The organism is Calyptranema fuscum S582, from assembly GCF_055793305.1.
This window is the reverse complement of the sequence record NZ_JBSLYH010000042.1, coordinates 1-57671: the sequence shown is the minus strand read 5'-3', so window position 1 is coordinate 57671 and position 57671 is coordinate 1. Positions and strand designations below refer to the sequence as shown.

The 57671-nt window shown below is 48.2% G+C and carries 44 protein-coding genes and 1 tRNA gene (1 of these 45 running past the window's edge); 23 read left to right on the top strand and 22 right to left on the bottom strand.

What is annotated here, in order from left to right; genetic code table 11:
* The 5 genes from ACR6Z4_RS23895 to ACR6Z4_RS23875 form a co-directional block, all read right to left on the bottom strand.
* Positions 1 to 3056, bottom strand: the 5' portion of a protein-coding gene (locus ACR6Z4_RS23895; protein WP_479719842.1) for an nSTAND1 domain-containing NTPase. 1666 nt of this gene lie to the left of the window's left edge; 3056 of the gene's 4722 nt are visible here — the first part of the coding sequence; it begins with the start codon at positions 3054 to 3056; the stop codon falls past the left edge of the window.
* Between the two features lie 26 nt (positions 3057 to 3082).
* The gene (locus tag ACR6Z4_RS23890; protein WP_479719841.1) at positions 3083 to 4003 is read right to left on the bottom strand and encodes a DUF1822 family protein; all 921 of its coding nucleotides are present in this window, start codon (positions 4001 to 4003) and stop codon (positions 3083 to 3085) included.
* 82 nt (positions 4004 to 4085) lie between these two features.
* The gene (locus ACR6Z4_RS23885) at positions 4086 to 4862 is read right to left on the bottom strand and encodes a hypothetical protein (protein WP_479719840.1); all 777 of its coding nucleotides are present in this window, start codon (positions 4860 to 4862) and stop codon (positions 4086 to 4088) included.
* Between the two features lie 59 nt (positions 4863 to 4921).
* Positions 4922 to 5344 carry a type II toxin-antitoxin system VapC family toxin gene (locus ACR6Z4_RS23880; RefSeq protein ID WP_479719839.1) on the bottom strand — a complete coding sequence of 141 codons (423 nt, stop codon included), beginning with the start codon at positions 5342 to 5344 and terminating at the stop codon, positions 4922 to 4924.
* 1 nt (position 5345) lies between these two features.
* Positions 5346 to 5558 carry a hypothetical protein gene (locus tag ACR6Z4_RS23875; protein WP_479719838.1) on the bottom strand — a complete coding sequence of 71 codons (213 nt, stop codon included), beginning with the start codon at positions 5556 to 5558 and terminating at the stop codon, positions 5346 to 5348.
* 185 nt (positions 5559 to 5743) lie between these two features.
* On the opposite strand from ACR6Z4_RS23875, the gene ACR6Z4_RS23870 reads away from it, so the two are divergent.
* From ACR6Z4_RS23870 to ACR6Z4_RS23860, 3 genes are all read left to right on the top strand, one after another.
* Positions 5744 to 6733 (top strand): 2-hydroxyacid dehydrogenase, encoded by a 990-nt coding sequence (locus ACR6Z4_RS23870; RefSeq protein WP_479719837.1) that lies wholly within the window; start codon positions 5744 to 5746, stop codon positions 6731 to 6733.
* A gap of 190 nt (positions 6734 to 6923) precedes the next feature.
* Complete coding sequence (locus tag ACR6Z4_RS23865) at positions 6924 to 7973, top strand: ABC transporter substrate-binding protein (RefSeq protein WP_479719836.1); 1050 nt, start codon at positions 6924 to 6926, stop codon at positions 7971 to 7973.
* On the top strand, positions 7961 to 9706 hold the full coding sequence (locus tag ACR6Z4_RS23860; RefSeq protein ID WP_479719835.1) for an ATP-binding protein: 1746 nt from the start codon (positions 7961 to 7963) through the stop codon (positions 9704 to 9706). The genes ACR6Z4_RS23865 and ACR6Z4_RS23860 overlap by 13 nt, the downstream gene beginning before the upstream one ends.
* Positions 9707 to 9711: 5 nt before the next feature.
* Here ACR6Z4_RS23860 and purE read toward each other — a convergent pair whose 3' ends face one another.
* Complete coding sequence (purE, locus tag ACR6Z4_RS23855) at positions 9712 to 10257, bottom strand: 5-(carboxyamino)imidazole ribonucleotide mutase (protein ID WP_479719834.1); 546 nt, start codon at positions 10255 to 10257, stop codon at positions 9712 to 9714.
* Positions 10242 to 10493, bottom strand: a complete 252-nt coding sequence (locus tag ACR6Z4_RS23850) for a hypothetical protein (protein ID WP_479719833.1) — start codon at positions 10491 to 10493, stop codon at positions 10242 to 10244. The genes purE and ACR6Z4_RS23850 overlap by 16 nt, the downstream gene beginning before the upstream one ends.
* A 550-nt stretch (positions 10494 to 11043) precedes the next feature.
* Between ACR6Z4_RS23850 and ACR6Z4_RS23845 the strand changes: the two genes are divergently transcribed.
* The 4 genes from ACR6Z4_RS23845 (at position 11044) to ACR6Z4_RS23830 (ending at position 17609) form a co-directional block, all read left to right on the top strand.
* Positions 11044 to 11799, top strand: coding sequence for a peptidylprolyl isomerase (locus tag ACR6Z4_RS23845; RefSeq protein ID WP_479719832.1), 756 nt, complete (start codon positions 11044 to 11046; stop codon positions 11797 to 11799).
* Positions 11796 to 14813 (top strand): peptidase domain-containing ABC transporter, encoded by a 3018-nt coding sequence (locus tag ACR6Z4_RS23840; protein ID WP_479719831.1) that lies wholly within the window; start codon positions 11796 to 11798, stop codon positions 14811 to 14813. The genes ACR6Z4_RS23845 and ACR6Z4_RS23840 overlap by 4 nt, the downstream gene beginning before the upstream one ends.
* A gap of 127 nt (positions 14814 to 14940) precedes the next feature.
* On the top strand, positions 14941 to 16512 hold the full coding sequence (locus ACR6Z4_RS23835) for a beta-barrel domain-containing protein (protein WP_479719830.1): 1572 nt from the start codon (positions 14941 to 14943) through the stop codon (positions 16510 to 16512).
* A 341-nt stretch (positions 16513 to 16853) separates the two neighbouring features.
* Positions 16854 to 17609 carry a class II aldolase/adducin family protein gene (locus ACR6Z4_RS23830; protein WP_479719856.1) on the top strand — a complete coding sequence of 252 codons (756 nt, stop codon included), beginning with the start codon at positions 16854 to 16856 and terminating at the stop codon, positions 17607 to 17609.
* A 79-nt stretch (positions 17610 to 17688) separates the two neighbouring features.
* On the opposite strand, the gene ACR6Z4_RS23825 is transcribed toward ACR6Z4_RS23830, so the two are convergent.
* Entirely contained in the window at positions 17689 to 18321 is a 633-nt protein-coding gene (locus ACR6Z4_RS23825) for a hypothetical protein (protein ID WP_479719829.1), read from the bottom strand.
* A gap of 791 nt (positions 18322 to 19112) precedes the next feature.
* Here ACR6Z4_RS23825 and ACR6Z4_RS23820 point away from each other — a divergent pair.
* The 7 genes from ACR6Z4_RS23820 to ACR6Z4_RS23790 all read left to right on the top strand — a co-directional run bounded on the left by ACR6Z4_RS23820 (position 19113) and on the right by ACR6Z4_RS23790 (position 27545).
* Complete coding sequence (locus ACR6Z4_RS23820; RefSeq protein ID WP_479719828.1) at positions 19113 to 19715, top strand: sigma-70 family RNA polymerase sigma factor; 603 nt, start codon at positions 19113 to 19115, stop codon at positions 19713 to 19715.
* 6 nt (positions 19716 to 19721) lie between these two features.
* Positions 19722 to 20528, top strand: coding sequence for an anti-sigma factor (locus ACR6Z4_RS23815; RefSeq protein ID WP_479719827.1), 807 nt, complete (start codon positions 19722 to 19724; stop codon positions 20526 to 20528).
* 427 nt (positions 20529 to 20955) lie between these two features.
* Positions 20956 to 21633 (top strand): HEAT repeat domain-containing protein, encoded by a 678-nt coding sequence (locus tag ACR6Z4_RS23810; protein ID WP_479719826.1) that lies wholly within the window; start codon positions 20956 to 20958, stop codon positions 21631 to 21633.
* 160 nt (positions 21634 to 21793) lie between these two features.
* A complete protein-coding gene (locus ACR6Z4_RS23805; RefSeq protein WP_479719825.1) occupies positions 21794 to 21916 on the top strand; it encodes a hypothetical protein in 123 nt (40 codons plus the stop codon).
* A gap of 631 nt (positions 21917 to 22547) precedes the next feature.
* Positions 22548 to 24320 carry a hypothetical protein gene (locus ACR6Z4_RS23800; RefSeq protein ID WP_479719824.1) on the top strand — a complete coding sequence of 591 codons (1773 nt, stop codon included), beginning with the start codon at positions 22548 to 22550 and terminating at the stop codon, positions 24318 to 24320.
* A gap of 9 nt (positions 24321 to 24329) precedes the next feature.
* Positions 24330 to 25574 (top strand): leucine-rich repeat domain-containing protein, encoded by a 1245-nt coding sequence (locus tag ACR6Z4_RS23795; RefSeq protein ID WP_479719823.1) that lies wholly within the window; start codon positions 24330 to 24332, stop codon positions 25572 to 25574.
* A 780-nt stretch (positions 25575 to 26354) separates the two neighbouring features.
* A complete protein-coding gene (locus ACR6Z4_RS23790; RefSeq protein ID WP_479719822.1) occupies positions 26355 to 27545 on the top strand; it encodes a hypothetical protein in 1191 nt (396 codons plus the stop codon).
* Between the two features lie 130 nt (positions 27546 to 27675).
* On the opposite strand, the gene ACR6Z4_RS23785 is transcribed toward ACR6Z4_RS23790, so the two are convergent.
* A complete protein-coding gene (locus ACR6Z4_RS23785; RefSeq protein WP_479719821.1) occupies positions 27676 to 28173 on the bottom strand; it encodes an N-acetyltransferase family protein in 498 nt (165 codons plus the stop codon).
* A 312-nt stretch (positions 28174 to 28485) separates the two neighbouring features.
* Here ACR6Z4_RS23785 and ACR6Z4_RS23780 point away from each other — a divergent pair, with 312 nt between their 5' ends.
* Positions 28486 to 29394 (top strand): LysR family transcriptional regulator, encoded by a 909-nt coding sequence (locus tag ACR6Z4_RS23780; protein ID WP_479719820.1) that lies wholly within the window; start codon positions 28486 to 28488, stop codon positions 29392 to 29394.
* Here the strand turns inward: ACR6Z4_RS23780 and ACR6Z4_RS23775 are convergent.
* The 4 genes from ACR6Z4_RS23775 to ACR6Z4_RS23760 form a co-directional block, all read right to left on the bottom strand.
* Positions 29391 to 30425 (bottom strand): urease accessory protein UreD, encoded by a 1035-nt coding sequence (locus ACR6Z4_RS23775; RefSeq protein ID WP_479719819.1) that lies wholly within the window; start codon positions 30423 to 30425, stop codon positions 29391 to 29393. The genes ACR6Z4_RS23780 and ACR6Z4_RS23775 overlap by 4 nt on opposite strands.
* Before the next feature lie 169 nt (positions 30426 to 30594).
* Positions 30595 to 31044 (bottom strand): GNAT family N-acetyltransferase, encoded by a 450-nt coding sequence (locus ACR6Z4_RS23770; protein ID WP_479719818.1) that lies wholly within the window; start codon positions 31042 to 31044, stop codon positions 30595 to 30597.
* Complete coding sequence (locus ACR6Z4_RS23765) at positions 31019 to 31477, bottom strand: NADAR family protein (protein ID WP_479719817.1); 459 nt, start codon at positions 31475 to 31477, stop codon at positions 31019 to 31021. The genes ACR6Z4_RS23770 and ACR6Z4_RS23765 overlap by 26 nt, the downstream gene beginning before the upstream one ends.
* A gap of 97 nt (positions 31478 to 31574) precedes the next feature.
* Entirely contained in the window at positions 31575 to 32132 is a 558-nt protein-coding gene (locus ACR6Z4_RS23760) for an RNA 2'-phosphotransferase (protein WP_479719816.1), read from the bottom strand.
* 429 nt (positions 32133 to 32561) lie between these two features.
* Between ACR6Z4_RS23760 and ACR6Z4_RS23755 the strand changes: the two genes are divergently transcribed.
* The 3 genes from ACR6Z4_RS23755 (at position 32562) to ACR6Z4_RS23745 (ending at position 34978) form a co-directional block, all read left to right on the top strand.
* Positions 32562 to 32646: transfer RNA gene (locus tag ACR6Z4_RS23755), tRNA-Ser, on the top strand.
* A 260-nt stretch (positions 32647 to 32906) separates the two neighbouring features.
* The gene (locus ACR6Z4_RS23750) at positions 32907 to 34052 is read left to right on the top strand and encodes an ATP-grasp domain-containing protein (protein ID WP_479719815.1); all 1146 of its coding nucleotides are present in this window, start codon (positions 32907 to 32909) and stop codon (positions 34050 to 34052) included.
* A 17-nt stretch (positions 34053 to 34069) separates the two neighbouring features.
* A complete protein-coding gene (locus ACR6Z4_RS23745; protein ID WP_479719814.1) occupies positions 34070 to 34978 on the top strand; it encodes a succinate--CoA ligase subunit alpha in 909 nt (302 codons plus the stop codon).
* A 250-nt stretch (positions 34979 to 35228) separates the two neighbouring features.
* Here ACR6Z4_RS23745 and codB read toward each other — a convergent pair whose 3' ends face one another.
* From codB to ACR6Z4_RS23720, 5 genes are all read right to left on the bottom strand, one after another.
* Positions 35229 to 36530 (bottom strand): cytosine permease, encoded by a 1302-nt coding sequence (codB, locus tag ACR6Z4_RS23740; protein WP_479719813.1) that lies wholly within the window; start codon positions 36528 to 36530, stop codon positions 35229 to 35231.
* Positions 36531 to 36704: 174 nt separating this feature from the next.
* Positions 36705 to 39614 (bottom strand): TIGR02921 family PEP-CTERM protein, encoded by a 2910-nt coding sequence (locus tag ACR6Z4_RS23735; protein WP_479719812.1) that lies wholly within the window; start codon positions 39612 to 39614, stop codon positions 36705 to 36707.
* A 29-nt stretch (positions 39615 to 39643) separates the two neighbouring features.
* On the bottom strand, positions 39644 to 40354 hold the full coding sequence (locus ACR6Z4_RS23730; RefSeq protein WP_479719811.1) for a hypothetical protein: 711 nt from the start codon (positions 40352 to 40354) through the stop codon (positions 39644 to 39646).
* A 40-nt stretch (positions 40355 to 40394) separates the two neighbouring features.
* Positions 40395 to 41126, bottom strand: coding sequence for an actin-binding WH2 domain-containing protein (locus ACR6Z4_RS23725; RefSeq protein WP_479719810.1), 732 nt, complete (start codon positions 41124 to 41126; stop codon positions 40395 to 40397).
* Between the two features lie 415 nt (positions 41127 to 41541).
* Positions 41542 to 44211, bottom strand: a complete 2670-nt coding sequence (locus ACR6Z4_RS23720; protein ID WP_479719809.1) for a M1 family aminopeptidase — start codon at positions 44209 to 44211, stop codon at positions 41542 to 41544.
* Between the two features lie 271 nt (positions 44212 to 44482).
* On the opposite strand from ACR6Z4_RS23720, the gene ACR6Z4_RS23715 reads away from it, so the two are divergent.
* Positions 44483 to 44986, top strand: coding sequence for a pentapeptide repeat-containing protein (locus ACR6Z4_RS23715; RefSeq protein ID WP_479719808.1), 504 nt, complete (start codon positions 44483 to 44485; stop codon positions 44984 to 44986).
* 187 nt (positions 44987 to 45173) lie between these two features.
* Here ACR6Z4_RS23715 and ACR6Z4_RS23710 read toward each other — a convergent pair whose 3' ends face one another.
* Both ACR6Z4_RS23710 and ACR6Z4_RS23705 read right to left on the bottom strand, forming a co-directional pair.
* Entirely contained in the window at positions 45174 to 46466 is a 1293-nt protein-coding gene (locus ACR6Z4_RS23710; RefSeq protein ID WP_479719807.1) for a sensor histidine kinase, read from the bottom strand.
* A gap of 662 nt (positions 46467 to 47128) precedes the next feature.
* Positions 47129 to 47623, bottom strand: coding sequence for an SH3 domain-containing protein (locus ACR6Z4_RS23705; protein ID WP_479719806.1), 495 nt, complete (start codon positions 47621 to 47623; stop codon positions 47129 to 47131).
* Positions 47624 to 48475: 852 nt separating this feature from the next.
* Here ACR6Z4_RS23705 and ACR6Z4_RS23700 point away from each other — a divergent pair.
* From ACR6Z4_RS23700 to ACR6Z4_RS23685, 4 genes are all read left to right on the top strand, one after another.
* Complete coding sequence (locus ACR6Z4_RS23700) at positions 48476 to 49900, top strand: GAF domain-containing protein (RefSeq protein WP_479719805.1); 1425 nt, start codon at positions 48476 to 48478, stop codon at positions 49898 to 49900.
* Positions 49897 to 50340, top strand: a complete 444-nt coding sequence (locus tag ACR6Z4_RS23695) for a response regulator (protein ID WP_479719804.1) — start codon at positions 49897 to 49899, stop codon at positions 50338 to 50340. Before ACR6Z4_RS23700 ends, ACR6Z4_RS23695 begins: the two co-directional genes overlap by 4 nt.
* 26 nt (positions 50341 to 50366) lie before the next feature.
* On the top strand, positions 50367 to 53063 hold the full coding sequence (locus ACR6Z4_RS23690; RefSeq protein ID WP_479719803.1) for a PAS domain-containing hybrid sensor histidine kinase/response regulator: 2697 nt from the start codon (positions 50367 to 50369) through the stop codon (positions 53061 to 53063).
* A 291-nt stretch (positions 53064 to 53354) separates the two neighbouring features.
* A complete protein-coding gene (locus ACR6Z4_RS23685) occupies positions 53355 to 54332 on the top strand; it encodes a glycoside hydrolase family 19 protein (RefSeq protein ID WP_479719802.1) in 978 nt (325 codons plus the stop codon).
* A 109-nt stretch (positions 54333 to 54441) separates the two neighbouring features.
* Here ACR6Z4_RS23685 and ACR6Z4_RS23680 read toward each other — a convergent pair whose 3' ends face one another.
* Positions 54442 to 55944 (bottom strand): ATP-binding protein, encoded by a 1503-nt coding sequence (locus ACR6Z4_RS23680; RefSeq protein WP_479719801.1) that lies wholly within the window; start codon positions 55942 to 55944, stop codon positions 54442 to 54444.
* 377 nt (positions 55945 to 56321) lie between these two features.
* A partial coding sequence (locus ACR6Z4_RS23675; RefSeq protein ID WP_479719800.1) for an ABC transporter ATP-binding protein occupies positions 56322 to 57671 on the bottom strand: 1350 nt, incomplete at its 5' end.

Below are 57671 nucleotides of genomic sequence, written 5' to 3'. Positions count from 1 at the left end.
CCATCTCGTTGCCACAGCCGAATCGTGCCATCGTAACCCGCAGACACAAGCTGTTGACTATCGGGACTGAAGCTGACGCTACGAACGCGATCGCTATGCCCTTCTAAGGTCGCAATCAAACTCCCATCGGGTTGCCAAAGTTTGATCGTATTATCATCACTGGCAGACGCGAGCAGTTGACCGTCTGGACTAAAGCTGACACTAATAACGGTGCGCGTATGCCCGTCTAAGCGATTGTATTCTCGAATGCCGTAAATAATTTGATGCAGTGACACCATCAACTTCGTTTGTGTCTCTGAGTCCAGATCGCGAGAAGCCGACAGTTGTTGCCCGGCGCGCAAAATTTGCAACAGTGCTTCTAACTGTTTACCAGAGTTAAATAATTCAACCGACGACGTACTTAAGGATTCGGTTTGAGCGCTAGTTTGTACTGTTTCTGCGCGATACCATTGCAATAAGCCAAACGTCGTTAGACTCAAAGCAATGGCAATATTACTGGCAATGCTAATGATCTTAAATCGTCGTTGGCGATCGCGTTTTTTTTGTTCATGCGATCGCAACTGCAAACTCTGTTGAATAAACTGCTGTTCCGCCAAACTCAAGTCTTCTTGACGGGTAGCAAACCAGTGTTCGGCGTGCGATAGAGAAGCCCCTCGCAATAACCCATCATCGTCGTGTTGATGACTTTGCCATTGTCGTAACGTATTCCGCAGTTGCTCTTGCCAGGTGCGAAAGTTGCGATCGTCTTGAAGCCACTGCTGCAACCGTTGCCACTCTTGAATTAAAGCTTCATGGGCTAACTCAACTACTTCCTCTGCTGCCGCATCATCTCGATGGCTAACGACTAAACGAGCATTGACCAGCGCAGAGACTAAACACCAGGCGTGTTCTCCAATTTCCGAACGGGTTGCCAAGCGCCGCGTATCTGCCGTACCGGCACCCGGATGAACCAACTGGGTAAAAATCTGCTGGGCTTGTCGCTGGGCGGACACGTCTAAAGCCGCATAAAATTGCTCAGCATAGCTGGCCAGAACGTGTTCGACACCACCAATGGCATCATAGGCGGCGTGGGTCAGATAGCCCTGGTGTTGTTGCTCCCAGAGTAAGGTGAGGGCAAATTCTAGCAAGGGTAAATGTCCAGGAGATGCTTCGATGGCATCTAAAATTCGCTCTGTTAGCCCGTCTGCTAATTGGACGCCCCGCACATTTGCAGGTTTTTCGGTGGCTGCCCGCAATTCCTCTCGGGTCATCGGTCCCAATAATTCGGGTGGGTAGCGGCGCAAGGCTTCAGCCAGGGGACGGTACGCCAATGCATATTCGCAAAAGTCTGCTCGCAACGTTAATACGAGCGTCAACGGTGTCGGTGCCTGGATCGACGTAAGTAACGTATCTAAACACTCCTGGCGATCGCTTTCAGAACACAGCGAATAGAATTCTTCAAACTGATCGGCAACGAGTAAAAAGCGTTGGGTTTGCGTTTTTTGCAAGATCCGATCCACCACCTGGGTTAAGGGTAGCGATCGCGATTGCAGGGCGATCGCCAGCTTATTCACTTCGACCAATTGATCCGTTTCACTTCGATCAGGCTCTAATAACGGAATTAACGCTTCTGCCAGACGATAGAAGGGGCGATCGCCAGAGCGAAAATGAGCGATCGCCCACGTCCCAGTCTGCCGTAACCGGGGCACCAGACCTGCCAGGACGAGTGAGGATTTGCCACTGCCCGACGAACCGATGACAGCAACGAGGGGACGGGTTTGAACCGCAGTAACCAGATGATCGGCTAATGCTTCTCGTCCAAAAAATAAAGCAGCATCTGCTTCCTGGAAGGCGGAAAGTCCCTGATAGGGGCAAGCAGGGATGAAGCGGTGGGGGGATGAAGCGGTAGGGAGATGAAGCGGTAAAGAGATTCCCTGGGATGGCTCAGTTTGGGACTGTCCGGACGCGAGCAGGGTTTGCCAGGTGAGGGTAGGGGCAGTAGGATTTTGGCAAAGAATGGGTAGCCAGGTGGCGCAAGGGCTTTGGGCTTCGAGGGCTTGCAGTTGTTCGCGGGCTTCTCGGATCGCCAGGTGCAGGGGATATCCGTGGCAAAATCGAGTCAGGAAATGGTTGAGAAAAGTTTGCGCGATCGCATCAGGAACGGGTTCGCGCATCACAATCATGTGGGGAATATGGAGTTGCTCCAGTTGATGGGCTAAGCCCAGACCATCGCAGGAGTTAAAAATTGCCAGCTTTAGCCCTCGTCCAATCGCTTTTTTGAGCCCATAGGTCAGTTCATCTAAAGACAGGCGATCGCAATCACTCAGTTCAATCTGTCCCGCTTCGCCATTGCTAAAACTGGTGCTGTGTCCGGCAAAAAATAAAATATCCCAGCCCACTTCATCCCAGAGGTGCTGCTGTAACACATCGCGTTTGGGTTCGACTAAAAAGACGAGTTCTGTTTTTCCTAATAAGGTTTGTAATAAAGCCTGATCTGCGTCAATATCGATGCCGTCTCGGTTGCCTAAGATGGCTAAAATTCTCGGTTGCTGGCGCAACCCCATTGGGAATTGGATACGTTCATACGTTGGTGCACTTAACGACAGTTCTGCGGCAGGATAGCGCTGTAAGATATCCCACAAATGCCATGGGAGATGGCGTAAATCTGGGTCTTCGGTTTGTAAGATGAGCTGAATCGAATCTTGAGGAGAAAGTTTTTCTAAAAATTGTTCTCGGATGGTTCGAAACGAGGTTGCCGTTAGCCATTGATGCAGTTGTTCAACCAGACTTCGGGCAGCCTGTTGACAGTCGCTGATCATCGTCGCCCTCGATCCCCGAGTAATCGGATTGGGGCGATCGCCCAGGCGAAACACCAGGGTCAAATTACGATAGAGCGATCGCCAATGGTGATAACACGCTGCCAGGTCGGGCGCAGGTGGGAGTCTACCTTTAACTCGGGCGATCGTGTGCGGCACAGCCGGGTGCTGGGCAAAGTCCTGATCCTCTCGAATTTCCAGCACCACTGCACCGCCCAGATGCAGCGTACCGTCAATATCCAAGATGACTACTTTCCCCATTGATTCCCACCTGCGTTTAGCTTGCCTTAGACTCTAAACCCTTCTACAACACGAGTCTGCCCAAAATCCAACGCAATGCTAAATTGCTCGCCCGGTTGCCCGGTGAATTCGTATTGCAAAAAGTTATCTGCCTCGCCCGCAACCACTTCTCTAAACACGTCTCCCGTGTCCGTCAAAATTTGCAGTTGCAAATGCGGGGGTAAATGGGTGGCTTCGGCTACCGTACAAATCTGCACTTGAATATTGATGTGCTGCGGATCGTCTGGAATGAGGCTGACCATCATGCCCAAAGGGTCTTGCCAGGGGGATAGATGGATTAATTTGGCACGCCGCACCGTGGCTTTCCGAAATGCCAGAGCAAATTGCGGTTCGCCCAAAATTTCTTCTGCCACTACCCACCCTTTTTCGAAGGTGCGCTGCAACCATTGGCTGAGGTGGGTGAGCGGCATCGGTACGGGGGCTTGATGGGCCTGGGCTTCCACGTCACTCAGGTAGTCGAGCAGGGCATCTAGCGATTGCAGACGGGCGATCGCCAGCATTCCTTCCGTGTCTGGTAATTGTGCAGCCGTGGCAAACCCCAGAAGTTCAACCTGGTCAAGAGTTTCAGCAAACTGTACAGCTATGCAACCCAGGGCATCCGGGTGAATCGGCACGGGTAAGGCGATCGCATCCTCCTGGGGTAACAGCGGACGACACTCTAACCGTCCTAATCCCGGTAAAACCAGATCTGCTGCATCAAATAATGCTCTAGCCGCAGGATTCCAACTATCACTCTGGTGCAAATCACTATCAATCTGGAGCCAGCGCAAATATTGCTGTACCGCCCAGACTGCCAGCGTATTTAAGTAAACCTGTTTGCCCTTAGCCGCATCTATTTGCTCAATGGCAAATTGGTGTGCCCATTCATGGGCATCAGCGCTGATGGGGACGGTGAGAGACGAAGCCATAAAAGAGGTCATAAGCAAGGGTGAGGAGGGTGATCAGGGAGAGTCTGGTGCTGGACAATCTGCCCTAAACCAGGTGAATCAATTACTCTATTTCTCTATCAGGCTGATAGCCAAAATTTTGGGCGATCGCTCGCAACAGGGGAATACCTCTATTTTTCCAATGCCAGTTGAGAGTGTGATAGTTGATCGCGTATTCGCGAGCAAGACTGGCAAGGCGATCGGGCGGATGCTTGAGCAGCAACCGTAAACTCAGCATCTGACAATGACAATCGGGATAGGCTTGGGGATGGCACTGCCGTAATTTCTCATCGGGATCGGCTTCAATATACTGCTGCAACTGAAGCCCAATCCGACTGCGCTGGTGCTGCGCTTGTGCCTGCCGAATTTCGTCCTCCAGTTCCCATAACGTATAGGCTCCGGGTGTCGGCAACTGATCACCAAAGCGTGCCCCCGACTCCGTTCCCATGGGTGCATCCAATGATAGGGGCGGTTTTCGGGCTTGTGCCTTAAAATCTGCGATCGCACTGCGAGTTTTACTAGAACTGGAAGGGGTAGATGTTGGAGGGGCGTGCAATTCCCGCACTTTAAATTTCAGCCGAAGTTTCAGATTGATCCAGGCGGTCAAACTACTTTCCAACGACGCTTGCCGAGGTTCAAACTCTCGAATAGAGTCTCCTAACGCCATCCATGTATCATTTAACACAGCGGCATAGTCCGGATGGCTCGACTTCGCTAACCCTGGAAGATGTTGAATTTCGCGGAGTAATTGGTTCATGGCTTTGCGCCACTGCACGCTACCCGTGGGTTGCTGCTGAACTGTTTCAATTAAGCGACGCAGGTACGCATCCCGTTCATCCATACTGATTTCAAACACGTCCTCAATAGATAGAGCTGAACTGCGACAAGTGAATCTTTGGTTTAGATTGTCCAATCTTCTCCCCGTAAACCTGCAATCTGCTTAAAATCGGCGAGGTTTCTTGTCAGCAGCGTAGCATTGTTGAAAATAGCGATCGCAGCAATTTTCAAATCCATCGAACCCAAACGTGAATAGGTTTTGCGAAGGCTTTGAAAGATCTGTCCTGCTTCGTTATCAAAGCTAACGATAGGAATAGTACGGTAGTTAACAAGATGATTTTCTAGCTTGCTATAGGCTATAACCTGAGCTTCAATCGAATTTGTCTTGGCTATGTAACTGATCCAGCCACGCATTTGTTCTTCATATGTAATGATTGTTGTTGCAACTTCATTAGCTGGAACACTTGCAAGTTTGCTTAATAACAGTCGTGCAGACGTGCCTCCGCGTTCCAATACACTGAGGTGATCGGTGTCCAAGAGGTACATCTTAAGATTCAGATTCCACGTCAGATAACTGCTTTAAAGATTGTCGATATTGATGCCCGTGTTGCATCGCTTCTTCGTAGACGGGATCATCAGCAAACGTATTTGCGATTTTTGCCCACCAAGGCGTTTCAATTGCAGGCGGAAGGAAATGCTTAAGTTTTGCAACTTCAGCCTCCAAAACAGCTAGTCTAGTCTCCAAATCAGCAGGCGACATGCGGATTGCCTCTCCTGAACACTTATCGTAATTATAAGTACTGTCTGTTGACGCGTTGCTAATTTGGGTTACGAAATTTGGCGTGAGTGCTACGCAGAGCAAGGCATTCACAATAAATTAGCAAATCAAGCGAAAGCGATCTTTAATAGAGACACACCTCAACCGATGCTATTCGGGTTACTGTTATGGCTCGACCGCTGGTTTTTGTCACTCGTCGTCTACCGGGCGATCTGTCTCCGCTGCACCAGATTGCTGATGTTGAAGTTTGGGCAGAACGCTCTCCACCACCAGCTGAGCTGCTGCTAGACAAGGTCAAAACCCTGGATGGCTTGCTCTGTCTACTGACCGATCCGATTGATCACAGTTTGATCGAAGCGGGTGCGGCACTCAAGGTGATCAGCCAGATGGCAGTAGGGTACGACAACATTGATATAGCCGCAGCAACGGCACGACGCATCCCAGTCGGACATACACCCGGCGTATTGACCGATGCCACTGCCGACCTAACCTGGGCATTGATTATGGCAGCGGCGCGGCGTGTGGTAGAAGGCGATCGCCTGACCCGGTTAGGTCAGTGGAAAACCTGGGAACCAGACTGGTTGCTGGGACCAAATGTGACGGGGGCAACTTTGGGCATTGTCGGGTTCGGGCGCATTGGTCAAGCGGTTGCCCGACGGGCGCAAGGGTTTGAGATGCAGGTGTTGTATACCAGCCGACATCGCTGTGATGAAGCGTTAGAGCGATCGCTTAACATCACATTTGTGCCGTTTGCAGAGTTATTGCAGACATCCGATATTGTCACGATTCATACGCCTCTATCGGCAGACACCCATCATCTATTCGGCGATCGCCAATTTGCTCAAATGAAATCGTCTGCGATTTTGATCAATACAGCACGCGGGAGCATCGTTGATCCAGACGCTCTATACCGGGCACTGAGCCACCAGACCATCGCAGCCGCAGCCTTGGATGTGACAGAACCCGAGCCGATTGCGATGGAGAGTCCTCTCTTAACGCTGGATAACCTGATCATTACGCCCCATATCGGCAGTGCTAGTCAACAAACCCGCGCCAAGATGGCATCTATGGCGATCGCCAATTTAATAGCAGGTCTACAAGGCGATCGGTTACCCTTCTGTGTCAATCCAGAGGTTTACTCGTCATCCGAACCATAACTTGAAACCCAGCAACAGCAAGATTTTGTTGGGTTGTGCTGACGCTGACCTAACCGACGCCAGACTCTACACAAACTCTACGCCAGACTCATGGTTTCGGGAGTTGCACCAGTCCATCCGGTAGCCATATCGTTAGCCCCCCGTCTCATGTGGGCACATTAGCTGAATAAGCACCTTGAGGCTGTGACACATGGGTAGAAAAACTCAAATTCAATCCCCCCCCTGGCGTAAGGATTTTTTACCTCTTAACAGATGGCGATCGCTGAGTGTTTTCTTTGCCTTGACACTGGTCACCAGTCTCTTGATCCATGCTTGCAACCTGCTACCGCATCAACTGGAACCGTTGAAAGTGGGGATCAGCAGCTGGGCAGGCTTTGATGTTGTGCTTTATGCCCAAGAAGCAGGCTTATTTAAACAACGAGGATTGGACGTAGAACTGATCCGGTTTGAAAATCAGCAAGATTCCACGCGGGCAATGCTGCGCGGCACGTTAGATGCTAATTTTGCATCGCTGTGGGATGTGGTGCAATCGGCTTCGGGCAGCGATCAGCCTGAAGTGGTGCTGATCACAAATATTTCCCATGGTGCCGATGGCATTGTTGCACAGCCTGACATCAAATCTGTAGACGATCTCCGTGGCAAACGAGTTGGGGCTAAACTCGGCACCGTCAACCATTTAATTTTGCTAGAAGCCCTCAAGCTACATCAGGTCAAACCCGAAGAGGTCAAGGTTGAAGATATTTCTAATGAGGTTGCGGTTGAACTAATGGAAACGGGAGCGCTGGATGCTGCGGTCATTTGGCAACCTCTGCTCGGTGAAACGGCTGCCACAATTAAGGGAAATATCATTTTTACAACCCAAGAAATTGATAGCTTAGTCATTGATATGTTGGTTTCCCGCTCAACCATTACCCGCACCAAAAAAGCCGAACTGACTCAATTTATTGCCACCTGGTTCGACATTATGGATGCTGTGGAAACGAATCCCGATGAGGTGTTTCAACACGTTGCCCTAAAACTGGAGCAGACTCCAGAGGCATTTGCCAGTGACTATGCCGGTCTGAAAAAGGGTGACATTACCATGCAGCAGCAGATGTTTGAGTCGGGTCGTTTGCCTGAAGCGATCGCTCAACTGTCTGAACTATTGAAATCTGATCCGCGTGCCGGACGGTTGCCCCGTCAGGATGTAAAGATTAACAAAGAACTAGTGAAAGCAGCGATCGAGGTATGGCAATCATGACCCAATGGTTGCGTTCCCATAGTTTGTCGCGACGATTGTTAGTGAGCATTGGCTTGTCTATTACCACCATCGGTTTGGCAACCCTCGGCCTCAACTACCGACTGATGCAGACTGACTTAGAAACGCAAGTTTATAAACAAGCACAATCGATTACGCAATCGCTTGAGTTTTCTACGGAAGGATTACTGGAGTTAGAAAATAAGAGTATTCTGCGTCGGGTGGTGCAAAATTTTGCCACGATCCCCGGTGTAATTGAAATTGCCATTGTTGACCCCGATGGTATAGCGATCGCTCGCAGCCCGCAAGATGCCACCCGTCAGCCCTACAATTCTCTCTATCCGCAACTGAAAGAAGCGCTCGATCAAGCCGCTACCACAGGGGTTGAAGTTAGCCAGACCATGATGTTGGATAACAAACCTGTTGTGGTGCAGATTCTACCCTTTAGCAGCACATTATTTGGTGTATCCCAACGGCAGGGTGTGACCATCGCCTTGATTGATTTCAATCAAATGCAACAAGCTGCCAACAAAACATTTATCACCTCAACTCTGACCTTATTTGTTGGCATCGTCACCATTTTGTTGCTCATGGGTATATTGCTTCAGCACAATGTGCTAAGCCCCTTGCAAGCATTAAGTGAAGCCGTCATTCAAAGTAAAAAGACAGGCATCTTTCCGATGCCAAAAACCCTACCGACCAACGAGATTCAATTCTTAGCCAGTACATTTGATGGTGTCTTTCGGCAATTAGAAATCCACGAACAACTCAAAGCCGAAATTGCTCAACGGCAACAAATCGAAACCACCCTACGCGAAAGTGAGGCCCGAGAACGTAATAAATCTCATCAACTTGAGCAGACGATTGAAAATTTAAAACAGACACAAGCGCAATTAATTCAGACTGAAAAAATTTCGTCTTTAGGGCAATTAGTAGCAGGGGTCGCCCACGAAATCAATAATCCAGTTAACTTTATTCATGGCAACTTGCCGCATATCCAAAACTACGCTGACAGCCTTCTATATCTCATCCAACTCTACCAAAAGCACTATCCCGAGGCCATTGATGAAATCGTCGCAGAAGCCGAAGCGATCGATCTTGAGTTTTTACAGCGAGATTTACCCAAACTCCTCAATTCTATGAAAATAGGCACCGATCGCATTCGTCAGATTGTGCTATCGCTGCGTAACTTTTCACGCATGGATGAATCAGAGTTCAAAACAGTCAACATCCATGAAGGGCTGGACAGTACATTGCTAATTTTGCAGCATCGGCTGAAAGCAAGACCAGGATGTGCAGAAATAGAAGTGATCCGCGACTATGGCGATTTACCCCTGATTGAATGTTATCCCGGTCAACTCAATCAGGTGTTTATGAACATTCTGGTCAACGCCATTGATGCCCTGGATGAACTCAATAACCCGTCCGAGCATCCAGAAAATCAGAGCCACCCCGGTTGTATTACAGTGCGAACGACATCACTCAATGCAGACTGGGTTGAAATCACCATTTCAGATAACGGCATTGGTATGCCAGAAGGCGTCCACAAACGCATCTTTGACCCATTTTTCACCACAAAATCGGTGGGCAAAGGCACCGGGATGGGAATGCCAATTAGTTATCAAATTGTCTCTGAAAAACATGGAGGCAAGTTAGAGTGTTACTCCAAATTGGGCGAAGGCACGAAGTTTATGATTCGCATTCCTGTCCAACAACAAGCGCAGGATGCTGCCTGACACCGTTACATTTCTTGTAAGTACTGTTGATAGCCCAGCTCATTTAACTTAACTTGCTTTGACATCACCATATCTTTCAAACTTTGGCGATAGAGTTGCACTTTTTCTAGGAGGTCTGATTGCTGGCATGCCAAAATCTGAACAGCCATTAACCCAGCATTTTTAGAATTTCCGATCGCCACGGTTGCGACTGGAATTCCGGCAGGCATCTGGACAATGGAATACAGCGAATCGACCCCCTGCAAATGTCGGCTGGGCACCGGAACGCCAATAACGGGTAACGGGGTAAGAGATGCGACCATTCCGGGTAAGTGAGCCGCTCCACCAGCTCCGGCAATAATCACCTTTAAGCCACGGAGATGGGCTTGTTTTGCATATTCCACCATCCGTTCGGGAGTACGGTGGGCAGAAATGATGGCGACTTCGCACGGTACGCCAAATTCTTCGCAAGTGGCGATCGCCCCTTCCATGGTAGGTAGGTCAGAGTCGCTGCCCATAATGATGCCAATTTGAGCCATAAATAAAGGGTAAATCTCTAGTTTCGTTGCCATCTATCCATCGGCTGACTCAGTATATAGCGCTTCGCACTCAGTGATCGCAATTTTCGGCGCTGCTGATGTTGGGGATGAATTTGAATATCAACTTGCGTGAGTTTGAGCGAATCTGGGTAATGTCCGGGTTGGGCGATGTAACGATGCATTACTGAATCAGGCAAACTCCCGACAACCCCAAATTTTGCCGTTACCCTGATGACTAGCAATCCCACAGGTAATTTGCTTGTAGGCATCTGGTTCTGAGAGATAACGCAAAAACAGGGAATAATAACGTTCAGACTTAAAGAGTGAGGACTAATACCGTTTTTAGATGAGGCTGCGTCTGATTTACCCCCGACTGTCGCCGTCCCCCTTGGCAAAAGGGACTACCGGGGGTCATAGGTTTGGCGCATCTTTATAAAAATTGGTGTAAGGATCATGAACTGAAATACCTCCCAATCTTAGTTGAGAGAGCAACGGCTTCGCCGTTGCTCTCTCCAACACCTAAGCATTATAAAAACTGGCAGAGAAAAATCAACTATGGTTAATCCGGGAAAGAAGCTAAAAAAGCAAAGCTCTATTGATAAAAAATAGGTAAGCTTGTGAAGGCTTACATAGATTGAGGTGTGCATGAACACGTAAATGCATGTTCAGGCATAGATTCCAGTAGTGCAAACACTAAATTTGCAGCATGGGGGGTGGGGGCGCAGTCCCCATGCGGAGGGTCACTCCCTCCACCTCTTCTAAAACTTTTAATTTGGTGTACTAGATTAAGTTAGGAGACTCTACGAGAGAGCGGAACACATGGGCGCAATATTGCAAATTGGGAACCGTCAAATCGCCTCAGAGGAACTGATTTCGCTGCTGGCAGGTTACCAAATGTTGCCTCAGCTATATCGGGAAATTTTGATCGACCAGGCGATCGCTCACATCGAGTGTACGCCAGAAGATATTGAGGCTGCCCGATCAAGCTTTTTTGCTGAACACGATATTACGTCTGATGAAACGCGCCAAGCATGGTTGCAACAATATGGCATGACGCCAGAGCAGCTCGAAAATTTGGCAACGCGAGATCTAAAAATCGAAAAATTTAAGCAGGAAACCTGGGGCAATAAATTAGAATCCTATTTCCTTAGCCGCAAAACCTTACTCGATAAAGTCATTTATTCCCTGATCCGGGTCAAAGATTTAGGGCTGGCTCAAGAGATATATTTTCGAATTTTAGAAGGAGAACAACCATTTTCTGAGTTGGCTCGGATTTATTCTCAAGGACCAGAAGCCCAAACAGATGGGTTAATTGGGCCGGTAGAGCTGAGCGTGCCTCACCCAAACCTGGGAAAAATGCTATCGATCAGTCAGCCAGGGCAACTGTTGCCTCCGACTCGGATTGGTGAATGGATCGTTGTGGTTCGATTAGAACGCTTTGTTCCGGCACAAATGGATGACTCAATGCGCCGCCGCTTGCTGAATGAGTTTTTTAACACCTGGTTGCAAGAGCAACTCAGCCAGTTCAGTTCCATTGCCCCTAATGGTTCCCCTGCTACCCCCAATGCATCATGACCTACACTAAATCAACCATCCAAGAATTTCTTTCGACCCTGACTCCGTTTGACAAACTCTCATCCGGGGCATTGGCTAAGTTAGCAGAACGGTGTCAATTGCTGCGCTATCGCATGGGGCAAGCTCTGCTGGTGCGCGATAAGATGCCTGCCCAGATCAACGTAATTTATGAAGGGCGAGTACGGCTGTTGGGCTATGATCCCCGGACGCAACGCCCGGTCACGTTGAGGCTGTGTGAACCTGGAGATGTATTGGGGTGGGTGGGGTTAATTCGGGGTTTACCCTGTGAAACGGCGATCGCTTCTAGTGAAACCCTGTGCCTGGTGATTCCGGCGCTGGATTTCCTGACGCTGTTAGAAGCAGAATCGCAGCTCTCAGGCTATTACCGTAACCATTGCTCTTTAATCGAAGCCTTTGAGTTGTTGGGCGAAGAAATTCATCGTCGAGCCAATGGCGATGCTGATATCAAAGAACTGGCAATGGAGCTGCATACCAATGCCGTAGTCTGTAACTTGCCTCCCGGAACAACGCCCACAGCCCAATTAGAAAAAGATCGGCTGTGGTTGGTCAGCGGTGGCGGTGCGATCGCCAATCACCCTGTCCTGAGTCGGTTAAATTTCAATACCCTGGCAGAGTCTGAGTTGGAAGTAACCGGGACACTACCTGCCCGCGTGATCGGCTTTCCCGAAGCGATTGTGGCAGCCCCTCCTAAACTGGTGCAGGATGCTGTCATAACGAATGCCGCGATCGCCGGTGAGATGGGAGAAGCGGCGATCGCTTCGGAACCCATCGATATTCCCTACGCCCCCGATCGCCCGCAAGAACCTGATCCTGCATTGCTGCCTTATTTAGGCAAAGGGCAAAGCCAGAAATATCCCTTTGTTCGAGGAACTGGGGAACTTGGCTCGACCATGGCATGTTTCCAGATGCTCTGCCAGCATCTCAATATGCCTTTCCGCCGCGATGTGATCAAACGGGTGCTGACGAACCAGATGGATCGCATCGGCGGGCTAAGTTTAGAACTTTGCGGTGCGGTGGGTGAATTTGTTGGCTTAAACGCGCAACTTGTCCTGGTTCCGGCAACTGCTCTGGGTCGTTTAGAAGCTCCTGCCCTGATCAAATGGCAAGGCATGACTGTTTTGCTCTACGAAGTGAGCGAGCGAGACCTGACGATTGCCGTTCCCGATCGCGGCATCATTCATCGCAAACCCGCCGAGTTTGCCGAAACCTGGGGCGAACAAGGCGAAGTGTTATTACTCAAACCAACCAGCCAAACCCCCCGGCAAAACTTTAGCTTACGCTGGTTTTTACCTGCTATTCAAAAGCACCGCCGCGTCTTAATTGAGGTGTTCGTTGCCTCTTTCTTTGTGCAATTGTTTGCCCTGGCAAATCCGTTAATGATCCAGGTAATCATCGATAAGGTGATTGTGCAAAACAGCGTCGATACCCTGCAAATTTTAGGGTTTTTCTTGCTGGTACTGGCAGTGTTTGAGGCGATTCTCACCAGTCTGCGAACCTATTTATTTGTCGATACCACAAACCGCATTGACATGTCGCTGGGGTCAGAAATTATCGACCACCTCTTGCGATTGCCTTTGCGCTATTACGAAAAGCGCCCGGTGGGGGAACTGGCAACCCGAATTAATGAGCTGGAAAATATTCGTCAGTTTCTCACCGGCACTGCCCTCACCGTAGTGTTAGATGCCGTTTTTTCGGTCATCTACATCGTTGTTATGTTTATTTATAGTTGGTTGCTGACGCTGGTTTCGTTAGCAACGATTCCTGCCTTTGTGGCATTGGCATTTATTGCCTCACCGCTAATTCGCCACCAACTGCGGGTTAAGGCAGAACGAAATGCGGAAACCCAATCCTATTTAGTCGAGGTGGTTTCGGGCATTCAGACGGTGAAAGCACAAAATATGGAACTGCGATCGCGCTGGCAATGGCAAGAACGGTATGCCAAATATGTCAGTGCCGGTTTCAAAACAGTGCTGACCTCTACCACTGCCGGATCAACCAGTAATTTCCTCAACCAGTTGTCTGGACTGTTGGTATTGTGGGTCGGTGCCTACCTGGTGTTAAAAGGACAGTTAACCTTAGGACAGCTCATTGCCTTCCGGATTATTGCGGGCTATGTCACCAGTCCACTCTTGCGTCTAGCACAGCTGTGGCAAAACTTCCAGGAAGTGGGGCTGTCGATGGAACGGTTGAGCGATATTGTAGACGCTGCACCTGAAGCAGACGAAAACGATCGCCTCAATATTCCCATGCCTGCCGTTGAAGGAGCCGTGAAGTTTGAAGATGTCTCCTTCCGCTTTGGCACAACAGGTCCTCTGCAATTGAATAATGTCAACATCGAATTTCCACCTGGCGTATTTATTGGCATTGTTGGGCAGAGTGGTTCTGGCAAAAGTACATTAATGAAACTGTTGCCCCGGTTATATAATCTGGAATCAGGCCGGATTTTGATTGATGGCTATGATATTAGTAAGGTCGAGCTGTACTCTCTACGCCAGCAGATCGGTATTGTGCCCCAAGACACGTTGTTGTTTGACGGGAGTGTGCAAGAAAACATTGCCCTGAATGTGCCTGATGCTCCGGCAGAAGAAATTATTCGGGCAGCTCAAGCGGCGGCAGCGCACGACTTTATCATGCAATTGCCCAACGGCTATAACACCAGGGTTGGGGAACGAGGTTCAGCCCTCTCTGGTGGACAACGTCAACGGATTGCGATCGCCCGTACGGTGTTGCAAAATCCTCGCATGTTAATCATGGATGAAGCCACCAGTGCCCTCGACTACGACTCCGAACGACGGGTTTGCCTCAATCTGGCAGACGAATTTGCCGGACGCACCGTCTTCTTCATCACCCACCGCCTCAGCACCATTCGCAACGCCGATATGATCGTCATGATGGATAAAGGCTCTGTCGTCGAACAAGGCACCCACGACGAACTCATGGCACTCCGAGGACGCTACTACTGTCTCTATCAACAGCAAGAAGCCCAAATGTAGTCCATAGCTAATAGCTAACAGCTAACAGCTAACAGCTAACAGCCAACAGCTAATAGCCAAGAGCTAACAGCTAATAGCTAACAGCTAACAGCCCCCCTAACCCCCCAACCCCTAATCCCGGATCTCTATGAAAAGCTTCCTGGCACGAAACGGACAAAACGGTAAAGCAAAACCAGAGGAATCGTCAGATCTGGTTCCCGTCGGAGACGAGGGTCAAGAGCAAGATGCCCCTCAACCGATTAATAAATTGACCCGCACAGATGCATTTGACAAACCTGTAATTTTGCAGCAAAGTTCCTTTTGGTCGCGGGGCATTTTGTGGGGCATTATTGGCGTCACGTCGTTTACGATTATTTGGGCATCACTGGCTCATATTGACGAAGCCGTTCCGGCGACCGGAAAGTTAGAACCACAAGAACAGGTACAAGAAATCCAGGCTCCGGTGGGTGGGGTTGTCGAAGAAATCTTGGTGGAAGATGGGCAACGGGTCAACAGAGGAGATGTGTTGATTCGCTTTGACCCCAGAACTACCACCGCACAGTTGCAATCGCTCCGACAAATTCGGGATTCACTGGTGCAAGAAAATCAGTTTTATCGGGCTCAAATGCTGGGAGTCGCAGAACCAACTCCGGAAGAAGCGACGAAGCTCAATTTGCGTCCCGAAGTGTTGCAACTCACGATCAACCGCTCTGCCTTATTGCAAGAAAATCAACTTTATCAAGCCCAATTACGGGGTGGCTCTGCCGGTAACCTCAGCCCCGAACAGCAAACTCGTTTGCGAGTCGGGTTGATCGAGTCTAACTCTCGGGCAGCGGCTGCTCAGTTTGAAGTTGAACAACTGCAACAACAATACAATCAGGCACGCAGTCAGTTGCAAGCAGCACGACAAAGCTTGGACATCGACCAGGGGATTCTGGCGGATATTCGTCCATTGGCAGAGGAAGGTGGCATTGCGCGAATTCAATTGCGTCAACAAGAACAAAAGGTGCTAAATAGTAGTTCTGAAGTAGAACGGTTGCAACAAGAAGAACAACGGTTGCAATATGCGATCGCCCAGGCACAGCAACAGTTTCAAAATACCATTGCGGTCACAGGTAATGATTTACTCAACCGCATTGCAGACAATGAAAAGCGCCTGACAGAGATTGATAGCCAACTCAATAAAGCGATCGTCGAAAACCAAAAACGGATTTCTGAGATCGATGGACAGATAGAGCAAGCAACCGTAACGTTGCAATACCAAGAACTCCGCGCCCCGATTGATGGTGTTGTGTTTGACCTACAAGCCAAGGGAACAGGGTTTGTTGCCAACACGAGTGAACCCATTTTAAAGATTGTGCCGAACGAAGGGTTAACCGCACAAGTCTTCATCACCAATAAAGATATTGGATTTGTCAAAGAAGGGATGTCGGTTGATGTCCGCATCGACTCGTTCCCATTTAGTGAGTTTGGCGATGTCAAAGGCACGGTCGTACGGATTGGCTCGGATGCATTGCCTCCCAATGAAATCTACCAATTTTATCGCTTCCCAACGACCATTCAACTCGACTCTCAAGTGATTAATGTGCATGGGCGAGAAATTCCCCTGCAATCAGGTATGTCTGTGACTGCTAATATCATTACTCGCGATCGCACAGTAATGAGTATCTTCACTGATTTGTTTAGAGGAAAAGTCGATAGCTTACGTACGGTGCGATAGCCATCAAGGGTGGTGATCTCAATCTGTTGATATTTTTTGAAACGCTCACAGCGTGAGCGTTTCAAAAAATATCAACAGATTTAAAACCGGCAGAGTTGAAGTTGAAGCTATTCTGAAACACTGCAAAATTAAAAAACCTGTGCATTACGCCCACAAATCTGCTGGCGCAACGCAGAATATGGATAGGGCTGGCAAATTAAATAAAATCAAAAGTTTAGTTTGAACCGCGAGGGAATGTTTGCAGCTCAAGCTGAGCGTCTAGGTTTTGGTGAATTTGTCATCCTAACGGAGTGTCTAAGAGGAAGCTGCCTGTGCAATCTCCCGTTCAAGCTAAAGTTGATTTGTCGTTTCAGACCTATACGGCACAAGCTAAACCCGATCTGAGCGAAGCTGAACTTAGAATCCAACTTGCAGCTGCCTATCGGTTAGTCGATCGATATGGCATGTCTGACCTGATTTATACGCATATCTCAGTCCGCTTACCGGGAGATGATCCGGTTTTTCTGATCAATCCCTTTGGGCTGATGTTCAACGAGATTACTGCGTCTAGCCTGGTCAAAGTTGATATTAATGGCAATATTCTGCAAGATAATGGTTACCCCATTAATCCGGCTGGTTTTGTGATTCACAGCGCTGTTCATGCGGCTAGAGAAGATGTTGTGTGTGTCATGCATACACACAGTCGCTATGGCATGGCGGTTTCGACGCTGGAATGTGGGCTGTTACCCATTACCCAATTTTCGCTGCAATTTTATGATCAGGTTGCGTATCACGACTATGAAGGCTTGGCGTTGGAGTTAGCAGAACGGGAACGGCTGATTGCAGACCTGGGCGATCGCTCAGTGATGATATTGCGGAATCATGGCATCCTGACGGCTGGAAAGACGATTCCTGAAGCCTTTTATCTACTGTACTATCTCGAAAAAGCATGTGAAGTACAGATTTTGGCACAATCTACCGGAAGCCCGTTAGTCCATCCTTCTGAAGCAGTCTGCGATCGCACTGCCAAACAGTTTGGTTGGAATAACACAGGCGAATTGGAATGGATTGCGCTGACTCGAATGCTCGACCGAGACGATCCGTCTTATCGTGATTAAGTCGTGTTTCAAACTGGCTGTTAAATGTGTGGAAAGGCTCGCTTCGCGAGCCTTTCCACACATTTAACAACAGAACTACTTATTTTCGTTGCCACCAAACGTATCCGCCGATCGCAGCGATCGCCACCAATGCGATACCGCCGATCCAGGGAAGGGGCGATGGAGGCGACGGATCTGAAGGGGGGTCTGGTAGCGCCGTTGGTTCTGTTAGCGTAGGATTGGGCGTTGTCGGTTCACTAGCCGCCGGTGTGGGACTGGCAATGGGGGTGGCAGTACCCTCTGCTACCGTCACATCATAGGTCATCTCAAACGGGTGAAAGTCTTCTGCGGTCTTGGGTGTGCAACTTAAATCGAGTTGATACAGCCCCGTCTTGGGAAACACCAGATTTGCCCCCGGAATCCCCTGATGCTGTTCACTATCGATCGCCTGTAACGTCGGCTGTAAAATCGGCACGTCGCCCGGTTGCCGGGGTTGGCTATAAACTGCCAGTTGGCACTCTGCCTCTGCTAATGGCAACGTTGCACCCCCTTTACGGGTCAGCGCAATCCAGACTTCGGTAGGCTCTCCAGCCTTAGGCGTATGGTTAGGTTCCACATGCCAGGTGCCAGCAACATCTTCTGTTATTTCGACCGTATGGGCGATCGCAGGGCTGGTCGCAGATGCCAAGATCAGAACCCAAGCGAGGGTTTTACCTACGTTAGATCTGCCCATAAACATCTTGCTCCCCAATAGATCAGCGATTCCTGCTTGGTTTACCATCCGTGTTGCATTGCCCTGCCATCTAATCGGCAAAGCTCAACATCCGGCAGAATTCAGGAAACTACATCCTTAATTGTATTCGAGCAAGAGGAAATGGCTTTGTAGCCGTTCTCGATTCCGTGAAGTACAAGCGGTTGTGAGAGAGCTGCTCTCCGCACGGCTCTCTCACAACAGCCGTAGTCTATCCCGATGCATAGCGCTATACAGGTGACCTGTTCAGCGATTAGTAAAGAGATGGCGGAACCCACTCAAAAAAGTCGGGGTTAATCAAATTTATGAGTCAGAGTGATCCAATCGGTCGGCTCGTCCGTATCTAGAATATGGAGCCGATCGATCGTTGCGATCGCCCATCGCATCAGACTCCGGAAAGCAGGTTGTGATGCACTCCTATAGAGCCGTTGGCTACTCTCTCTTAAGCAACCCTTGCGTAAGCAACAACACGGCAGTGAGGTCTATTCCTTGAGCCGATTGGGTGAATCAGGGGTGCGGGGATAACTCACCCGCACCCCCATCTAGATGTTCGCTTTTTTGCACAAAGTGCATTATTCCTGTCATGATTCCGTATGATATAGCAGTCGCCAGTATGAGACAGGGCGGGATGCAAAGGTCAACCCTCGATGTAGAGGCGCAGCCTCTAACCCCCCTTTTAGCATAGGCTTAGAGCCTATCTCAAACGTAATCAGACGGGTTGATCGTACACACCCCTGCGGGCAAACGACATCAACCGTCTAGATCAGCTCTCAATGGCGATTGTCAGACGGATACATGGAATTGGGTTTATTTTTTCTGTGGCGATCATCACTTCTGATCTAGAACTGCTGCAATTGCTGAAAACTGGGCAAACAACTGCCCTAGAGCAACTTTATGATGGCTATGGAGATATCATGTACGCCTTAGCGTTTCGCATTCTGAAAAATCATCAAGAAGCTGAAGATGTGATTCAGGAAGTGTTTTATACCCTGTGGCGCAACTGTACATATAATCCTGAGCGAGGTTCCTTTAAAACTTTTTTGCTGATGATGGTGCGATCGCGGGCGATCGACCGAGTGCGATCGCACCAAACCACTCTCAACGTTCTAGAACGCTGGGGTAAAGGTGGATATGCAGAAAATTCAGAAACCATGCCCCTCGATCAAGCCGTCTCTGATGAAATTGCTAAGCGTGTTGCAGCTGCCCTGGCAGAACTTCCTGAAAAACAGCGTCATGCCTTAGAAATGGCATATTTTGGCGGACTGAGCCAAGCAGAGATTTCCCAATCTCTTAACGTGCCGCTGGGCACCGTAAAAAGTTGGTTTCGCCTGGGGTTTTCTAAACTCCGGCAATCGTTAACTGATCTGATGAGCTAGATAACTATGCCCGCATCCTCTTCCCCACACCCACTATCTGACCACCTGGAGGAGTTAATCACAGGCTATGTTCTCAATGCGCTCTCTCCAGAAGAAACCTTAGAATTTGAGCAATATCTGGCACAACACCCCAATCTCGTATCCGAGATAGACCGACTGCAAGAGGTGATGGGTCTGCTTGCCTATGCGTCGCCTGCGATCGCTGCCCCCAGCCATCTGCGTTCAAAAGTGTTGGCAATTCCCCAAACTCACCCCCCTTCAGCCACCACCGAGACCGCTACGCCACCCCAGCCCCAACCTGCCATCCCCATCCACAGCGCTGCCTCACGGCGTCAGACAGGTTTACAACAGGGTCGTCCTATCCGCCGTTGGCAATCGTTTGCCTCGCTTGCGGCAGCTGTGCTGGTGATTGCCCTGGGCGTCAATAACTACCAACTGCGGCATCAATTGGATGACCTCGAACACCATGTCCCGACCCCAGCCATGCCGTTTGCTCTAAGGGGCACCGATCCAACCGCCGCTGCCACAGGAAAAGTAGTACTCGATTTAGAAACCGGGCGAGCCTTAGTTGCACTGGAAAATCTGCCGCCTTTGCCTCCCGGTGAAACCTACCGAATGTGGGCATTCACAGAAGATAAGCGAATTCTCTGCGGCGAATTTAATACAGGTGCTTCCGGGCAAATTGTTGGCGTATTCGAAGTTCCAGTTGCAGAATACGACAAACCTGTGCAATACATGCGGGTATCACGAGAAGCGATCGCCGCCTCATCGGAACCGAGTCAAAAAGTTTTGGTTATGACCAGCGAATCTTAAGCTCACAGGTTCTATAGCGGTGTGCAACGTTAAGTACAGAAACGGTGTTGTGGGGCGCTCCGCGCCCCACAACACCGTGCTGAATCATTCAAACTGAGCCTTGGGGTTGAATGGCATGGTATTCTTGCGTCGTTCAAACCCAGTCTTTCAACCTGCAAAGCTTTTAAAATCAGAAAGAGCACCGACGACTGACCGTGTTTCGTCTCGGTGCTCTGACTGGTTCGCTCCTCACACTGCTATTACAATAGCAGACCCCAATCGGTTTGTCATCCCCTTAGCAAGATTATGTCAATCCTGTGACAATTGTGCCTCGCCAGCAGACGTTAGCGCCCCTTATACCCCCAGCATCTGCTGTCTAACCACAGAAACCAGGGGATTGCTATATAATTGTTATGGGATATGTAAACTTATGTGAACCATTTTTAATATGAGTCAATTTTCCTTAGAGCAGATTGCGAGTCAACTCGACAGCGAAAATTCCAAAGATCGGATGTTAGCCCTAGCTGCTCTCAGAGATGTTGAGCCGACTGACGCCGTTCCCTTGATTAAAAAAGTATTAGATGACGACAGCTTGCAAGTACGGTCGATGGCTATATTTGCATTGGGTTTAAAGCCAACCGAAGATTGCTATCCCATTCTAGTGAATCTGCTGGAAAGCGACCCCGACTATGGTATTCGCGCCGATGCCGCAGGCGCACTGGGGTATTTGGAAGACAACAGAGCGGTTGAACCCCTGATTCGCACGTTTTACGAAGACACCGACTGGTTAGTTCGGTTTAGCGCAGCCGTTTCCTTAGGAAATTTGAAAGATCCGCGCGCCCGTGATGCCTTAGTCAGTGCCCTTGATAGTGAAGAAGTTGTGTTACAACAAGGGGCGATCGGGGCGCTGGGTGAAATTGGAGCCGTTGATACGGTCGAGCTGCTACTTCGTTTTGCCCAGTCGTCTGATTGGTTAGTTCGCCAACGATTGGCAGAAGCGTTAGGCAACTTGCCTACCGAGAAAAGTATTCCTGCTCTCAAGTATCTGGAAAAAGATAACCATCCCCAGGTTTCTCAAGCAGCGGCGATCGCATTACAGAAGCTAGAGGGATTGACCGACCGTTAGCTTGACCATTCAAGTCGGGTCTACCATGCGGCTGATGATGCTTACCTGATGTATTTCGTTCGGCTGAAGCAATATGTTTCCCTGGATTGATGTAGCAACATCATCTGGCTGCCACAATCAGAGTAATTCATAGTTGCAGTGTAGAAAGGAGCTAAACCTTATGGCAAGTGCTGGTCAAAATCGGATCACCCCCAGTGCCGCTCATGTTGTGCCCGGCTTGATCATTTTCTTAACCATCAATTTCTTAGTGGCGGCGATGTATTTCAACATCATCAATCCGTAACTTAAAAAGCAATGCTTGATTGATTTTACTCAATTGCAATCACTCATAAACCTATAGCTTTGGCTTTGTGGTATGTCTTGCTCTGCATCACTCACCACGAAGCCAAAGTTTTTTTAGTTTGATATTCAAAGAATGGTTTGGGGAGGCACAGACGTTGTCCGCACCTCCCCAAACCGTTATTTTTTGGAGCAGTGCCCAAAAAACAAGTCATTCTGACGAAAGAGAGATAGGGCGATCGCTCACCCAAGTGACGGAGTCTGTATTCACCCAAGCGATCACCCAGGTGGTTGAGGATGCGATATCTTTTCTCACCCGATCGGTCATTTTTGCCCATTCTTCTCCAGATCTTCTCGATTTCTACCTAGTCTGGGTTGTAGGTAAAACCACTGCGATGTGTTGCAACGGTTTCAAATCCATCGCAGCTCTATCCTCAAGATCATGGATTTAATAAAATCCGATTCTTTTTGAGAGAGCGGCGGCGGAGCCGCCGCTCTCTCAAAAAGAATCACAGGTTAATTAATCTGTGATCCTTAGCAACGGAGCGATCGCTCTCACAAGATGAGTGGAGATGATTTGCCCGTTTAACGGTGATAGACCATCACATCTGCCAGAACTAGGATTTTGTATGACTATGTATTCAAACGCGCGTTTCTACCATCCGATTGCTGACTGGACTGGACGTTTGATTCTTCCTTTGCCTCAAGAGCGTCGTCCTGATGGGGGTGTTTATCTTCAGGTCGAAAATGCACCAGAGCCTTATTCTCATTTAGAAGGACAGCGGGTTTGGCTGTGTTGGCATCCGCAATCTATCCATCAATCCTGGGTGGCAAAAGCGACGATTGATATTCGGTTTGACGAAATGACTCGTAAAAGTCAGTCAAAAGGTTTGATTCATCCGACTCGCCTAGATGGATGGCAACGGGTCAGTCCGTTAGAATCATTGGCGGGAGCCAGAGCCGACGATGATGTTCAGGTAGAACTAGACGTTCTATCGATCCAGCAAAACGGTGAAGAATGGGTGATTCAAATTAATGATGAACCAATTCAAATTAGGGGTATCTTGCATGGACTGGTGCAGTTTATTGCACCTGTGGGTGAAAAAGGCTATCGTGTCAGACATTACAACCCTGAGAGTCAGCGGTTTGATGGGGCAGAAGAAGTAGTGAATCTGCCCGATGCAGGGTCGATTCATCCGCAATTTCAGATCGAACAAAGTTCTATCAAACATATTGAGCAATCACCGCTAAACGTATCGGGTTGGTATATTTATGGGCACTATTTGACAACGGCATCTGCCCGTCAAGTCGCAGTGAATTCTTTCCCTAATTTATTTGTAGTCCAGGCTTTAGAACCCGCAGAAGCGCAGCGCTTAACACCTTCTCAGATGGTGATGGGTCGGGCTGAAGCACAAGCTTACATCAATAGAGGTAAGTGGAAAGAGATGCCCCTGCATCGAGTTGAAACAACATTGGTAGATACCAATGGCAAACCCAATGACCCGGAAGAAAGAACCCTTGCTCAGCGTCAACAACGTGCTAAAGAACTGTGGATCCGGGAAGATGAAGCCCTTGTGATTCATACGTTTGGATGGCGTGGTGGAAAACGGGGCGATCGCCCACCTTTGGGTATTACACCAGGGCACTTTGCCTTTGGGTTTGCCAAATTGGTGCGCGATAAGTTTGTCGGCACGTTGCGGTTTAATCTGGTTTACCGTCAAGTCTACACCCACAACGGTTTGGGAACAATTGCAGGGGCACATCGCTGGCACTCTTATATGGGATGTTTGAAGCGGGGCTGGATGTATACCCTGCCCGTGTCAGATGTCATGATCCGGATGCCAGAATTAACCGTTCCTTACAACATCAACAAACAGATCTTCAATCCACTGGATTTGATCAAACAAGAATTGGCATTGATGACAGCCCGTTATCGCACAGGCGATGGTAATGGTGCAACCATCGTGACACCGGCAGCTTCTTGTGTGAAAGATTCCAATCAAGCGTTGTTTGGGGCAATCCAAAAATTTCGCGATCGGGTTCGACGCGATCCGACTGTTGCTACCTGGATTGAGCAAAACGTCAATGACTTTCATGCCAAACGCTTTTTGCGATTAGAAGCATTACTCAATCAAGTTAAGCAAGATGTCTTGATGCCGTTAGGGTATGTGCCGCCAAGCTGGCGTGGTGAAATTAGCGAAATTGCAGCTCAGAAGCGCGATCGCATGGGGTTAGACACGGTTATGGAAGGGTTGAAAGCCTGGAAAACGATGTTGCCCCGTCGTGCCGAGCGGGAATTGCTCAATGTTTTACGTAACTATGGTGGCACAATGGTGGACTATCAATCTGCCATGATTGGCGGTGAAGTACCCGGAATTGTCCCCTTAGCACCTACTGTGATTCTTTAAATCTGATTCATGGCTATGACCTCTGTTGACTCTACTCAACTCCGATTCGTGGGGTACTTGGCAGCGATCGCACTTTTGCTACCTATCTTCAACCCAGCTAGGGCGATCGCAGTAGAACCCCCAACTCCAACAACAACTCAATCTAGCTTCAATCGTCTTTCGTTTGCTCAATGGTGTACTCAAGCTGGCTTACCTGAAGCAACCCAACGGACTATCAATCTCTTGTTGCTCCGGGCAGGCACTACCGATTGCAACCAGGCAGAGATCTATTTGAATCGCCTGACGGAGTTAGATCTGTCGATGGTCGGTTCTGCCGAGGATCTATACCGTTATTCCAACTGGTTTGGTAGGGCGTATGAACCCATTTCTGACCTGCGTCCCTTGACCAGCCTGCCCAACTTGACCCGTCTCGAATTGATGAACAATCAAATTAGAGATATTTCTCCGCTAGCTTTTCTGCCCCAGCTAACTGAATTAAATCTCAGTTTCAATCCAATTGAGGATCTCAGCCCACTGGCAAATTTTCCAAAGCTGCACAATCTCAGCCTTGCCTGGACCGGAGAAGTCGATTGGTCGGGACAAATCCTCGATCTGACCCCTTTAAGTTACCAGACTGAATTGCGATCGCTTTCTCTCCAGGGCAACGTCTTTATGGATCTGCGTCCATTGTCTCAGCTGACGCAGCTGACTGAGTTAAATTTATCGGATGCCCAACTCACGTCTATTCGTCCGCTATCGCGTCTGAGACAGCTGACACGGTTACACCTTTCAAGAAATCAGATCCACGATCTACGTCCGCTAAGACGACTGACTCAGTTAACGCAGTTAGAGCTAGACGGCAATCAGATTGAGGATCTCAAACCTCTTTCCCGATTGACTAACCTGACCTTATTGAATGTTTTGGGCAATCACATTAGTGATGTCACGCCTCTGGAAAATCTCAGCCAACTGAATCAACTTAATCTGGCGAATAACCGCATCAGAACGGTAGATGATTTGGCAGTGCTGAATCGGCTAACAGCGATCGACCTGGGTAATAATCAAATCACTGATCCGAGTCCGCTAGCTCAATTAACCCAACTGACCCACCTTTCCCTCAGCTATAACAACCTCACCCGATTAAATGGGCTGTCTTCTCTATCAAATTTGGAGTCGTTAGAGGTGCTGGGTAATCCTAGTCTGATCCAGGTGTGCCCCGTCCAACCTGCCTCAATTTGTGCGTTTGAGCCACGCCCGGTACCGCCCCCTTCTTGATAACTGAAACCGCCGTTGCTGATTTGAGGGATGAATTTGAACGTGAACCCAAAGGGTTCACGTTCAAATTCATCCCACTCCTAAACAATGCCCTGAAACCCATACCCTGCCGATAAAAAATCCAAATGGCGCAGAAATTGTCTGAGAGCATTGCTTTGCAATGCTCTCAGACAATTTGTAGTTGCCTCTACTCAACTCCGATTCATAAGATACTTGGCAGCGATCGCCCTCTACTTCACCCAGTCAACCGAGGGATCTCTCTAAATTGAACTATTGATTTACATGTAGTCTACAAAGATGTAGTTAATCAGAAGGCTTACCTTTAAATATATGGAGTTTCTTCTCCCAATATTCATATTCTACGGGGTGTTACTGTTCTCGCTTGGTGCAGGTCTTCTAGCCTGCGTAGGGGCATTTATGAGTCGCCGACGCCATCGCTGGATTTGGGTTGCTGGCTTATCGTCTGTTTTGCTTGGAAGTTGGTTGAATTACCATTACAAGACCATGCTATTAGGAGCAGCACAAGATGCGCCTTGGTTCACGGCTGTGGGACTGTCACCGATAGCTTTGGGTGGAATAAGTTTGGTTCGTTGGTTTCTGCTAAAAGCATGAACTAGCTTAGTGAAACGGGTCTAACCAGTTAGAGATCAAAACCACCCAAAAAAAAGATAATACCTGCGAAAGAGAGATAGGGCGATCGCATCGAGACTAAACTAGAACTAATCTAAGGGGGACAGTCAGGATGCAGGATTTCTCTCATTCTTTCACCTGGTAGTTCTCATGCAGCCGTTGTTCAGGCAAATTCGGGTTGGGTTTCGACGCGTTCGCTGGGCGATCGCACTTTTTTGTGCTGTATTGGCGCTTGGCGTATCTCCGGGGATCGCTCAAGCAAATTCCGACTTTCCCTATGAGCATCAATGGTTTAGCGTTGCTCAAGCCTCGGCTCAGACGCCACTGGAAGGATTGCAACTGGTCTGGTGCAAAACAGCTGAGTGTCAACAACCTGTTCTCTTAGCAGAGTATGGACAATGTGATCAGGCAGGCTGCTTGAGTCAAGCTGCCGTTACGGGTGATTTAAGCTGTCTTAGCAAAACTATTTCATGGACTCGCGATACATGTTCGAGTCAGACATTTCTATTTGTCCGCCATACGTTGGCTACACCGGAGGCGCAACCAGATGATGATATCTCTTCATCTGACAAGGAGATCGCTTTAGGTAGCTATGGGGATCAGGATTGGTTTCAGATGATCGGGCAATTTTCTGACCGACTGCGAACTAGCAATGCTATGCAAATTAAGGTGGCTAGCGATCGCTCTGGTGCTGTTGAAGGATTTTGGTTGGTCACCGTTGAGGCGTCTACATTATCTCTTGCGCCCGATCGCCAGCGTTCAGCCCAACTGCCCTGTAAAACATATGATCCGATCCTGTGGCTCTGCCCCTCATTTTGGCTGGGGTTGATGCTAATGCTGTTGACTGAAGGACTGGTTGCGTTTGTCTATTTGTGGCGATCGCAGGTTCGTCGGCACGTTATTCATGAAACCCTTGCAGCCATTGGCTTAGCCAATGTATTAAGTGCTCCGTTTATCTGGGAATGGACTCTGTTTTCGTTGCAAACTACCTGGAATTTAGCCCTTGGTCTTATTTATCTGGGCATCGCGATGATTTATCCTTTGATGCTATCCCGCCATCGATCGCGCCCCAAAGGATGGCGCATAATGGGGTCTTCGTTGCTCCTACCCGGTTTATATATCCTGGGGTTATGTGGCTGGGTTGCGATCGTGATCTTCAATTATTATCACTGGGTTTCGAGTCCCCGGTTGATAGGATTAGGTGTTGTGCTGCTTTATGAAGCAGGTGTCATAACGCTGCTGAGTCGAAGAACAGTTTCATGGCGACGGGCAAGTATTCTCAGCCTGTTAACTAATGGTGCCAGCGTCGGTTTGGCATGGTGGCTCTTGCCACTTCTGTAAAGCATTGGCATCGGTAGCAATGCTCAATAGTGTGAAGTACAAGGTATTGTGTGAGAGACGCGCGGAGCGCGTCTCTCACACAATACCCGTCCTCTATGCAAGCACAAAGCCCTATAAAAACGGGTCAGTTTTAATCCTGATATAATGATTCAACCTTGGCGATCGCCACTTGATTCAATCGGCATAATCGTACGGATGGCAGCAGGGTTGCGCCCATTTTTTCATAGAACCGAATCCCTATCTCGTTGGCAATTGCGACCGTCCAATCCACTCTGCCGCAGCCCATCTCCTGGGCAATTTGACAAAGATGATGGATTAAAGCTGTACCAATACCTTGATGACGAAAGTCTGGTTTGAGATATAAATCATCTAACCAGAGTCCGGGTTTAGCCAGGAAGGTAGAATAAATTCGATGGTAGCTGGCAAACCCAATCGGATTGCCATCAACTTCCGCTAATACGATACAGGCTAAGGGATGCGTTCCAAATAAATCGGCTTTTAATTGGTCATGGGTGGCTTCTACAGAATCAGGACAGCCATCAAACTCTGCTTTCAAGTCAATTAATGTAAGAATTGTATTTATATCATTCACGGTTGCGGCTCGAATCGATACGGCGCTAGAGATCATGGGTTACTGGACTCCTGAAGCAGAATAAATCTGATTTTGACGGATCTTGTATTGGAGCCATCCAATCTTGTAAGACGTAGGATTTCGACAAGGATATTTGAAGTCAATCAAAGATTTTTTACTTAGGATCACAAATTCATTAAAACCCGGACGTTTATTTTTGGAAGCGCGGCTCCGCCGCGCTTCCAAAAATAAATCTTCGGTTTTATTAAATCTATGATCCTTAAGACTACGCTATTTCTCAGTTGGATTCAGCCATGCCAATCACTCTACTGTATGAATCGTTGGGTCGAAAATCAAAATATAATTTAGATGGCTTCCATCGATGTTATCGATAATAGTGCATTGAAAATCTCTCAAATCCAAGCATTTGTGGCGGTTGCCCACCAGGGTAATTTTAGTTCTGCGGCTTTAGAAATCGGCTTGTCGCAGTCGAGTGTCAGTCATGCGATCGCCAGTCTAGAAGAAGAGTTGGGCATCATGTTGTTTCTTCGGGGACGACATGGAGCGGTATTGACTCCAGAAGGGCAGCAACTCATTCAAGATGCAGAGCAAGTGTTGCAATTACTCGATGTCATGCAGCACAAAGCCCGTCTGGCACAGGGTTTAGAGAATGGGCAAGTACGGATCGCAACAGTCCGCAGCATTGCCAGCAACATCTTGCCGCCGGTAATCGAACAATTTCGGGCTAAGTTTCCAACCATTAGCATTGCCATTAGTGACTACGATCGCTATGCCGATGTTGAGCAAGCACTCCAGGATGGTCGTGCCGAGGTAGGGTTTACGATGCTACCTACGATAGGCGACTTTGAAACGTGGGAATTATTGCGTGATGAATTTGTTGCCCTCTTGCCACCCAACACATTGACCGATCAAGCCCCCCTGAGCTGGGAGACATTGACGTGTTTTCCTGCCATTTTGAATCAGCGCAGTGCCCTACACAACAAGTTAATTCAAGATCACATTACCCGGCAGGGCTACACGCTAAACGTAGGCTATGAAGTGCGAGAAGATTCTACAGTCATGGGAATGGTCAAGCAAGGTTTGGGGATGACAATCATGGCACGATTGGCAGCAGAACCCATTCTCGATGGCATTCAATTGCATAGCCTACCGATTCCCCTGGAACGAGTCATTGGGGTAGCCATTTTGCCAGAGACGATTTTGCCGCGATCGGTGTTTGCATTTCTGGATTTATTGAAAGAGGTTTGGCGACCCTAAAGCTGCCAGATCCGGGGTTTGCACACGGGACGATCTAACACGTCCATTCGCAACAGATCCCACATTGCCATAAATCCACGCCGCGCCTCGGCGGTTGAATCCCCCCGGTAACGGCAGAGCACACCCGTCATCAACCGCGTTACACCGAAACACGCAGACGATGAAGGATGCGGCAAAGGTCGTGGATTCTCGCCAGCTGGAATAAAGGATGAAGTAGGTTTGGCTGTGTGGGCGTTGATTCCTGCCTCATGATCCGAGGTTGGGGTGGATGGCGACGCTTGAATTCTCCAGACTTCATGGCGAATCCGTTCGACCAATGCTGCCGAAACCGATCGCCCAATCAACGCAAAACTGCCGACAACGGGATACCCTGCTAACCCGTGAGGACTATCGAGCATCTCGGATCCTCCTTGCAGATATTGAGGATCGACCCATATCAGGCGATCGCCCTGCCAAACTTCAGTCCGCGATCGCCAGGTGCCCGATGCAAAGCGTTCTTGGCGGGCACTGCGCCCAAATCGCACCAGATCCCACCCCAGCCAAACAGCATCAGTGCCTAGCTCAACCCGCAAATCTTGCTGATAGATGGCTCCATCAAACACAATGGTTTCCTGAGGCAACCATTCCAGACAGGCACCCGTGTCCAGGCGAATCTGTGTCTGTTGAGAGGCTTCGCATCCATTACTGCGATAGACTTTTGCCGCTGCCGCTGTGGTGATCAGGGCTTGGGATTGGGGATGCAGCTCAATGGTACTCGAAAGGCGATCGCCCCCAACAATTCCGCCAGCCGTATGCAACGTCACCACATGGCAAATGGCAGCACCTTCAGGATAAAACGGTCGTTGCACTTTTAGCGGAGCCTGCATAAAACTCCGTGCCAATTGAGTGCCGCTTTGAGTTTGGGTAAAGGCGAGTTCTAGTTTGCCTTGCCAGGCGGTTGGAGTAGATGGTTGATGGAAGAGGGGTTGATTCACAGGGAATTGATAAAAGCGATCGCAGACATTTTCTCTATCTCTGTAGAACCATATCATTCCTCAGATGCGCCTTAACATAATCCAGCTATGAAATTGGGTGGGAGTGCCGCGCTCCGCGCGGCACTCCCACCCAATTTCGGTTGTCCTAGAAATGTAATTTGTGGCGCGGGCGTTGCCCGCGCTACAAGAAATCATTACATGCATACCCCTATCCAAATTTCATAGCCTAAACCAGCCAGTGTGTCATCAAATAACGGTCTTGATCGATAAAGCCTAATTTGCGATAGACCGCCTGGGCATTGAGATTGCTGTGTTCTACTTCTAAATGCAGAGCATTCACCTCTAAAGATCGACACACATCTTCTAGAAATTGAAAGGTGGTGCGACCAATGCCCTGTCCGCGATCGCCCTCACGGATATACACCTCATCCACAAAGGCATCTCGTCCCCCATACTCCAGGCTATAGCCCAGCGTCAGAACGACATAGCCAATGATCTGTTGATCACGGCAAATAAACCATACACGTCCCCATTCTGGATGATCCACCAGTTTTGTCACAGCCGTACGCGCCCAATCCCCATCAAATGGATGGCGATCGTAGTCGTAATACTCTTGCATCAGCACCAGCAGATGTTCACTATCAGACAATTCAACGGGCTTGAAACAAATTGCCATCGCGTAACATGCCTCGTACTTCCATCAAAATCAGGCCTAATTTATTTTCACCACTGCCATCTTTGCCACATCCCCAGTAATAATCAATCGGGGAGTTTTCTACCAATACTTCATCCGCTGTTGCCAGCAAAATGTCTTGGATATCTGCATGAGTTTTAAACTTTTGCAGTACCGCACGGCGCATGACATCATCCTTCACCTGGTTCCAATCCGATCGTAAAGGCAAGGTGCGATCGCGACCTAAATTAGCCGCATCTTTCGGTGTTTTAGCCTGTTGCACTTGCTCCAGGTACGGTGTGCCGACAAACTTTTGGGCTTGAAAATAATGTTCGCTGGTTGCCCAATATAAGTCATCTAACATGAACCCATGCGCTGAAAAATTTGAAAAACAACCGTAAGGCTTTTCGCGTTCAACATAAAAGTAAATAGTCATACTTGCTCCTTTGCAATTCATAATGTACTTCTTTTTAAGAGAGCAACGGCTCTGCTATCACTCCTTTAAAAGAAGTAGTTTTTTCAACCCACGACTCTCAATCTTCAGCCTTCAGCACGGCTAAATACTCCGGTGGAACTTCATTCACTAACCAAACTCCGTTTTCTGAGCAATAGAAAATAAACCCGGCGTGTTGCATTGCTATTGTATCGATGGCAAAAATCACGGGGCGACCATGCCGCATGCCAACTTTGCGAGCAGTTTCGACATCTTTCGACAAATGCACATGATGCCGTGCCATTTTGACCAAACCAGATTGCTGAATTACGGAGACTGATTTTTCGCCCGTCCCGTGATACAGAACATCTGGAGGGGTTTGCGGTTCCAGCTGTAAATCAACATCAACACTATGCCCTTGATTAGCACGAATCCGTGTTTTTGTTGAATCAAATGAAAACCGTTGTTTGTCGTTAGCTGCTACCACGTCCTCTAATTCTGCGCGAGTAATAGGAAACCGCTGTGCTGCACACGCCGATAACAACTCATCCACCGTCACCCACCCTCCCGGAGCTAAGGTTAGACCCAGGCGATCGGGCGTATGTCGCAGATGCTTACTGAGATATTTGCTAATTTTGACCTGTCGAGTTTTTTCCATGCTCTCTGCTTATCTCCCCTACCAGTGATAACGTGCTATTGCTTACAGCGCTTTGCGCTTGGATATGTTTAGATTTTTTGTCGTGTGCCGCGCAGAGCGCGGCACACGACAAAAAATCTGTGGCTTAAGCAATTGAAAATTGCTGTAAGAGCGGGATTCAGCAATGCCCTTGGGGGAGTGAGCGATCGCCGTCATCCTAAATACAACCCATGCTACATTGTACTACAGGCAAAAATGGAAGATTTCGGGCGTTGCTAAATTGGGCTATGAAATTGGGTATGAGCGCCGCGCGGAGTGAAGTTATTTCTACAATCGGTATCATCCGTGCCATTGCAGCGGATAGTTTGCCTGAGTTTGGTGTAAAATGCCCTTACTTGCCTACAATTGGTTAAGGTTGGGTAAAGACGCAACCCGCCAATTTATATGCCTGGAGAGGTGGCAGAGTGGTCGAATGCGCTCGACTTGAAATCGAGTGTCCCGAAAGGGACCGTGGGTTCGAATCCCACCCTCTCCGTTGAATTGACCAGACGGTTCCCTGACTGACTCAGACCCTTATTTTTATCGTTGCCAAAAGGTACAGAAGTAACTTTGACAACGGAATTGATCGACTCATACACGGTTAGATGGTTGATTAAATCGAGTAGATTGTTCATAATGGGCATTCTTAAATTGATAGATTTAATCTCCAGCCTCGAATGGCGGAATCAGCTGCTCTGTTTAAGCTGGGTACAACTATTTCCCGTTGCAGGGGTGCTGCTCAATTTCTAAATTTCTATGAATCTCCTCGAATATCAAGCAAAAGAGCTATTTCAGCAGGTTGGCATTCCGATTTTGCCATCCCAGTGCATTGACCATCCGAGAGACTTAAAAGGCTTAAAAATCCCTTATCCGGTTGTGCTCAAGTCTCAGGTCTATAGTGGAGGCAGAGCAAAAGCCGGGGGCATCCGGTTTGTTGAAAATACGATCGATGCGGTTGCCGCTGCTCAGGCAATTTTCCATTTGCCCATCATGGAGCAATATCCACAGGTTGTATTAGCAGAAGCAAAATACGACCCCGATCAAGAACTCTACCTGGCAATTGTGATTGATCAGTCTTCGCGCCGTCCGGTGCTGTTAGGTTCCCGTCAGGGTGGCGTAGAAGTCGAATCGTTTGCTCAGCAGATGCAGCAGGTGATTGTCGATCAAGAATTTTCACCCTTCTATGCGCGTCGGTTAGCGATTTTGATGAATTTGCAGGGCGAGCTGATTACCTCGGTCAGTTCTATCCTGGAAAAAATGTATTGGCTATTTATTCACAAAGATTTAGACCTGATCGAAATCAACCCGTTAGCCGTTGACCCCATGGGAAAACTGATGGCTCTGGATGGCAAAGTGTCGGTGAATGATGGCGCATTGGGACGGCATCCTGACCTACTAGCACTGAAAGCCAAAATCCCGGTGAATGGGGCAGAGTTAAATTTAGGTCTAGATTTGGTGGAATTGGGTGGCAATATTGGCATTGTCTGTAATGGCGCAGGGCTGACGATGGCGACCCTCGATATGGTGTATAAAGCAGGTGGAAAACCCGCAAATTTTCTGAATTTGGGGGGTGAGTTTCGCCATGACATCCCCCCCGATACGTTGCAAGAACGGCTACGGCAAGGGTTAGAACTGGTGTCGCAAAATCGCAATGTTCGCGTCATTCTGGTTAATCTCTTTGGCAACGTTACCTCCTGCGAACAAATGGCAGAGACTCTGGTGACCTATCTGCAACGGCGATCGCGTCCGAATGTGACCTTGCCACCGTTGGTGATTCGCCTGGTTGGGCGTCAGTTAGAGCAAGCCAGGGATCTGCTGATGCAGCTAGAATTGCCATTAGTAGACAGCTTAGATGAGGCGATCGCTAAAGTCGTTGTGATTAGCCATGCCAAAACGGTTTAATGCTGAGGGGAAAGGACATGAACTTTACTGCAAATAGCAAAGTTTTGGTGCAGGGTATTACTGAACCACTCGGACGGGCATATGTCCCGTTGATGCTGACCTATGGCACCCCGGTTGTGGCAGGGGTGTGTCCAGGGAACGGCGGCACCGATTGGCAAGGGGTGCCTGTATTTGACATGGTAGAACAGGCGATCGCCACTGTGGGCATGGTCGATACCACCGTGATTTTTGTAGAACCGTATCTGGTTTTAGATGCCGCGTTAGAAGCGATCGCCGCTGGAATTCCGCAAATTATTTTAATTACAGAAGGGGTTCCGCCGCTGGATATGGTGCGCCTGATCCGCAAAGCCGAAGCCACTGATACATTAGTGGTCGGTCCCGATTCTCCCGGCATTATCGTACCCGGAAAAATTCTACTGGGTACCCATCCACCAGACGTTTATACACCCGGTCAAGTTGGCATTATCAGCCGCAGTGGCACATTAACCTATGAAATTGCCCATGAGCTAAACCAGGCAGGCTTTGGACAATCCATTGTAGTGGGCATTGGTGGCGATCGCATTGTCGGGTCGTCGTTCCAGCAATGGTTGCAAATTCTCGAAGAAGATGAGCATACAGACGTGATCGTGTTAGTCGGTGAAATTGGTGGCGATAGTGAAGAAGTTGCCGCTCAATACATTGCCGAAGCTATTGATAAACCCGTTATAGCTTACATCGCTGGGAGAACTGCGCCAAAAGGTCGGCTGATGGGACATGCCGGGGCGATCGTGGCAGCAAAAATATCCGATTCGGGGGTTGAAGTCGGTACACCGGAAAGTAAAGTTTCAGCTTTCAAACGGGCTAAAGTGCCTTTGGCAGAACGTCCCTCTCAAATCCCAGAATTAGTTAAGAAAGCTCTACACCCCACCCGCAAAAAAGTAGCCTGATTCAGGTCGGTATCCTCATAAACATAACGTGAATAATGTTTTGGGAGAGCAAGTTTTAATGGCGCGATGTCCACGATAGTGATATGTGGGAGCCGCGCAGAGCGCAGCTCCCACATATCACTCACAATCTACCCACATATAGCGTTGTGCAGGTTGATTCAGTACGGTGTTGTGGGGCGCTCCGCGCCCCACAACACCGTTTCTGTACTTAACGAACTTGCACACCGCTATACAACCCGCGATCGCTGGATCAGTCTTGAATGGGTTGAGGAATGACTTTGATCAAAATGGCATAAAAAATAGCAGCAGAAATAACGCCATTCAAAGGAGCGACACCGAAACTAAACTGGTTAGAGAAATGGGCGACTAAGGCGGCTGCAATGTAAGCAATGACCCCTGCCCAATTGAAGGCAGGCAAGCGGGTTTCTAACGAAGGAAACTGACCCCGATGACGCAGCCAAAAATCGACCATGACAATACCACCCACCGGAGGAATGACCGTGCCGAGTAAAATCAGCCAATTAATCATGCCCTCATAAATGCCGCTGAGCGCCAGACACAGGGCGAACGTAGCTCCACCCAAAACAAAGGCATGACGTTTGGTGGTACGGAAAAAGTTATTTCCAGCCACCGCAAAGGCATAGATGGTGTTGTCTTGCGTGGTCCACACATTGAGAATCAAAAGAATCACACCTGCCACCAAGATGCCCTGTTTTGCCATGGCTTGAATCAAATCTTCACTGCCATATACCAGGGTACAGAACGCACCTGTGAACACGAGTAAACCATTCGTAAAAAAGAAAGCCAGCAGGGTACTGCCGATGGCATTTTTGGCAGAGTCTGCAAAACGACTCCAGTTAGTGGCTTGAGTTCCACCTGAAATAAATGTACCAATGACGACGGCTAATGCTGCCCCAAATGGCATCGGTTCGGTGGGCTGAATCGCTTGAAGCGCCGCTAAACCTCCGGCATCTCTAAAGCCAATCAGCAAGCTAACTACTATTAGAATTAGCATGGCAGGTACGGCTAGACGGCTGAGCCAATCCATCGCGGTGTAGCCAATGTAAGCCGTGACACAAAAGGCGTAGGTAAAAAAGACAATTGCCAGCCACTTGAGCGAATCAGGGATGCCAACAATTTGAGCCAGGGCATCAACGACGAAGGCATTGGTGACGGCGTACCAACCCACCTGGGTAAACCCCAAGATAAAATCGACCCACCGCGAACCGACGTTACCGAAGCTAAACCGCGACATTAATACCGTCGTCAGACCACTTTTATAAGCAATGTAACTGAGTGCCGCACAATAGGCTCCCAGTACGAGATTGCCAATTAGAACAATCGCCAACATATCTGAAAAGCGAAAGGCGGGTCCAATCGTGCCACCGGCAAAGAGAGTTGTGGAAACTAAAGCAAAACCAATTAGCAGAGGAGCCAAAGACCAAATGGGTTTGCGTGCATCCATAGGCACGGCTGTCAGGGGATAGTCTTCTCCTGCCTGTGATTGGTCAATCGCCTCCGCTCCAGTCCGATCCGTCCGAACATCTACCATTCGTACATGCCCCTATTAAAAAGTCCTACATCTATTTTGATAGGGCACATTCTCGGATGGAATCAGGGAAGGAGTGGTATTTTAAGTCACATTAGAGCCTGTAGCAAGCCTCAATGGGGTGAAGTCCAGGATTATTGTAAGAGAGCCACGCGAAGCGTGGCTCTCTTACAAGATCTAATTCCTTATTGCACCGCTTTTGAGAGAGCTGCGGCGGCTCAGGGGAACTAGCGTTCCAGATCGAGAGCGGCGGCGAGTCAAGATTAGAGCGATCGCCACTACACCCATACCAATCACCGTTCCAGGCTCTGGCACAGAGGTGACATTAAGAGGATTGTTGGGTTGAGTTAATGTTTCCTGACCATCTTCTAGTTCACGATCGAAGCGATCGCTATTTGCTTCAGCTTGTTGGAGTAACTCTCGCTGGCGATCGTTCACTAAGACGAGCATAGATGAGTAGGGTGTCACGATTTCCGTTTGTTTGGCGATCGCATGAACAGCATCTAATGCAGCGATCTGAGTCATATCTTTTTCGCGGCTGAGTTTCAAGATCAGCTGACGAGCAGCTAATGGTGCAAACCCATTGTTTGCATGGTTTGGCAGTCCCACCATCCCTGAGGAGGGTAAGGGTTCAGCCGCTTGTGAATCTGTTGATTGTGAATCTGCTGCTTGTGAATCTGTCGATTGTGAATCTGTTGACGGAACATCCGTTAATGCCGCATCTGTTGATTCAGCAAACCAGGCATAGCCATCGATAACACTGACTACAGATTGCCCCAGCGCCGATTCTGTGGCTAATCGCTGTAACACCGCCGACACATCCGTCGATACACCCCCTTGAGTCCGTTGAATGGTTTGCAAAACATCATCGCTATAGGCAATGGGTAGCTTATCCCCCAGATGAACAACCCAGAGGGGACTGGCGATCGCAGATAGGTCTGTTTGATCCTGAGCCAGTTCATAACTGCCTTCATCGGTCACTAAAACAATAGCGTCATAGGGTGTGTCTCCCTGAAGTTGAACAAACTGCTGCAACATCTCAGAGATATCTAACGAGCCATAGAACGTTACGGTTTCTGGCTTAAATGACGTGAGATCATCAATCCGAGTTGGACTGCCCCCAGCTGATGCTGTTAGATAGACATCAGCGTCGTCGTCCATGCTGTTTTGTTGTAGCCAGCGAAACGTATCTGATAATGCTTGTGTATGGGTTTTCATACTCCGCGAACTATCCAACACTAACGCCATCTGTTTTGCGTGAGGTAGGTGATAGTCGGGTGCGGCTAACGCTTTCGCAAAGACACGATGTCCGTCTGGGAAGGTCGCTTCAAGCGTATCGGAGACGTGCGAATTTTGCACAGGCAAGTAGTCTTCTAACCAGGTATCGTCTGCAACGGTTACCGGGTTATTATTACGATGACGCGCCAGATCCTTAGTCCAGAATACATTACGCTTTTCAGCGAGATGAGGTAGCGCCCACCCCTGGGCTTGACGCATAACGTCATAGGTCATCCACAGGTGTAATTGTCCAGGCAGCGTCTCCGTTTCTTGAGCGGGAATGGGAAATACGCGTAAGCGATATTGCTGCGGTCCAACCTGTTCGAGCAAGGCTGGATCGTCTGCAATGGTAAAGTTGCTGCGTTCGACTTCGCCGTTGTAAACCTGTTGTGCGGCACCCCGTGGTGAAACGGTAAAGCGAAAGCGCTGATCGAGATTCGGATTATCACCCAGCCACACTCCCGTAATCACGGCACTTTCGGGCAAGGAAAAGGAATAGAAAATTTCTTGATCGAGAAATGTAGGATTTTGGTAGTGCTCATACAGTTCTACCTCTGCCCAGTCCCCATGCTCTTGGACATGGACCTGCTGTTGGACAAGTTGGACAACTTTTTGATCGATGTTGAGCAAACCCGCTTGGACTTCATCGCGGTTAATGGTTGATTCCAGCGCATGTTTGATGGCAGGTCGTTCTGCTCGTTGAATCGGGGCATCGAAAAATTCGGCATAGAGGTTCGCGGCTTTGTCAGCATCGGAGCGATCGCCCTGATACAAAAACGGGGATAGCCAATGATTGTGAAACTCTTGCCAGGACTGCGCTTGCGGCTCTGAAAGGTCGAACACATCCCGGTACATTTTTCCCAGTTGGTTGCTTTCTTTCCAGGGACTGAGGTAGCGGTAGGAAGAAAGATAGGCGTTCAGCAAGCCCTCGCGAATAGAACGAGATTGAGTGATTAACTCCTGGCGATCGCTATTAGTTACAGCAGGTTTGTCCAAGAGTTGAAATGCTTGCACTTGGGGTTGTTGTTGCAACAGAGCAAAGATAAGGAACCAGGCGATCGCAACGGAAAACGTAGCTAATTTTGCCTTAAGCGTGCCGTACTGCTTCTCAAATGCTGAGAAAATTCGCCACCAGGAACGTGTATACATATTCACCAGGGCGAAAGGCATGGCGAAAAATAGGGTGCAGCTCAAGCCAAATAAAAACATAAAGGTGATCGCCCACCAGATCCAATACAATGTCTCCAGGCTGAGCGCATCCCAAATGACCGTTAGCCAATGAAATTGGAAGAAAGCATAGACAAAAACGCAGAGCGCTGGCACCGTGTAAAATGCCAGCAACGTGCCGACATAAACACCCGTAATCAACAACAGCGTATGGCTCAACATCTGCAACCAGGCAAGCCCTTGTCGCTGTGCTGCATAGCCACACAGCAGTTCTACGGTAAATGTCAAAATACAAAAGGCAAGCGTTCCCAGAATCTGGCTACTGGCAGGAGTCAGATCCCGGATGATGAACAACCGCAGTAAGCAGAGAGCAACAATGGGTGCTTCAACCCCATAAAACAAGCGCATTAGCAAAACAGGATGTTTGCGTAAGCGCCACCAACCGACGAAGGTGCAAAGGGTGGGCACCCCAATCAGTCCGGCAATGCTCAAGAGAATCGTGGCAGGAATTTCTCCGGCTAGGGCATCTTGTAAGAGTTCTAACCCAAACGCTTGGACAAAGCCAACGTAAATGAACAGCAAAAAAATCAGATTCCAGATCCAAAAAATAGCACTGCATAGAACATGGACAAATGTTTTCATGGCGAGTGGGCGTAAGGTGGGTAATGGGGTTATAGCTTTTGTATTTCTCGATGCACACTCAGATTGATTTGCAAAGCCTGATTCAAAAGATTGCTATAGTCGTCTACCTGGCTATTCAAACTGAGAGCCATTAATGCAGTCAGGTTGGTTTCAAGATCTGCAACGAGGTCATAGCGGCGATTGATTAATCCTTGCTGACTACGCATCATTTTTTGTGCTTTTAAAGCGTTAACTAAGGTATCTTTTGTGATTTGCAACGCTCGTAAAACTTCATGACGATTTTGTAAGCGATCGCTGTGCATTTTAGAGGGTTCAATCGACTCTAACTGATCCAGAAACTGAATGACGTTTACAATTTCGTTAAACTTCTCAATTTCATAAATCAATTTAGCGATCGCCTGATTTTTTTGAGCCTGTTGCCAAAGATATACATTCCACAGCACCACAATCAGCACAGTCTCTAACAACAACCCCAGCAAGAGTTGTCTTATTTCGCTTTGGTCATGTGGAATTAACCCAGTATTCCGTAGGGCAATCAGGTTAATCGGCATGATAAAAATCAGACCGAGAATCAAGACAAACCCTTCCATAAATAGCAACGAAAACCATTGCTTGAAGTGTTTATACTGGATCACTCTATACATGGCGATCGCCATTCGATCAGCAATATCTAAGCCACCCAGTTCATCGACCTCTTCGGGCGCAATGTGCAATTGATTTAGATTTGGATCTACATCCACCGTTCATTTCTCCATGGGATGATTGATTGAAGCAACGCTACTAATGCCCGAACCCTAAGGCTCGTGTGATCGTGAAGAAGATGTGGGCATAGAAGTTACTTTCCAGGGGACGAAAGATTTCAAACTCTTGACCAGGCGCGCCGAAGAAGGGGCGTAATGTCCAGCCCAATTGACTGCCGACGAAACCGTAGAGAATCAACCAGGTTCTGACAATATTCAAGCGTTGAGGATTTGCTTTGATCGACGGTTCATCCCCCAATACTGGCTCGCGTGACGTACGGTCTCGGGCATCATACTCGGTGATATACACCATACCGCGATAGAAAAAATTCACCCCAATGAATCCAGTAAAGGCAAAGATAGCAACATTGAGAAATTTAAAGAATGCATAGTCATTTAAAGAAAGACGAAAAAATAGTGCAATTGGTGCAAAGGCAAACAGCATGATGCTAATGGCAGAGGTGGAAGCCAAAAGCAATGCCAGGTATTGGGCAAACGTGCGAGATGAGCCAGAAATTACTTCAAAAAAGTAGAGTGCAGGCAAACAAATAATCAGGGTGATGAGATATAAAGCAGGGAGTTTAATCGCAGACGCCAATACTTGCAGCCACCCACTGGAAAACCCAAGAATTGCACCATACAAGGCTAAAAAAGTAGAGCTACAAATCATCAACGAGACGATTTTACTTTCGATGCGCTTGCCTTTGCAGATGTCTTCGAGGAAAGCTTGGCGATCGCGCAGAAAACTCATCAAGAGGGAAAAGTGATTCATCAGTGGTGTCCTGAACGCTATGAGGGGACACTTTTCTCTCTTGGTTTAGACCTATTTTTTTGGGGACACAGACCTGAACTTTACAAAACTTTGTTATATAGCAACCGTCGAGACGGTTAAATCAGGAGGTTATGTGAGAACCCGCGCAGAGCGCGGGTTCTCACATAACCTTTGTCCTAATCAACCCCTCGACGGCTATAACCGTATGCACCTATACCGATTTAATGTGAAGCTGCGTTTTATTTAACCCCTGGCTGTCGCCGTCCCCCTTGCCAAGGGGGACTACAGGGGGTTCTAGTTTGGTACAACAAACCTCGGGCTTAAATTCAATTCTCAAGTGCGTCGATTATGTTTGTTGCGTGAAAGCCTCGCGGAGCGAGGCTTTCACGCAACAGGTGGATGTCTTCTCAAATTCCTACTTCACTTTTGCCTCCAGATTTTCTAGCCGACTCTTTAGATCCTGGTTGTCTTTCTTCAGCTGATCCAGTTCTTCTTGCAGCTTTTTCACAGCCTGGTCTTGTCCGGCAGCTTTTTGAACCCGTTGGACGGCTTCTTCGGCAATCCGGCGCACGCGACCATCTGGGGTACGTTCGGTCAGGGAGTGCAAAATGCCGATCGCTTTAGTCGTTTCCATTTGTCCCAGAGCAATCACAACGGCTACCTGAGTCAAAAAGAAAGCGTCATCGGCTAGCTCCGATAAGCGATTGAGGATGCGTTCTAAATTAGGTTTGCTCTGCCCCGTAGAGATAGTACCCAGTGCCCGGATTGCTGCCAGCCGCAGCGGTTGGGGAATGCCTGGGGTCGTATAGTCCAGAATCAGATCAAGGGCTGCTTCCGACGTTTTGAGTTGGCTGAGTCCGGCGATCGCCCCACTGCGTACCGTTTCATTCCAACCTGCCCGATGTTCCAGCACCTCTTTCAGCAATTTAAGAATTTTCTCTTCTTTCGATTTGCCGTTGAGTGGGCTGGCAGCAAAGCCACCCAAACTGCGTAATGCAGACGCTTCGACGTAGTAGCTGGGATCACCTTTTTCAGCGATCGCTTTCAATGCTTTGTAACTATCGGGTGCTTTAACGCTGGCGATCGCCTCGACCACTGCCCGACGCACTCTGGCTTCGTCGTCTTTGAGACCTTTTACCAATTCCTGCAATGCCTGGTCAAGTTTGATCGATGCCAGATGCTCAGCCACTTCTGCCCGCACACCCCAAAACCTATCGGTTTCGAGCGCTTCAGCCAGGGCTTTGACCGCTTCTAACCCTGCTTTCTTGGCTAACGCCTCAGCCGCCTGAATCCGGGCAACGGGGTCAGGCGCATACTTCAACTGGGCTTGCAGTTCTGCCACAGGATATTCGAGCGACACGGTTTTTAAGATCGCGTTGCCAGCATCAAAACAAATGAACTGGGGCTTGTTTTCCAGGGGAAAATAGAAACTTTGCTCTCGCTCATGCACCCGAACGGTAAAGGTTTGGAACGATGTAGCCGCAATGTCAGCGGGTGCGGATTTCTCGGCATGTTTGTCCTTGGACTTTTTGCCCTTATCCTTTTTCGCGTCTCCGTTGGTATCGTTGACAAAGCCAAACGCCAGGGGAATTTTCAGGTCAAACAACCCGCTACTCAACCCGGTTTCACCTTCCTTGGCTTGGGTTTGGGTGATGGTTAGTTTTGCCAGTTTGCTGTCGTTATCCCAGCTATAGGCAACTTTATAATCGGGATGGCCGCCGCGAAAAACGTATTGATCAAACAAAAACTGCAAGTTGCGTCCGGTAGCTTTTTCGATCGCCCTTAAGAGATCAATTGTTTCTACCGTGCGGTGGGCGTTGTCGTTGACGAACGTATGGATGGCGCTAAAAAACAACTCGTCACCCAGTTCTGCCCGAATCATGTGATAGACGCACGCCCCTTTTTCATACAAATGGCGATCGTACAGTTCGATCGCTTCTCGATAAATATGGGTGACAATGGGGCGACGGTAGCGGTTGCTGTCTTCCGAAATGTAGCTTCGTGCTTCGCCCAATAGATAGTAGGCAGCAGCATCTTTGCCGTATTCGTGATCTGTCCACAATACTTCTGAATAAGACGCCATGCCTTCTTTAATCCAGGCATGAGACCAGTGTTTAATCACCACCAGATCGCCAAACCATTGATGCGCCAGTTCGTGGGCAACCAGGGATTCCGTGCCTCGGTTATCCAGGGCTGCCCGTTCGTCTAACAAACAGCGATCGGTCAGAAGCGTGGTGGAGGTATTTTCCATGCCCCCAAAAATGAAATCGTCTACGCAAACTTGTGCGTATTTGGGATAGGGATAAGGATAGCCAAAGGTTTCGCTAAAAAACTCGATCATCTCAGGCGTTTTGCCCATACTGCGACGGGCATCGTCTTCGCGTCCCTTTTCGACATAATAGGTCACGGGTTTGCCTTGCCATTCGTCACGCAGTTCGGCAAAGTCTCCGACTGCCAGCGTCATCAGGTAAGTAGGGTGGACTTCTTTTTGTGACCAGTGGTAGATTTTGTCGGTTCCGTCTGCTTGAGTGTCGATCAGGTCTCCGTTAGAAATGGCAATTAGATGTTTGGGAACCCGTACACGAATTTCAGAGGTTGCCAGTTGTCCGGGATAGTCGAAACAAGGGAACCAAAAGCGGGAGTCTTCATCTTCGCCTTGTGTCCACACCTGAATCGGTTTGTGGGGATAGTGCTGATCGGGAGCAATAAAGTAAATGCCGCGTTGGGGATGGTCGTTGGCATAGGCGATCGCCAGTTCAATTACTTTCCCGGCTGTGCTGGGTTGTTTCAAATGAATCTGGAGTTGCTCGCCATCATAGTCAAATGTCTGGGCTGTTTTGCCAATTTTGACCGATTCAATCGTAAGGTTGACCGCATCTAAGATCAGCCGATCAATGCCACTGCGAACGGGATTGATCTGGATTTTACAAGTCCCCTGATAGCGTTGGTTAGGAATATCTAACGCTAAATCAAGCGCAATGTGTTGCACCTGACCGGGGCGATCGGGGTTGTAATGGGGGCGTGCGCCGGGAAGTTCAAAGGATTTGTAGCCGTTGTTGTCAGAATCAAAGAAATGCTGCGACATGGGGAGAGCCAACCTTACACAAAATCGAGGAGAAAAACGATGCAAACCGGATTTCCGGTGTTTTTTCTTTCCTCTTTAATAAGGAGTTCATTGTAGCAATCTCTGCTGTCTTCGCTGCGAATTCGCTGGGCGAGTTATTTAAGTAGCGGCACGATCAAGCCAGGTTCAGCGCCCGGATAAGCAACCTTTAGCATTTGTCTTTCGCGTAAAGGGGTAGGGATGAAATAATGAAACTGTAATGGAAACGAGCAATTGAGCGATTTTGGTAACTATGCGTGTATTTCAGTTTTTTCTTGGATTTTTCTTAAGCGTATCTATCGGATTAACAACGCTTCCACTACCTGCTCAAGCTGCCAGTTCCGCAGCAATTCGAGCCTATGACGATGTCGAAGCAACGACCCAAGACTATTCAGGTCAAAATTTGGTAGAAGCAGAATTTAATAATGCCAGACTGATTGCGGCTGACTTTAGCAATGCTGATCTACGAGGTGCTGTTTTTAATGGCTCTAACCTAACCCGCGCAAAGTTAAAAGGTGCCAATTTTAGCAACGGTATTGCTTATTTAAGTGACCTATCGGGTGCCGATCTGAGTGATGCAATTTTGACCTCTGCGATGCTGCTCAAATCTAGATTTCGGGATGCAATAGTAACGGGGGCTGACTTTAGTTTTGCACTCCTCGATCGCGATCAAATTGCTTTATTATGTCAATCTGCCAGTGGAACAAATCCTGTCACAGGGGTTAATACACGTGAATCGTTAGAATGCCCTAAGTAATGGTTAGTTTGATCGCGGTTTAATCAAGTTCATATTTTTCAGGGGCGCGGCTGAGCCGCGCCCCTGAAAAATATGAACCCTATACATAGCAATCCTGAATCAGTTGTGAAAGCGCCCGCCCGAAGGGCGGGCGCTTTCACAACTGATCAGATTCACAAATCAAATAGGATCGCTATATTGCTGAATCCTAATTTTTAAGGATCTGGGGAATGCTAATAATAAACTCTGTGCCTTCGCCTAACACAGATTCACAGGTCAAATTACCATTGTGTTTCTCAACAATAATTTGATAACTCGTAGCTAACCCCAGGCCCGATCCCTGTCCTACAGGTTTAGTCGTAAAAAAGGGATTAAACAAACGCGATCGCCCTTCGTCTGCAATACCTACCCCGTTGTCTTTGATCCGAATTGAAATAGTTGAAGAACTTGTGATTTCTGTACGAATCCAAATCGTTGGAATCTCATCAGCATGATTATTCTCATCAAATTTAAGCTCCAATGCATCGATCGCATTATTTAATAAATGCAAGAATACCTGGTTCATCTGGCTGGCATAACACGTGATTAACGGTAAATGATCGTAATTTTTTAAAATCCTAATTTCTGGAGACGAACTGGTTCGATTGAGGCGATGTTGCAAGAGAACTAATGTGCTGTCAATTCCTTCATGAATATCGATCGCTTTGATATCTGATTCACCCAGGCGAGAAAATATACGCAAAGCCAGAATAATTGAACGAATGCGATCGACTCCGGCTTGCATAGAGCCCATTAATTTCTTTAGATCTAAAATCGTAAAGTCTAAATCTATATCTGCGATCGCCTGTTTAATGGTATCCGTAGGTTCAGGATATTCTTGCTGATAAATTTTTAATAAATCAAGTAACTTTTGAATATATTGATGGGCAGGTTTTAGATTTCCCGATATAAAACTAATCGGATTATTAATTTCGTGTGCCACCCCAGCCACCAACTGCCCTAACCCAACCATTTTTTCTTTTTGGATTAAGTTAGCTTGTGTATTTTTTAATTCAGCTAATGCTTGTTTTAACTGTAAATTTTGAGTTTGAAGTTGAGTTTGCAAATCGCGAATAGTGAGTTGTGTCTCAATTCGAACTAAAACTTCTTCAAATTGAAATGGCTTAGTAATAAAGTCAATCCCTCCAGATTGAAACGCTTGCACTTTATCATTTAGATCGCTCAACGCGCTTAGAAAAATGATAGGAATAGAACGGGTTCTTTCATCGTCTTTTAGCTGCCTGCAAACGTCATAACCACTCATTCCCGGCATATTAATATCTAGTAATATCAAGTCAGGAGGCAGGGTTTGAGCCGCAACTAAAGCCATGTGTCCATTTAAAGCTTTGCGAACTTGATACCCTTGATCAAGGAGCATAATCGACAAAAACCTAATATTTTCTGGCGTATCATCTACCAGTAAAATATCAGCTCGATGTGTTTTTTGAGAATACCTATCCATAGCATTTTAAATATCGCCATTGAATTACTGGAGCGTCAATACTAAACTTTATGAATAAAGAGATTTAGGAATGGGAATTAAATAACATCGAGGATGTGTTGTACGGACAAACGGTCGTTTGCCCCTGCAAACACTTCAATAGTCGATCTGATTTAATCCACGAGATTTAAAAGCTGTACTCTCAACCAGACGGGTCAGCTCGTCAGCATTTTCAAAACTGCCCTAGATGGAGGACTGATTAAACTGAAGACTCTTCGTCAGCCACCAAGGTTGAAAATCAGGTATGCCAAAAAGAATGTCTGCTGAGGAACTGCACCCTCAGGCAAAGTATCCGGTTCGATCAGCAGCCCAGAGTCATCTGTCCAGTATGAATGTCACGTTGCGGATCACCCTACATATTTATTAATATAACAATCTTAATCTACAAGGTAGCAGTACGTTTGCTCATCTAAAGCATGATTGTCTGACACTTCACAATCTTGATTGAATGCTCCTAATTAAGGAACTGATTTCCGGTTTCTCGTCAATTTTGCTGTAATAACGCTGTGCGCTGAACTATAGCCTGATGCCATTAATAGATTGAAAAGCGGTGCCGCGTGCCGCTTTTCACACATCATCCGCCTGGTTTTATCTGCGTAGCCCTATAAGCCCTGAGTGCCAGATTAGTCAATTTGCGTTGTATTTCCGGCTTTTACCCACCCTTCAATCCCACTGTCTCCCAGCCGAACTCTCAACCACTCGCCATCAGAGCTGGTTTCTAAAACCGTTACCTCTTCGTTGTAATCAACTCCGCCCAGTTCATTAGAGTCGCGGCTAGGTTCCTGGCGCAAGATCAATCCAATGGGTTGGGTCACCCGTGCTCTATAGGTACCTGCGGCTAGAGAAGGAGAAGGGGACGGTTCAGCCGGTGTTGCTTCAGGGCTGGCTTCGTCGCTGGGAGATACGGTTTCGCTGGGTGAGACACTTGCTTGCGGTGACGCCGAAGATTGGGCTGCAACAGGAGTTGGAGAAGGAGAATCGTTGGGGAAAACAGGTCGAGGCGGCGGGGCTGCCAGACGCGTCATCAAATAACGGGCAACGCTGGCTCCCGCAAAAAATAAGATGGCGATCGCCAACACCACACCAATGAAAAACTTAGATAATCCAGACCAACTCATATCACTCCATCAATGTATATAGCAATTTGCAACCGCAAGAGTGCAAGCGATCGCGTTCTATTCTCACGGTTGCTGAATCCAGGGTATATTACGGTTTTATAGAACCACAATTGCCATGCGCTTGATCTCGATTTAAGCAGAACTGACGACAGATAAAGGGGATATCGCCTTACACCATCGAGTTGTGACAGGGACTAGGTCAAAATCTGCGCTCCGTGCAGCCACTCAATCCATCATCTTAGTGTTGCAAACACGAAATTTTGCAACATCGGGGTTTGGGGGCTGCGCCCCCAAGAGGGGGTTTTACCCCCTCCACCCCCTCTAAAACTTTTAAGTTGGTGTACTAGTGTTGCAAACACAAAATTTTGCAACATCGGGGTTTGGGGGCTGCGCCCTCAAGAGGGGGTTTTACCCCCTCCACCCCCTCTAAAACTTTTAAGTTGGTGTACTAGCGCTAAGCACAAAACGCAAGACGCAGGGTAAGTTCCCCATAATTTCATCTATCGTTTTTGCTTTTTGCATTGAGCTCATGGATTTAATTCAGATCAAACATTTATCTCTGCAAGCATGGCAACACCGTGCTTACCCAAACAAACGTCCGGGTTTTATTTAATTTGTGCTCTTTAGTTATGAGCATTAAGCATCAATCCAATTTCTAAAACAACCTATATTTACCACAATTTTTCATTGTCTCAGCCTCAATGATCTGCCGAGCCCCACTCTCCATTGATCTTAAATAGCATCCAGAATTGACTTCAGCCCAAAGCACTACCACTCAGCCCAAATCTTGAAGATAAAACTCCAAACCTTCTTTAACCTTTTATTTTTTAAGCCATTAGCTAACAGAAACGTATGACTCCAGAAACCCTGGCAAAATTACAACACTTTTGTCGAGACGAGGTAGCATTTGAGCAACTCCAGCAAACCCTGGCGGACGAACTACGCCCCTTAAAACAAGAAATTAATCAAGCCCATTTCCAGATCGAGCAACAAAAAACACTATTTCGTGTCATTACTCGTCTGCGAGAGCCAATCGATCTAGAAACCATTTTTCAGGCTACTGCCATCGAAATTCGCCAACTTTTATCCGCCGATCGGGTTGGCATGTTTCGGTTTTATCCCGACACAGGTTGGGACGATGGAGAATTTGTGTCGGAGGATGTCGATCCTGAATTTTCCTCTGCCATGGCACAAAAAATCCATGACCATTGCTTTGGCGAACAGTTTGCCATTCATTATCAACACGGGCGAGTTCAAGCGGTTTCAGATATATATAATGAAGGGCTGAGCGATTGCCATATTGCCGTTTTATCTCAGTTTCAGGTCAAGGCAAATCTGATTGTGCCTCTCCTCCAGGGTCAAAATCTTTGGGGATTGCTTTGTATCCATCAATGCCGCGCTCCTCGTCAGTGGCAGGCGATCGAGATTGAATTTGTCCGACAAATTGCCAACCATCTCGGTGTCGCCCTGCAACACGCCGAACTCCTGGCAAATCTGCGAGCAGAAATTATCGAACGCCAGCAAGCTGAACAACGAGCCCAGACCTTGAACCAGGGGTTGCGGCAAGCCATCTTAGAACTTAAGGCCGTCAACAAAGAGCTAGAAGCGTTTAGTTACTCCGTTTCCCATGATTTGCGTGCCCCTTTACGCAGTATCGACGGGTTCAGTCAGGCACTCTTAGAAGATTGCCTCGAACAGTTAGACGAAACCGGGCAGGGCTATTTACGACGGATTCGAGCTGCCTCCCAACGCATGGGAAACTTGATCGATGACCTGCTGACCTTATCCCGTGTCACTCGAAGTGACATCCATATTGTGTCCGTAGACTTAAGTCGCCTGGCTAGTCGCATTTGCCACGAGTTACAGCAAAGCCAACCCAATCGACAGGTAGAATTTTTGATTCAACCGGGATTAATCGCCCAGGGAGATACACATCTGCTACAGGTAGTATTAGAAAATCTCCTGAATAATGCCTGGAAATTTACGTCTAAATGTCCAGTTGCAACGATTGAATTTGGTGTGTTACCTCAGCAAGATGCTAACCCCGTTTACTTTGTGCGAGATGACGGTGTAGGGTTTGATATGGCTTATCGGGAAAAACTATTTAGTCCCTTCCAACGACTGCACGGAGTCCATGATTTTCCGGGCAATGGCATCGGGTTAGCAACGGTGCAACGGATTGTTCATCGATTTGGTGGGCGGGTGTGGGCAGAAGGGAGTATGAACCAAGGAGCAACATTTTACTTTACATTGCAAGAGGAGGAAAGTAAGGCATGAGGCTGGGTGACAAGACAATTCTTTTAGTAGAAGATAATCCAGATGATGAAGCCCTAGCTATTCGTGCTCTTAAGCGCCATCACGTTACCAATCAAATTGTTGTTGCCCGCGATGGGGTCGAAGCTCTCGATTATTTATTTGGCACAGGAATATACGAGGGGCGCGATCTGAGCTTTAAGCCAACCGTAATTTTACTGGATCTCAAGCTTCCTCGCGTCGATGGACTTGAGGTTTTGCGCCGTTTACGGGAAGATGAACTCACTAGATTATTACCCGTGGTCGTCTTGACGACGTCCAGCGAGGAGCAAGATATGCTCAATAGCTACAGTTTGGGTTGCAATAGTTATATTCGCAAACCCGTAGATTTTGTCCAGTTTTCCGAGGCAATTCGACAATTAGGAATGTACTGGCTGTTGATGAACGAACCCCCACCGTCGTAGGAAAGCAGATTCGGGAGATTGCAAACATGGACTCTCACCTGCGTGTTCTAATTGTTGAAGATTCGGAAGATGACATGCTCCTGACCTTACGGGAGTTGCGTCGGGGTGGCTACACGCTGGACTATGTCCAGGTAGATACGTCAACCGCTATGCAAGCGGCGCTTGACCAATCTCAATGGGATGTAGTCATTGCAGATTATACTCTCCCTGCCTTCAGTGCCCCCGAAGCGCTAAAACTATTGCAAAACTATAATCAAGATATTCCCTTTATCATTGTCTCTGGCACAATTGGCGAAGAGATTGCCGTTGCAGCAATGAAAGCGGGGGCACATGATTACTTAATTAAAGGCAATTTAGCTCGTTTAGTGCCTGCCGTCGAGCGGGAGTTGCGGGAAGCAGAAGAACGGCAAAAACGGCACAATGCCGAACAAGCTCTGCGGGAAAGTGAAGAGCGCTATCGTCTGCTATTTGAAAGTAACCCCAACCCGATGTGGGTCTTTGACCTGGAAACACTGGCTTTTTTGGCGGTGAATCAAGCGGCGATCGCCCACTATGGCTATAGCAAAGACGAATTTTTGAGCATGACGATTGCCGATATTCGTCCTGATAAAGATATCCCTGCCCTATACCAAGACCGAGACGCTTTAAAGCTCGGAGGCACCTATGTTGGGGTTTGGAAACACCGCAAAAAAAATGGCAGCTTGATTGACGTGGAGTTGAGAATTAACTCCTTTTCATTTGCAGATAAGCCCGCCAGTTTGGTTTTGATCAACGACATTACCGATCGCTTGCAAGCAGAAGATGAACTGCACATTTTAGGCAATGCCCTCGAAAGTGCCGTCGAAGGCATCTCACAAATCGACCCACAGGGGCGTTATATCTCAGTCAATGCGGCTTATGCGGCACTTGTGGGTTATCAGCCCGATGAAATGATTGGCATGACCTGGCAGCAAACGGTTCATCCCGATGATCAAGAGAAGATGGCGATCGCTTATCAACAAATGTTACGCAATGGCAAAGTAGAGGTAGAAGCTAGAGGCGTTCGCAAAGATGGTACTAGTTTCTACAAACAATTGGTCATGGTGACCACATACGACAAACAGCAGCAATGGATCGGGCACTACTGTTTTGCCAAAGATATTACAGAACGCAAACAGATCGAACAAATTATTCGAGAACAAGCGGCTTTGCTTGATGTGGCAACTGATGCCATTTGTGTCCGCGATCTCAATCATCACATTCTTTTTTGGAATAAAGGTGCAGAACGTCTGTATGGTTGGTCAACCACCGAAGCCATTGGCAAAAACGCGATTGATCTGCTGTATCAACCCGGTGCCACATCACCGAACATTAAGTCGATCGAGGCTACTCTGCTAAAAACGGGGCAATGGCAAGGAGAGCTTCAGAAAATTACCAAAAGCGGTAAGCCAATCGTCGTTGAAAGTCGATGCACCTTAGTTCGTGACGAAGCAGGATATCCCAAATCTATTCTGGTGGTCGGCACCGATATCACCGAGAAAAAACAACTAGAAGCCCAATTCTTACGGGTTCAACGCATGGAGAGTCTGGGCACTCTTGCCAGCGGCATTGCCCATGATTTTAATAACATTCTCACGCCCATCTTAGCGGTCACCCAATTGCTGCCCTTGAAGTTTCCTGACCTGGATGAGCGCAATCAACAAATGCTCAAAATGGTAGAAGACAGCGCCAGACGCGGAGCAGAGCTGGTCAAGCAGATTTTGGCTTTTGCACGAGGGGCAGAAGGAAAACGCGTATCGTTACAGATCAGACACTTGTTATCCGAAGTATTGCAAGTGGCTCGGGAAACGTTCCCCAAAACGATTGAAATTCATCGAAATATCCCCAGCATCGATCTGTGGACGGTTTCTGCCGATGCGACCCAATTGCATCAAGTATTGATGAATCTCTGTGTCAATGCTCGCGATGCCATGCCTGAGGGTGGCATTCTCAGCCTGTCGGTCGAAAATCAAGTGATTGATACGGCGTATACCCGCATGAACCTGGAAGCCCATATTGGTTCTTACGTGGTGGTTACGGTGGCAGACACCGGAACGGGAATTTTGCCGGAATTGATGGATCGAATTTTTGATCCCTTTTTTACAACGAAGGAGGTGGGTAAAGGAACGGGGCTGGGACTCTCAACGGTTTTGGGCATTGTGAAAAACCACGGCGGGTTTGTAAAAGTCTATAGCGAAGTCGGTAAGGGAACTCAATTTAAGGTGTATTTACCTGCGATCGCCGACGTTATCATGCCCAGAGTTGATGAATTAAGGCTTTTGCAGGGCAACCAAGAGCTTGTTTTAGTGGTCGATGATGAACCGTTGATTCGGCAAGTTACGCAAACGACTTTAGAAGACTACAATTACCGCGTCATCGTTGCCAGCGAAGGGATTGAGGCGATCGCACGCTATGCCGAATATGCCCATCAGATTCATGTGGTGCTGATGGATATTATGATGCCATCTATGGATGGGTTAACTGCCATTCGCAACTTACAAACCCTCAATCCTCACGTCAAGGTGATTGCCACCAGCGGTCTCATTTCAAATAGTCATCTGGCACAAGAAATCGGCTCTAATGTCAAAGCATTTCTATCCAAACCCTATACAGCAAAAGAACTACTGGATTGCTTACACTCGGTGATTCATTTGAAATCGGCTAGTGGCGATCGCGTTCGCAGCAAAAACCTATCCGAAACATGATTACAGCCATTCCCAATTGCACACAGGACAAGGTGTTGAGAGAGAGCCGCGCTTTTGAACATCACCAGTTGGGTTTGAGGGCGTAGCTTATACAAGGATTGACCAGCCATTCAGGTAGAGACGACATGATTTTATAGAAACAAAGAAAATTCGTGTCATACTCATCAATAAGTTGGGGAACTCTAAAGTGGATGTTAAGCTGTCCCCCAACAGCACCAGCGGTTTTCAATGCAATCTGTCATCAGTGGGGCATCTTGACGTACTCTTTAATCCAAATTTAGGGTGACATATATGGAAGACGCAAAGGTAAATGCTTACCGAAATCTAGGTTTAGCACGGTTAGAACAACTGCTTCTAGAATTACCCGACCCACCCCATGAAGCTGATTATTTTATTGACCGATCCATTCGTAAGCTAACGGGCTTACCGCCCACTCCAGCCGGTGCCCCGCCTTATCAAGGAATCTACAGCAGTGCGTTTACCATGGAGCAGTATCGCAATGGCGGTACGAGCCGTCTGCTGGAATTGATGCAGCAAAAGCTACCCAAACTCGACCCTTTGGATGAAGAGGTTGACAAGTATATTCGGGTGTTGTCTGAGTTGCCTGCCTGCCCTGCGGGCACAGAACCCTACACACGCTTATTTGTCTTACGAGAAGACCAACCCGATGCCGATGTAGTGGATGCCAAGGTCAATCTTTCATCGCAAAAACAATTCATTACGCTCGACCAGATGCTGAGCATTATTGGCTCAACCAAGCTAAAAGATCGGGTAACGATGATGATGCCCGGTATTAACCTGACGCTAGAAAAATTTGAGATTAATACACCGTTGCGAATTGCTCATTTTTTGGGTCAAGTGTTGCACGAAAGTGGTGGATTTCGCTACCTGCGAGAGATCTGGGGTCCCACAGATGCCCAAAAGCGGTATGAGCCTCCGTCTCGATTGGCAACAACGCTGGGTAACACGCAGAAGGGCGATGGCGCACGCTATATGGGTAGAGGGGTAATTCAGCTGACGGGTCGGTCTAACTATGCTCAGTTTTCCAAGGCAATGGGTGTAGATTTTGTTGCCAAACCTGAACTGGTTGAGTCGCCGCAGTATGCCGTCACTGCGGCAGGCTGGTATTGGAGCACTCGCAAGATTAATGCCTGGGCAGATAAAGATGATCTGATGAAAGTGACCCGGCTAGTCAATGGTGGCACAAACGGACTTGCCGATCGAGAGAGATATATGAAGAAAGCGAAGCAAGTTCTGGGTGTCAAGTAAATCTTCCAGTGCTGAAGCAATGTGCAAGAGCAACAGTGTTGTGGGGCGCGGAGCGCCCCACAACACTGTACTGAATCAACCCGCACAGCGCTATATCGCTATATACAAATCAACTGGATTTGAGATGAGACGAGGAAACACTGATGTCCTGAGCCCATTGATCAGAGGCTTCGGCAGAGGCTTTGATGGGAATGGTCAGCTGAAATTCGGTGCCCTGACCTGGTTTTGAAAGACAGCGCAATAGACCTCCGTGCCTCTCTACAACAATCTGATAGCTAATCGACAACCCCAACCCTGTGCCTTTACCAATCGGTTTGGTCGTAAAGAAGGGGTCAAAAATGCGTTCTTTTACATCTAAGGGAATGCCGGGACCATTATCTGCGATCGCAATCAGAATGGCAGGAATCGTACCCTGCAAGCTAGTCACATCTGTACGAATCACAATCTGTGCGGCTGGTGCCGTTGCGTCTGGCAACGGATGATCTACATTTGTTTGATCTAATGCATCAATAGCATTGCTCAAAATGTTCATAAACACCTGATTCATCTGTCCGGCATAGCACTCAACGTCGGGTAAAGTACCATACTGTTTGATCACGTCAATCCCAGGACGATGAGCGGCAGGCTTCAATCGATGCTGCAAAATCAATAGAGTACTTTCAATCCCTTGATGGATATCAACGGCTTTTCGTTCGGTTTCATCAATTCGAGAAAAATTACGCAGAGAGAGAACGATCTGACGAATCCGATCGGCTCCCATTTTCATAGACGCCAGAATTTTAGGCAGATCTTCGCAGAGAAAATTGAGGTCGATCGCTTCGGCATATCTCTGAATTTCAGGCGCAGGCTGAGGATAGTGCCGCTGATATAAAACAACTAGTTCAAACAAATCTTGAATGTAGCGGTTGACATAGGTGAGGTTGCCATAGACAAAGCTGACCGGATTGTTGATCTCATGGGCAACCCCTGCCACCATTTGCCCCAAACTCGACATCTTTTCTGTTTGGATCAGTTGTGACTGGGTTTGTTGCAGTTCGCGCAGGGTTTGACGAAACCGTTGATTGCTATCATGCAATGCTTTTTCGACTCGCTTTTGTCGAGTAATCGTGCGTTCAAGATGGGACACATTTGCCTGCAATTCCAGATGCATAATCACCTGACGTCCCAAAACCCGCAGAGCATCAATCTGATCGGGGCTGATCTGTCGAGGAATGCGATCGCAAATACACAGGGTTCCAATCGCAAATCCATCGGGATTCACCAGCGGCGTACCGGCATAAAACCGAATAAATGGCTCAGCCGTAACAATAGGATTGCTGACAAAGCGCTCATCTGCCGTCGTGTCCGGCACGACCAACACCTGTTCGGGTTGGAGAATGGCATGGGCACAAAACCCAAAATCTCTCGGCAGCTCAGAAATGTCCCAGCCCACTTTGGACTTAAACCACAACCGATCTGCATCGATCAGGCAGATCAGTGCAAACGGAGTTCCGCAAATATAAGCAGCCAGCGTTGTCAGGTCGTCCAATACCTCCTCGGGAGGGGTATCAAGAATTCGGTAACGCCGCAGAGCTTCTAATCGATCCGTCTCGTTGGAACTCACACTCACCATGGAACCCACTAAAATTTTGAGCCAATGCTTAGTCGCTGTACGATCTCAGGCGATCGCCTGAGCAAGAGTAAGTGGGGCTGCATCCCTTGCATCAAAAGTTTACCCTGGCATCTCAGCGGCAAATCCAATCGTAGTGTTTCAAATTTGGTGTGAATTTGTAAGACTACGATTCGGCAATGCCCAGATATTTGCTAGCTAGGCTGCTAGGCATCTTAACCAAATATGGGTAAAAGTAGTTGAAATTGCTATAAAAGATTGAGACAAAGCTTAAAAAAACTGTGAGTTCACGTTTTCCGACCGGCGTTGCTGAATACAGAGTTATTTTTGCGAGAGCCGCGCTCCGCGCGGCTCTCGCAAGTACTATGGGATTTGCGTCCTCAAGACGGTTTAGCTCTTTGCACAATGCCAATAAAAGCATCTTCTAACGAGAAAGGAACCGGACGCATAGACTGAATTTCGAGAAACTGTCCATTCGCTCGTTTATAGTCGCCCAACCACGTTTCAATCTGGGGAATGTCGCGATCGGGATGATCGAGAACCAGATGCAGGCGATCGCCAAAAATAGAAACTCGCCAGGGTTCAATTTGCGTTTTAAGAAAGTCAGACGCCGTCTGGTTATGATTTGTCACCAGTTCAATCAATTGTCCGGGTTGTGCTGCCTTGACCTCACTGGGAGAACCCTGGGCAACCACCGTTCCGGCTACCAGAAATCCCATGTAATTACAATGCTCTGCCTCTTCTAAATAATGGGTCGTCACTAACACTGCCGTTCCCCGACGCGCAAAATCTTCAATCAAGCGCCAAAACTGACGTCGCGCCAGGGGATCAACGCCAGACGTCGGTTCATCCAAAAACAAAATTTCGGGTTCGTGCATCACCGAGGCACCAAAAGCAACCCGCTGTTTCCAGCCCCCCGGCAAGCGCCCCGTTAGCATATGTTCTTGACCTTCCAGACCACAGATCTTCAGCACCCAGGCAATTTTGTCACGTCGGACATGGCGCGGAATGCCATAGACCCCGCAATAGAATTCTAGATTTTGCACGATCGATAGGTCATCATACAGCGTAAATTTCTGGCTCATATAGCCGATCCGACGGCGCAGATCAGGGCTACGCAAGTCTTGCGTTTCTCCTGCCAACGCGATCGCACCGCCACTGGGCGTAAGTAACCCACACAACATTTTAATCGTGGTCGTTTTACCTGCCCCATTGGCACCTAACAGCCCATAAATCTCCCCATAGCGAACCTCTAGCGTCACCTCTTTGACGGCTTGAAAATCACCAAACACCTTACTCAGCTTGCGCGTTTCGATCGCCAACTTACGTTCATTCCGCTTAGCCCGTTGCGTCGTAGACCCCAGAGGGAACGGAATAAACGGCGGGTCTGCACCCTGTTGCCGCAACCGTGTAACAAAAACATTTTCTAACGTCGCTTCTGCCCGTTGAATATCGTTGAGCGGGAGTTGATGGTGCGCAAAAATATCGCGAACCGCGACCTCCCCAGCCGCGTGAGACGGAACGAGAACATCGAGGCGATCGCCAAACGACTGCACATCAACAATAGAACCCCAAGACACATTTTGTTCCCCTAGCCTCTCCCCATCTCCCGTTCGGCTACGCTCACGGCAAAGCCCATCACCATCACCTCCCCCATCACCCGTTCGGCTACGCTCACGGCAAAGCCCATCACCCCCATCACCCCCATCACCCTCACCTCCCCCATCTCC

Excerpts from the sequence above, each read along its gene's own strand:
- ACR6Z4_RS23890 (WP_479719841.1), bottom strand. The coding sequence starts at position 4,003 with ATGGCTTCGTCTCTCACCGTCCCCATCAGCGCTGATGCCCATGAATGG.
- ACR6Z4_RS23735 (WP_479719812.1), bottom strand. The coding sequence starts at position 39,614 with ATGAAAACATTTGTCCATGTTCTATGCAGTGCTATTTTTTGGATCTGG.
- ACR6Z4_RS23760 (WP_479719816.1), bottom strand. The coding sequence starts at position 32,132 with ATGGAAAAAACTCGACAGGTCAAAATTAGCAAATATCTCAGTAAGCAT.
- purE (WP_479719834.1), bottom strand. The coding sequence starts at position 10,257 with ATGGCAACGAAACTAGAGATTTACCCTTTATTTATGGCTCAAATTGGC.
- ACR6Z4_RS23785 (WP_479719821.1), bottom strand. The coding sequence starts at position 28,173 with ATGATCTCTAGCGCCGTATCGATTCGAGCCGCAACCGTGAATGATATA.
- ACR6Z4_RS23860 (WP_479719835.1), top strand. The coding sequence starts at position 7,961 with ATGGCAATCATGACCCAATGGTTGCGTTCCCATAGTTTGTCGCGACGA.
- ACR6Z4_RS23770 (WP_479719818.1), bottom strand. The coding sequence starts at position 31,044 with ATGGCAATTTGTTTCAAGCCCGTTGAATTGTCTGATAGTGAACATCTG.
- ACR6Z4_RS23840 (WP_479719831.1), top strand. The coding sequence starts at position 11,796 with ATGACCTACACTAAATCAACCATCCAAGAATTTCTTTCGACCCTGACT.
- codB (WP_479719813.1), bottom strand. The coding sequence starts at position 36,530 with ATGGTAGATGTTCGGACGGATCGGACTGGAGCGGAGGCGATTGACCAA.
- ACR6Z4_RS23880 (WP_479719839.1), bottom strand. The coding sequence starts at position 5,344 with ATGTACCTCTTGGACACCGATCACCTCAGTGTATTGGAACGCGGAGGC.
- ACR6Z4_RS23865 (WP_479719836.1), top strand. The coding sequence starts at position 6,924 with ATGGGTAGAAAAACTCAAATTCAATCCCCCCCCTGGCGTAAGGATTTT.
- ACR6Z4_RS23700 (WP_479719805.1), top strand. The coding sequence starts at position 48,476 with ATGACTCCAGAAACCCTGGCAAAATTACAACACTTTTGTCGAGACGAG.
- ACR6Z4_RS23800 (WP_479719824.1), top strand. The coding sequence starts at position 22,548 with ATGTATTCAAACGCGCGTTTCTACCATCCGATTGCTGACTGGACTGGA.
- ACR6Z4_RS23870 (WP_479719837.1), top strand. The coding sequence starts at position 5,744 with ATGGCTCGACCGCTGGTTTTTGTCACTCGTCGTCTACCGGGCGATCTG.
- ACR6Z4_RS23765 (WP_479719817.1), bottom strand. The coding sequence starts at position 31,477 with ATGACTATTTACTTTTATGTTGAACGCGAAAAGCCTTACGGTTGTTTT.
- ACR6Z4_RS23720 (WP_479719809.1), bottom strand. The coding sequence starts at position 44,211 with ATGTCGCAGCATTTCTTTGATTCTGACAACAACGGCTACAAATCCTTT.
- ACR6Z4_RS23745 (WP_479719814.1), top strand. The coding sequence starts at position 34,070 with ATGAACTTTACTGCAAATAGCAAAGTTTTGGTGCAGGGTATTACTGAA.
- ACR6Z4_RS23775 (WP_479719819.1), bottom strand. The coding sequence starts at position 30,425 with ATGATATGGTTCTACAGAGATAGAGAAAATGTCTGCGATCGCTTTTAT.
- ACR6Z4_RS23780 (WP_479719820.1), top strand. The coding sequence starts at position 28,486 with ATGGCTTCCATCGATGTTATCGATAATAGTGCATTGAAAATCTCTCAA.
- ACR6Z4_RS23680 (WP_479719801.1), bottom strand. The coding sequence starts at position 55,944 with ATGGTGAGTGTGAGTTCCAACGAGACGGATCGATTAGAAGCTCTGCGG.
- ACR6Z4_RS23790 (WP_479719822.1), top strand. The coding sequence starts at position 26,355 with ATGCAGCCGTTGTTCAGGCAAATTCGGGTTGGGTTTCGACGCGTTCGC.
- ACR6Z4_RS23845 (WP_479719832.1), top strand. The coding sequence starts at position 11,044 with ATGGGCGCAATATTGCAAATTGGGAACCGTCAAATCGCCTCAGAGGAA.
- ACR6Z4_RS23685 (WP_479719802.1), top strand. The coding sequence starts at position 53,355 with ATGGAAGACGCAAAGGTAAATGCTTACCGAAATCTAGGTTTAGCACGG.
- ACR6Z4_RS23850 (WP_479719833.1), bottom strand. The coding sequence starts at position 10,493 with ATGCCTACAAGCAAATTACCTGTGGGATTGCTAGTCATCAGGGTAACG.
- ACR6Z4_RS23805 (WP_479719825.1), top strand. The coding sequence starts at position 21,794 with ATGGCAAGTGCTGGTCAAAATCGGATCACCCCCAGTGCCGCTCATGTT.
- ACR6Z4_RS23695 (WP_479719804.1), top strand. The coding sequence starts at position 49,897 with ATGAGGCTGGGTGACAAGACAATTCTTTTAGTAGAAGATAATCCAGAT.
- ACR6Z4_RS23820 (WP_479719828.1), top strand. The coding sequence starts at position 19,113 with ATGGCGATTGTCAGACGGATACATGGAATTGGGTTTATTTTTTCTGTG.
- ACR6Z4_RS23750 (WP_479719815.1), top strand. The coding sequence starts at position 32,907 with ATGAATCTCCTCGAATATCAAGCAAAAGAGCTATTTCAGCAGGTTGGC.
- ACR6Z4_RS23690 (WP_479719803.1), top strand. The coding sequence starts at position 50,367 with ATGGACTCTCACCTGCGTGTTCTAATTGTTGAAGATTCGGAAGATGAC.
- ACR6Z4_RS23725 (WP_479719810.1), bottom strand. The coding sequence starts at position 41,126 with ATGAATCACTTTTCCCTCTTGATGAGTTTTCTGCGCGATCGCCAAGCT.
- ACR6Z4_RS23815 (WP_479719827.1), top strand. The coding sequence starts at position 19,722 with ATGCCCGCATCCTCTTCCCCACACCCACTATCTGACCACCTGGAGGAG.
- ACR6Z4_RS23835 (WP_479719830.1), top strand. The coding sequence starts at position 14,941 with ATGAAAAGCTTCCTGGCACGAAACGGACAAAACGGTAAAGCAAAACCA.
- ACR6Z4_RS23795 (WP_479719823.1), top strand. The coding sequence starts at position 24,330 with ATGGCTATGACCTCTGTTGACTCTACTCAACTCCGATTCGTGGGGTAC.
- ACR6Z4_RS23810 (WP_479719826.1), top strand. The coding sequence starts at position 20,956 with ATGAGTCAATTTTCCTTAGAGCAGATTGCGAGTCAACTCGACAGCGAA.
- ACR6Z4_RS23705 (WP_479719806.1), bottom strand. The coding sequence starts at position 47,623 with ATGAGTTGGTCTGGATTATCTAAGTTTTTCATTGGTGTGGTGTTGGCG.
- ACR6Z4_RS23885 (WP_479719840.1), bottom strand. The coding sequence starts at position 4,862 with ATGGATGAACGGGATGCGTACCTGCGTCGCTTAATTGAAACAGTTCAG.
- ACR6Z4_RS23710 (WP_479719807.1), bottom strand. The coding sequence starts at position 46,466 with ATGGATAGGTATTCTCAAAAAACACATCGAGCTGATATTTTACTGGTA.
- ACR6Z4_RS23825 (WP_479719829.1), bottom strand. The coding sequence starts at position 18,321 with ATGGGCAGATCTAACGTAGGTAAAACCCTCGCTTGGGTTCTGATCTTG.
- ACR6Z4_RS23875 (WP_479719838.1), bottom strand. The coding sequence starts at position 5,558 with ATGTCGCCTGCTGATTTGGAGACTAGACTAGCTGTTTTGGAGGCTGAA.
- ACR6Z4_RS23715 (WP_479719808.1), top strand. The coding sequence starts at position 44,483 with ATGCGTGTATTTCAGTTTTTTCTTGGATTTTTCTTAAGCGTATCTATC.